This window comes from Acinetobacter sp. TUM15071, from assembly GCF_008980925.1.
Taxonomy (GTDB): domain Bacteria; phylum Pseudomonadota; class Gammaproteobacteria; order Pseudomonadales; family Moraxellaceae; genus Acinetobacter; species Acinetobacter dispersus.
This window is the reverse complement of sequence record NZ_BKGB01000011.1, coordinates 1-57,671: the sequence shown is the minus strand read 5'-3', so window position 1 is coordinate 57,671 and position 57,671 is coordinate 1. Positions and strand designations below refer to the sequence as shown.

Here is a 57,671-nt window from a genome sequence, read left to right as displayed (position 1 = left end):
GATATCTTCGATTTTTGCACACATTTCAGCACGCATATCTTGTGAAGAATCAACAGGAGGAACTGGGAAGTAACCGCCTTTAACACGTGGACGGTGACCAGAGTTACCCGCTTCGTAGTCTTTACCAGTTGACCATGCAGCTTCTTCAGCGATCAATGTATGACGCGCGCCAGACATGTCGATATCCCATTTTACTTCGTCAAAAACGAAGAATTCTGGTTCTGGACCAAAGAATGCAGTATCACCGATACCTGTAGATTTTAAATATTCTTCAGCACGACGAGCAATCGAACGAGGGTCACGCTCGTAACCTTGACCAGTAGATGGCTCAATTACGTCACAAGTCACAACAACTGTAGGCTCAGCAAAGAACGGGTCAAGAAAACCTGTTTCAGCATCCGGACGTAAGATCATGTCAGACGCTTCGATGCCTTTCCAACCAGCGATTGAAGAACCATCAAACATTTTACCGTCTTCAAATGAATCTTCATCAATCGTGTCAGCTGGGTAAGTTACGTGTTGCTCTTTACCCTTAGTATCAGTAAAGCGAAAATCGACCCATTTTGCGCCACTTTCTTTGATGAGTTGAAGGACCTTGTTCGCCATGCTCATTTGCTCCAATGAAATTTCTATGCACCTGTTAAGTGCGTGTTAGTTGTTGATATCTAATTAGCAATTATCATACCAACAATTTTAAAGCATACCTAAAACATTGAAATTCTTTGCAGAAAAAATGCTTTAAGCTCCATGTCCTATGTCTACTATAATGCTTATATCCAAAAATGCACCATATTCACACATTCCTATTTTGGGGTGTCCCTAAAAAAGACAAAATGAACCAAAATAGTGCAATACATATAACAAAGAACCAATGTAGTGCCAATTACGCTATTATTCTTAGCATAAATTGGCTTTTTATATCATTCTTTTCAAGATCATTCCAATCAATTCATTTAGACTTTAGATTCACTTTCTTGTTTTTTCACCAAGCCTTTCAATTACAAAAATTTATTCTCGATTAAGAGCGTATTTTAAACCAAGAATATCGAGCAGATTCCACCCCACGCCTTGTTTCAAAATTTTCCACATTAATGATCGGTTTTGATATGATGATTTCCCGCTATCGCTAGAATAATCCTTCTTCTATTAAAGATAGATGAAATCGTATAGCGTTCAGATCGGTTTATCGAACTCAATAGCACAATTAAGTGCATATTTTTCAAAAGGTTATAATCATGCTTCTAATGATTGACAATTATGACTCATTTACTTACAACATCGTTCAATACTTTGGCGAGTTGAATCAAGAAGTAAAAGTTGTTCGTAATGATCAAGTAACATTAGAGGATATTGAACGATGGCAGCCAAAATATCTGGTGATTGGCCCGGGTCCTTGCTCACCAAGTGAAGCAGGTATCTCTATTCCAGCCATCAATCACTTTGCTGGCAAAATTCCTTTGCTTGGCGTTTGCTTAGGTCACCAAGCGATTGGACAAGCCTTTGGTGGCAATATCATTCGCGCTAAAACAGTGATGCATGGCCGCCTATCCGATATGCACCATAGCGACAAAGGGATTTTTAGCAACTTGCCGTCGCCTTTTGCAGCTACACGTTACCATTCACTGGTGATTGAACAGGAAACTTTGCCTGAATGCTTAGAAGTTACCTGCTGGACCAATCAAACAGAGGGTACGATTGAAGAAATTATGGGTGTCAAACATAAAACACTTCCTGTGGAAGGTGTGCAATTCCACCCTGAGTCTATTTTGAGTGAACACGGCCATCAAATTTTCAAAAACTTCTTGGATATTTATGCTTAATCTCAAGATTTACCAATACTAAGCATCTAAACAGCCTATTTTTATAAGTAGGCTGTTTTTATTTTGAACATATAAAAACAATATACAACTCATACATACTGCACAAGTTTTCAGCATTAAAATTAATCTGAAAACTTACACTTAAAAACAAGTCATTCTTTTTCAATAATTAATCCACTTTTCACACGTTATAAAAAGTAAGTTCAATCCTCAATTTCTGTTTTGTCTGATTGCATTTTACTTTTTTAGATTAACTATAGTCATAGGAATGATTAAGTTTCAGGGCGGCTGGATGATAGAATCTAAGTCATTGTTTTTAGCATTCCCCCTGAATGATCTATCAGGATAACCTATTGTGAATACCTTGGTTTTATTGAATATTATTGTTTTCGTCCTGCTCATGGCAGGATTGTTTTTTAGCTACCGTAAAGATTGGAGTCTCTCCAAAAAAGTTCTGATCGGTATGATCGTAGGTATCTTTTTTGGTTTGGCCCTTAAAGCGATCTATGGTGACAACCCTGTTATTGAGCATTCAATTGCATGGATTAACCTTGTCGGTAATGGTTATGTACAACTATTACAAATGGTGATCATGCCTCTGATTTTTATTTCAATTTTAAGTGCAGTGGTGAAGTTACATCAAACCACTTCTCTTGGAAAAATCAGTGTACTCGTGATTGGTATCTTGTTAGTGACCACGGCTATTGCCGCACTTGTCGGTGCAGGCATCACCAATTTATTCGGCTTAACGGCTGAGGGACTGGTACAAGGCACCAAAGAAGCAGCGCGTCTAGCAACCATCCAAAGTCAATACATTGGGCAAGTAACAGATTTAGATGTTCCAAAGCTCTTACTTTCACTATTCCCTCAGAACCCATTTGCTGATTTAACCGGTGTTCGTCCAACAGCGATCATCAGTGTCGTGATTTTCTCTGCATTTTTAGGTGTGGCAGCACTTAAACTGATGGATAAAGACACTGTCAATGGAGAAAGAATTAGACACGGGATTGAAGCACTGCAAGCCTTGGTGATTAGTCTTGTCCGTTTAGTGATGCAATTTACGCCTTATGGTGTATTGGCATTGATGACCAAAATGGTGGCAACAGCAAATGTAGCCGACATCGTTAAATTAGGTGAGTTCCTTGTTGCATCTTATCTTGGGCTTGCAATCATGTTCCTCGTACATGCACTGATTTTGCTGTTTGTACGTGTCAATCCAATCGACTTTTTCAAGAAAGTTTTTCCTGTTTTAACTTTTGCATTTACCAGTCGTTCAAGTGCAGCCAGTATTCCACTCAATATCGAAGCACAAACCAAGCAATTGGGTGTACCTGAAGGGATTGCCAGTTTTTCGGCTTCATTTGGTGCAACCATTGGTCAAAATGGTTGTGCAGGTTTATACCCTGCGATGCTGGCAGTCATGGTTGCGCCAACGGTTGGTATCAACCCGCTTGATCCATTGTGGATTGCCCAATTGGTTGTGGTGGTGACCCTGAGTTCAATTGGTGTTGCAGGCGTTGGTGGCGGTGCAACCTTTGCTGCTTTAATCGTCCTCCCAGCCATGGGCTTACCGATTACTTTAGTTGCGCTATTGATTTCAATTGAGCCATTGATTGATATGGGACGTACTGCTTTAAACGTCAACGGTTCGATGACTGCAGGCACAGCGACCAGTCAATTACTCGGTGTTAGAAATCCTCAACCCGATAATGATGCTTAAAACACACTGAAAATAAAAAAGCCAACGCATGATCGTTGGCTTTTTTATAACTGAATAAATTACAACTTCAACTGTTGCACAAGCGAACCATCTTGCTTCGCAACTAAGGATTCACACAGTTGGATACGTTCCTTGGTTTGATTTAAACCACGCTCAACCCCAACCAGCTCTTTGGTTCTCGGTGCAAAGAAAGCATTCAATTGCGTCGCTTCTTGTTGTGTACAAGCTGCACCACTAAACAATGCGGGGAAACGTCCTGCAGAAGACTTACCTAAACGATCAAACACCGCATCGTGATTGGCCTTAAACCATGACCAAAGTCCGCCTTGTTCACCGCTATAACTATTGATTGAGTTAATCACGGTACGTACTTCACCGACTTTCACACGTGGGTCTAAAACTAACTGACGTGCCTGCTGGCGTGTTTCCACCTGATTGGCTGAACCTAAGGCAGTGAGAATCGCCAAACGTTGGGTCGGTTGCGTGATGTGTTGTAACTCCCCCACTAAACGATCAAAGGTAGGCTGCCCTTTTTCTTGCACTCGTACAGCTAAAATCGTTGGTAAAAGCTCGGGGGTTAATGTTGCAAAATTCAATTGCTTTTGAGCGAATAGAGCGTCGGATTGTTTTAACAATTGCTCACGCACTTCTGGCACCTGAATTTCCAATGCAAGAAATTGGGCTAACTCACTCCGCCACAAGCTATCCTCAGCAGACTCACCGGCTTTGCTCGCATAACCTAATTGATTCAATTTAGGTAGATACAAATTCGCGAGCACTTTTCTAAAATGCTCACGTTCTGCCTCAGTCTTCAACACATGGCGCTGGATTGTACTGAGCTGCTGAAACAGTGCGGTACTAATCTGTCGGCTATTCGAGTTCGCAAACTTCTTCGCCACATCCACCACCGCCAGCAGGTTAATATCACCATGGTTAAATGCCGCTGATACAGCATAGGCATAGGCCAATTGTTCAGTATTAGAGAGTTTTTCTGTAGCGGCAGTCAGACGAGCAAGTTCTGGTTCAGGCAAACTAAATTGGTAATAGCCTGCTGCATCTGCATTTGGAATATACCAACTGTTAATACGTGCACCTTTGAGTTCAATTTTGGCTTCCGCTTGATCAACCAGTTCACATTGGACTTTACTCGCTGCATTTGGAACTTCGTAACGTACGCATAGTGGTACTCCCCAAAGACTGTTGGCATCGCCTTTAGAACCAACGGGTAAATAGCGTGTTTGTTTCACATTCAAAAAGACTTTATTACCTTGTTGCTGTAACGAGGTGCTCAGCAAAGGTACGCCTGGTTGATCAATAAAACTTTTCACCGCTTTGCTAAAACGCTCAGCTTGACCAGACTGTTCTGCGAGGGAGCTGATTAGATCATTGGCTGTAGCACTGCCATATTGGTGCTTATTTATGTAATTACGCACCCCTTGCTTGAATTTTTCCTCACCTAAATAGCTTTCAAACATATTTAAAACAGCTGCGCCTTTTTGGTAGGTAATGCCATCAAAAGCGGTTTGAATATCCGCATTACTTAAAATTGGCTGACGAATACGGCGTACACTGACCAAGCTATCGCTTTTCATTGCACCTGCTGTATCGACGACGCGTTCTAAGTCAGCATTAAATTCAGGATGTAATTGTTGGGTAATTTTACTTTGCATCCACGTAGCAAAGGATTCATTCAACCATAGATCGTCCCACCACGGCATGGTCACCACATCCCCAAACCATTGATGCGCCAACTCGTGTGCATTGACATTAAATGAACTCTGTACAAATGACACTGGAGAGTCTTTATCCAGCAGCATCAAATAATCTCTGAATGTGATCAGTCCAGGATTCTCCATCGCACCCGCTGCAAAGTCAGGTGCAGCAAGCAAATCCAGCTTGTCGAATGGATATCCGAATGCAAAATAATCTTCTAATGTTTTTAAAATCGCAGGGGTTTCCGATAAAGCATGCTGCATTTTTTCAGCCTTACCATCGGGTGCAAGACCTCGTAATTTGATCGCCTGTTTACGCCACTCAGTCGCACCAATATCAGGACCTTGTTGTACTTGCCAAGGACCAACTGCCAGTGCCAATAGATAGGTTGGTAGCGGTTTGGTCGGTGCAAAGCTTAAAGTTTTCCACCCCGATTTTTCGGCCTGCTCAGAGACTTGATTGGTATTGGCAAAACCAGAATATTTGCTTGGTATGGTTAATCGAATATTAAAGGGGGTTTTAAAGCGCGGCTCATCAAATGATGGAAAAGATTGACGTGCGCTGATCGCCTCCATTTGGGTCATGACATAAGGTTTACCCTCAAACTCAATTTTATAAATACCATCCAGTTGCTGATCATAATCAGCATTGAAATCCAATACTAAGCGGTATTGCCCTGCTGGTAGTGTCTGGGCAAATTTAATCAGACTGACACCATCGACTTCCGAAGCTTGCTCATATTTGGCCGTGGTTTTCTGCCCAGTTGCGGATAGGATGTTGGCGTCTTTTACCGATAAAGATTTACCATGAATCCAAACATGATCGGTTGCTTGAGTCAGTTTTAAATGGATTGTGGTTTTACCCGTATAACTTTTTTGTGCAGGATCAATTTTAAAGTCTAAATCATAAGATTCAGGTATGGCCCATTCAGGTAATTTGCCGATTGGAATTTGTTCATTGCTATTTGATGCAAAAATCTGTATTGCAGATAATGAAAGTAATGTTGTAAGTAGCAATTGTTTTTTAAATGAAGGTTTGACCAACATAGGAGATCTGTCCTCTGTAGTTTTTAAAATAAAAAGACACAGCAAATGGTGTACCACTTCGCTGCATCCACACATCATTGTTAGAATTTATAATTAAACTCCAACCAACCCTGACGGCCGATTGGTGAATATGATCCTACTGGATAATATGGCCATCCGCCTGTGTCATCGTGTTTCACTTTGTCAAATAGGTTATTCACAATGATTGATGCAGAGGCCTTGGGTGAAATTTTATAAGTTCCACTCCAATTGACCAAATAAGTCGGGCTTAAGTAAGCCGTTTGATTACCGTTTGGAATCTTGCCATAGCGGTTAACCAATACGGTCGATGCCCAATCACCGAGACTCCAACTGAGACTGGTATTAAAGCGGTCTCGCCAATCTGGAATGGTTAAATCTTTTAAATAGTTATCTTTATCGCCATCTTTTGATTGTTGATATTCACGTTCAAGCACACGGCTATAATTCACAGTCCACAGGAAGTTACCTAAATTTTCTGTTTTCCAACGCCATTTGCTGGTGAAATCAATCCCGCGAGTATGATCTGAGGCAGCATTGATCGGTACAATATTGATATTGTTGATCACATTTGGATCAACCACTGCATTTGTAGGATTGCGCTCTACACGTGCCAACGCATCAACACATTGTGCCGAATTGATATCTTGTGCACCCAAACGGCAATCTGCTTCTAAGCGTAAAATCTTATCTTGACTTAAATTCGTCACCAAATTATCAATTTTGATATCCCAATAATCGACGGAGATATCAAACTTATTACTCGGAGACCACACAAACCCTGCACCATAAGATTTACCTTCTTCGGGTTTTAAATCTTTGTTGCCTGTTAATGTGTAGTTCGCGCCAGGCGAATAATCTTTAAAGCTACACTTATCTAATGCTTGTCCCGTTTGGCTACAACGTAAATAATCGGTGGTACTTGGGAAATACCCTCTTTGTTTATTCAAAAACAGATAGTTCATATCTGGTGCACGAAAACTGGTGGCGTAGTTGCCTCTCACCAATAAGGTTGGATGTGGTCTAAATTCTAAGCCTGAACCAAATGTGAATTTATCAATACTACTATCTGACAAAGCATAGCGGTCATAACGTCCAGATAAGGTTAAATTGAGTGGCTTGGCTAAAGGTAAGAATAATTCCGCACCCAACGCCTGACGGGTACGTGCCCCACCATATTCGCCACTGGAAGTTGCATTATAGAAATCACCATTTTCCACCGCCTTATCGGGTTTGATTTTAAAACCTTGGCGTCCAATTTCTGCCACAGCAGCAAGCTTGGCAGTTCCTGCAGGCAATTCAAACACATCACCATTTGCACTGAGCGTTAAACCTTGCGCCCATGACTTGTCATTTTCCTCAGTTGTGCCTGAAATGCTTCTAAACTCACTGGCAGTCAGTGGCCGACTGATACGATCTAAATGTGGGGAATAAATTGGAATACCATCTTGGTCTACACCCAGTTGTTGACCTAAGAAATATTCATCAACATTCGAACGAACCAGTCCCTGTTTACGTAATTGACTGGTATAAATCGAGCCATTATAGGCTGCTTCATAGCTCCAACTACTGTCCCCAATATCGCCACGGATACCAAAGTTCAAATTGGAGGAGAGTTCTTTCCATTTTTTATTGGCTTGCTCAACACCGCCAAGTTCTTCTGGTGCAAAACGTCGTGTCCAGATTTCATAATTTCCTGTGTCTTGATTGAGGAAATAACCACTACTCGCACCTAAAGAAGTCCATGTCGGGCCACGGGTATTATTTTCAATTTGATTGGCACCAATCAAAACATCTGCGAAGAGTTGGGTTTTCTCATTCAGCTCATAATCTAAACCGAGATAACCATTTTGGCTGCGATTCTTGGTTTGAACCGTCCAATAAGTCGGTCGAGCCAAACCACTGGCACAGTTATCTGCTCCCGCTTTTCCAATATTTGTTACTGAGCCTTTAAATAGATCATCAAATGCATTACAGCCATTAATTGAAAGATACTGGCCTGTCTTGGCATTTTTACGTCCAACGATCGTGTCTGGCTTTTCCCCTCGAAGCGTTCGGCTCGACATAAAATCTCGGTCAGCCGCCCAAATCGGTTCACGCCCACTCAGTTCAACACCATAAACCAGATTGAGCTTGTCCAATGTTTTACTGCCACTCAATTGTAGACGTAAATTTTCACCGCCCTCTTTGGTACCACCAGCCTTGATATTGAATTGTGTCCCATCGGTTTTCTTTTTCAGGATGATATTGACCACACCCGCAATCGCATCTGAACCATAGATCGCGGAAGCTCCACCGTTCAAGATTTCAATGCGGTCAATAATCGCAGTCGGAATATTGGCTAAATTGACAAAATTCACAGCGCCATCATAAGGTACAGGATAGTCAGCTACACGATGTCCATTAATTAAGGTTAGAGTATGGTTCGGCCCTAAACCACGCAAACTAATGGCATTAGCTGCGGGAGTAAAGGTATTGCCATAATCCGCACCTTGTACAAAACCTGTGTTTTGCGTCAAGTTATTCAAGGCATCAAAGGCATTACTAAAACCGTGTTTCTCGATATCGGCTGCGGTAATGACCGTTACACTGGTTGGACCATCTTTTTGTGCTTTTGAGATACGTGAACCTGTCACCGCAACATGCACCACTTTATCCGATGTTGTCTTTGTTTGTGGCTGTTCTACATTTGTCTCAGCATGGCTCTCTAATGGATGAAGACATGCAATAAAGACAAAAACAAAACAACCTTTGTTTTTAACAGCCCCAAGATATTTCAAGTAATTTAGATACATATTTATGAATGAGTAAAATGAAGACCGCCCTAATATATCCACTTTTATTTAGTTGATTTATACACATTTTTTATAGGGATATGCGTGAATAAGATATACCAAATGGTTGATTATTTATCATAAAAACTAAAATAACTCTCCCATAAAATAAAACCTTTTTCATTCAATCACTCCCAGTCACAAATTTACCAATGCGCCTAAACGGGTTAAATTTTAAAAACTCTCTAGCCACAACCCAAATCTTGAGTTATTTTCTGCTAACATAGCCCTTTAGCGGGTGGGACACACACCACATAAAGCTGAGCTATCCTTCATCATCAACCACTTTCATCCAAATTTTTTTAATCATTAAATGCTGTAACTCATGACTATGAATATCCAACAGGCACTCAATAATATTACCAAGAACATCCATCTGACCCAGCCACAAATGGAAGATGTCATGCGCAGCATCATGCAAGGTGAAGCCACTGATGCTCAAATCGGTGCGCTAATGATGGGCTTGCGCATGAAGGGTGAAAGTATTGATGAAATTACAGCTGCTGCACGTATCATGCGTGAATTCGCGATTAAAATTGATGTCAGTGATATTCCTCATCTGGTAGATATCGTGGGTACAGGTGGTGATGGTCAAAACTTATTTAATGTTTCAACCGCTTCAAGTTTTGTGATCGCTGCTGCGGGAGCAACCATTGCGAAACATGGTAACCGTGGTGTATCAAGCAAATCTGGTTCTTCTGACGTGCTTGAACAGATTGGCATTCAACTTGATTTAGACATGCAGCAAACTGAACGGTGTATCCGTGAAATGGGCGTTGGTTTCCTATTTGCTCCAAATCATCATAAAGCAATGAAATATGCGGTGGCTCCACGTCGTGAATTAGGCATCCGCAGTATTTTTAACTTACTTGGTCCACTCACCAACCCTGCTGGCGTAAATCGTTTTGTGATTGGCGTATTCTCAGATGAATTGTGTCGTCCCATTGCCGAAGTATTAAAACAGCTCGGTGCAATACATGTACTGGTTGTACATTCTAAAGATGGCCTAGATGAAATTAGCCTAGCTGCACCAACTGCTGTGGCTGAGCTTAAAGATGGCGAAGTTACAGAATGGACGTTGAACCCCGAAGACGTTGGTATCGCCTCTCAAACACTCACCGGTTTAGTCGTCAATAGTTCAGAAGAAAGCTTAAAGCTAATCAAAGATGCTTTGAGTCGTGACAAATCAGACATTGGCGAAAAAGCAGCAAATATGATTGCACTGAATGCAGGTGCAGGCATTTACGTCGCAGGCATTACCAAAACCTATAAACAAGCCGTTGAGCTGGCTCAAGATATTCTTTACGGCGGACAAGCCTTAGAAAAAATGAGTATCTTGGCTGAATTTACCAAGACATTGAAACAATATCAGGCAGACTAAGGACTTCTCATGATCGATATTCAAAATACCATTTTAGGTAAAATTGTTGACCGCAAACATGAGGAGCTTGCAGCACGCTTAAAACAACGTAGCTTGCATGATGTTGAGCAGTGGGCAAATGCAGCAACGCCTGTGCGTGGTTTTGCCAATGCTTTACAGCACAGACGTCCTGCTGTGATTGCTGAAATTAAAAAAGCATCACCGTCTAAAGGTGTGATCCGTGCAGACTTTAATCCTGCGGAAATTGCACAACAATATGAACAAGCGGGCGCTGCTTGCTTATCGGTATTGACTGATGTGGATTTCTTCCAAGGTGCAGACGAAAATATTGCGATTGCACGTCAGCATTGTGCCCTACCTGCTTTGCGTAAAGATTTCTTGATTGATCCTTATAATGTGGTGGAAGCACGTGCGCTACATGCCGATTGTATTTTATTGATCGTGGCATGTTTATCCGATCAACAACTGGAAGAAATGTCGAAAACGGCATTTGAACAACAGTTGGATGTTTTGGTTGAAGTACACGATGAATATGAATTGGAACGTGCGTTAAAACTTTCTGAACAATGCATTTTGGGTGTAAACAACCGTAATCTTAAAACCTTTGATGTGGATTTGAATACCTCATTGCGTTTAAAGAAATTATTGCCTGCTTCTCGTGTTTTAGTCACTGAAAGCGGTATCGCCACACCTACTGATGTAGAAATGATGCAAGCCAATGATATTCATACTTTCTTGGTCGGCGAAAGCTTTATGAAGCAACCTCGTCCTGATCAAGCATTTAATGCGTTGTTTGGACAGCCTGAGCAGGTTTGACTTTAAATAACATGAAAGCCCAATTCTTGATAATTGGGCTTTTTCTTTATAAGACATGTAAAGTTTAATAAGATTTTCAAATTAATTAGACGTTTCAAATTCAAAGCTCAGGAGTTCATTTGATTCATATCGGTAAGGACGATTTTTCATTTTCTATCCTCAATAGTTGTCATAAAGATTTGCTCAATCTTACCGTCAACATCAATGGCGTTTCATTTGGAACTCTAGACTCCCCTACATATATGCCTAGCTTCATTGGAGCGTTCAAATATCTACTAACGAGTCCTTCATATTTTAATAATAATCTAACAATCGAAAACTTTCTTGAAAACTTGTACCCCAATAATCAATTTATAAACTATTATCATTTAACACTAGAAGAGACATTTGATGATTTTACAAAACTTGCGGTAAGGAACAAGAAATCTATTTTTTTCATATTTCTTTTAAATACAAATCCTTTTTTCACTTATCAAAATCTGAAAGAAAATACTGTATATGCTGAATATGTAGCAATTACTTCTGTAGAATCTGCTTTACAAGAATTAATAAAATATATAGATTGTCTTCCATAAAAATGTTTCTTTTATTCATTAGATAAGACTTGATCAACCCCATTCATACTCTATAAATGCAATTCAGTTCAAATCAACACAGATTCGGACTATAATTTTACATCTCTCGTATCTTGCCTATTTTTCTAAACTTATGAGTAAACACGATTCATCGCTTTCTAAAGACCAGTTTAACTTACTGAAAGCCTTTAAAAAGCAAATCTCTAATCCGCAAGCGACTGCCATTGCAAAGCAAGCAGAGTCAAAAAAGACTCAAGCTGTTGCTGAAGAGTTGGAAGATACTGAGCTTTTTAAAAAAGCCCTGCTTGGGGTAAAACCAATCGACAATCAAAATATTGCCGATACTCGAGTTGCACGTAGCAAAAAAGTCGATGCCCAAACCTTGGCAAAACGTGCTGCAGCAGAAGGTGGTGCAGAGCAAGAGCTCACAGAAATTTCCGATACTCAAGCGATCTTAAACCCTGTTGCTAGCCAAGCTGCTTTAAGCTATCGCATTGCGACCTTACAGCACAAAGTATTTGAAGACTTAAAAGCCGGTAAAATTCGTTGGTTCGAGGCTGTGGATCTACATGGCTGTACAGTAGAACAAGCACGCGCTGCCGTTTTACAAGTGCTTCAAATGGCAAAAGATGAAAATCAAAATGTCGTTAAAATTGTGCATGGTAAAGGCCCAGAAGCGATTTTAAAAACCTATGTCAATGGTTGGCTCAGACAGCATCGTGATGTGCTTGCTTTCGTCAGCGCACCCGAAAATCAAGGTGGCACAGGAGCGGTTTTAGTCCTGCTCAAACGTGCCGAAAAGAACCCTAAGTACAAACAGTAATCGGCATTTTTATCAAAACTAAGATTTCCAATCGTTTTCTGGTACAATTGCCGTTTTTGTTCAACCCACCTAAGTGAACATTGTTATGTCTATGCAGCAATCGTACGCAAATATCTTAACTGCCGTTGGTGAAGACCTAAATCGCCCGGGCTTAAAAGATACGCCAATGCGTGCGGCTAAAGCTTTCTCTTTTTTAACTTCTGGCTATAGCAAAACGCTTGAAGAAGTTACAAATAGCGCGCTCTTCCCTTCCGATAACCATGAAATGGTATTGGTCAAAAATATTGAATTTTATTCACTTTGTGAACATCACCTACTGCCATTCTATGGTCGTGTGCACATTGCATATTTACCTGAAGGTCAAGTTTTAGGTTTATCAAAATTTGCGCGTATTACAGAAATGTTTGCACGTCGTCTACAAGTTCAAGAAAACTTGACGCAGCAAATTGCAGAAGCAGTTGCAGAAGTGACTCAAGCGCGTGGTGTTGCAGTTGTGATTGACTCTGCGCATATGTGTATGATGATGCGTGGTGTAGGTAAACAAGAGTCAACCACACGTACTGTTTCTTTTGTTGGTGATTTTAAAACCGACAAAGATGTACGTCGTGAGTTCTTAAGCGCTGTTCCTGAAAACTATTAAGCTGAGCAGCCTAAAATGTCATCAGTTCAGTTAGCAGGTTTCGGCGATTTAATCGCAAATGACGCAACTATTGATTATCCTCGTCCCGATCGTTTGGTTCGAGGTAATCCTGAACGTTTAACCTATAGTTTATATGAACATCCACATATGGACTGCGGCATTTGGCAATGTGAAGTCGGTGCTTGGAATATTCAATTTGCTGAAAACAAACAAGAGTTTTTTCAGGTCATTGAAGGTATTGTGCGTATCCACGACGCAAAAACCAATTCTTTTATTGAAGTAACTGCTGGAAATGCAGGGATTATTCCACCCGCATTTTTCGGTACATTTGAAGTCATTGAAGCAGTTAAAAAATACTATGTGATTGTTGAGGTTTGATCTGCCTAGCCCGCTCTGATCAAACTTTATAATATTTAACCGCTAAAAAAAGCGCACGTAGCCCACGCCAATTTTATTCCAGTCTTTATGATCCTGCTGTTCAAAATCCCAATTTAAACGTAAAGCATGATTTGTATTCAGACTATATTGAAGCTGTGTACCTACTCTTAAGTTCCATTGACTTAGATCTTGCCAATACGGTAATTCGATCTGTACCACGCTGTTGATATGATCAGACCATACGTTCATACAGCCTACAGTTGGCCCAGCTCCAACACGCCAACCATTATCTAAATTTTTGCCACCCTGAATATGGCTTTGTAGTTGGGCATAACACAAATGCCGACGATCATAATCTGCCACGCTATAACCAACTTGCATATTCAGATTCATCACGCCATGTTGTGCATCTTCACTAAACTGCCCCTTCTCAATCGCTTCTTGTTTCCATCCAAAATTAAAACCCCAAGTGATTGGCGCTTTAAATGGCTGAATTGGATTATAGGAATTCACTGATAATAGATCTAAATGTTCGAGCTTGAGCTTGTCCTCACGGTATTGCAAACTGCCATCTAAAAATAAGAGTTGCGTCCCTGTCCGATAGCCATCTTGTGGATCAATCAAATCGTGATAGGCCTGACGATGACCAATTTCGGCAAACGTCTGTCCTTGTACTTCACCCACATTTATCGACAAGTTACGGGCATGATGCCCTTCTACAGGCTGTTTTTTCGGGCGTATCGGTTCTTGACGTTGTTTATCAACCTCGATTTGACTACGCTGCGCAAGTAGTTGACGTAATTGAGGTTGGGCAAAATCTGCATCTACCTTATGGCTAATATATTGTAGATATAAATCGTCATAAGCCATTTCTAAAATCTTGGCCTGATCTTGTGGCTGATATGCTTTTAAAATGGGTTGAACCTGATCTGTCTCGGTAAAGGCAACCTGATGAGCAACTTTGGCTAAAGCTGTACCATGCTGCTTGGCTTGAGCAAGTAATTGGGTTTCCAAAGCTGGTCGATACACGACTTCTTTCACTAAGTCTTGTTGATCGACAGCCTTCAAGGTTTCAATTGGAATGGCAGCATAGTTAAACTGCTGTTTTAAATTTAAATTTGGACGTACTAAATCAATTAAACCGAGTAAACGGTAAGCACAGTTATCACTGATAAAATAATAAGGGAAACTCACATGCTGCATTTCCCAAATATGCTCAACCAGAAACCGAGTTTCCTCAGGGGTTAAATTCAGCTCATACTCCCACAGGTCACGGCTTTCAAAATCACCGTATTCTTTTACCTTGCGGTAATACGGCATTAGAGAATATTCACCAGGATACTGCCCTGTTAAGCCTTTCCATGCATAAGACCAGTTATCATCACCTTTCACTGTGGCAGCATAGTTCACCGCATAGGACACTAGATTGAGTTGCTTCTGATCTTTAGGATCTAAGCGTAGCAAGGTATGTCCAAACATCGAACTTGGATTACCCATAAAATCCGTTGCATAAATCAAAGTCGCTTTATACGGCTTGATTTGATTTATCCAGTCCTCAAATTCAACGCAATTTACCTTTGGTAGCTGTTGATCATTGATATTGAGCTGTTGCATCAACCAGCGGCTACGTGCGGGAAACTTACAACGGATGGATTGGTTATCTGGAGCTTCAACAAATAAGGCTTTAATGTCGGCTTGTAATTCATTATTTAAATTGGTTTTACCATCTTTCGCGTAAAAATAACCCGCATAGGTGACTTCGCTATTTTGTTCTTGGTCGGCATACATTAAGCGCTGCCAAGTGATGTGCTGATCTAATTGTTTTTGTTTGGCAATGTTCAAATAAGTTTGAAAATCGGATTCAACCATGGCATGGGCAAAGTGACACATCAAAGATGCAAGTACAAAAGTAGCTAATTTCATTCAATCGCAATTTTTAAGAATAATGATAGTCGGTATAAGAAAACCCTGTCGTCAAGACAGGGTTTTAACATGTAGCAAATTAAACGTATGCTTTAAGCACTGCGTCTTTTGCCATCACACTTTGTAAAGCGTCTAGCATTTGAAGCGAGTTTGCATTTTTACTTGAATAAATTTCAGCAAAGTTTGCTTTAGACACAGCAAAGAAACGTGCTTTGTCATTGGCTTTAATTTGCATTAATTCAGCGAGCACATTTAGGCTTTCACCTTGACCAACCGCCATATCGCGCGCTAAAGATTCTGCATTTTCATTGGTAAATGTAACAACCTGAGCTGTCACAGTTCCACCTTGACGGCATCCTAAAGTACCAAATGTAATACCTAATAATTGGTTGGTAAAAATACCATTGGTTGTCGCAGCAAGAATTTTAGGTGCAACACCTTTTTTACCTGCCCAAATTTGTGTACCAGCACCACAACCGACATCATTATCGGCCATTGCAACTGTTGAACCAGCGGCCAATAGAGCAGCTAATGCAATTTTTTTTAACATAGGAACGATCTCCAGTATCAATTATTTTTCAGTATTTGTTATCACTATTGTGTTGTGTAATTTTTCCTACACAAAAGTTAAAATAGCGAGCTTAGCGCACTTTAGCAAATAAATTTTGAAATATATCTGAAATATTCATAACAAAAAGAAATCAGATAGCGTCTGTTAAACGATCTTAGTGGTCTAATTTAACCGCCAAGCGCCATTTTTATCTCGTGTTCCCAATATTTTTAATACCAACACTAAGCTCAGCAATAATAATAAATACCATGAACCTAATTTACCCCACCCCACCATATGCCAAGCATCGACTTGGCTTGGGTACAACCAAATTTTATAGAAGGTACTGATGTTCTCTGCAACCCAGATCAAGAAAGCAAGCAACAATAAAATTGGTAGCATCGGTACTTTAAAACGATGCTGCTGCAACTGAAAATAAAGCCGAGTTTTCCAAAAAATTACGATGCTCCAAATAAATAGTGCAACACGAATATCAGGAATAAAAAACTTGGTCATAAAGTTGAGATAAGACAACACTGCCAAACACAACATATTGCCAAAGTTCGGCAGATGCTCGAATGAAACATTATAGAGCCGCAAAGATCGAGCAAAAAAACTTCCCACTGCTGAATACATAAACCCGGCAAACAGTGGCACAGTAAGTAACTTCAATACCGCTGGTTGTGGGTACTGCCATGAGGCAATCGCTGGGTGGGTCAAAAATATTTCCATTCCCATCGCCATGATATGGAATAAAGCAATGACTTTTGCTTCTGCCCATGACTCAAGCTTTAAATAGATCAGACAGACTTGAATGATCAAGGCGTAAAACAACAAATAGTCGTAACGAAAGAAGCCCCAATATTCATGGCTTCCCATCGGTGCGGTGACTGCAAATGCAATCAAAAGCAACAATCCAAATAAGGCAGCCGAAGCTGCCTTAAAGATAAAGTTGAGCGGTAATACAATCAACTGCACAAAACTGATCCTAGCGTGTTTATCTTGAAATGCTTAAAAATATCAACCTAAATATTTAGCACTGTATTCATGAACAGTATCTACAAAAATCTTAGGCTGTGCTGGATCGACCCATTGGGTAATACCATGACCTAAGTTTGCGATATACCCTGTTTTTTCACCATTGGCATAAGCATCATCAATCATTGCTTTCACTGATTTTTCAATTGAAGCGGCTGAACCATAAAGCACAGCTGGATCTAAATTACCTTGTAATGCAGCTCGTCCTGCAACCACATCACGTGCAGTATAAAGCGGTGTGGTCCAATCTAGACCAAACGCATCAGCCCCTGTGGTGAGCATGGTTTCCAACCACTGACCGCCACCTTTGGTGAACACAATAATCGGAATACGTTGACCATCTTTTTCACGCTGAAGACCTGCAATAATTTTGGTCATGTAGTTCAATGAAAATTCAACATATTCTCTATGTGCTAATGCGCCACCCCAACTATCAAAAATCTGGATCGCTTGCGCACCTGCATCAATTTGCGCATTCAGATAATCAATCACTGAATCAGCCAAATGATCTAACAAAGCATGTAACACTTCTGGCTGTGCATACATCATATTTTTAATGAAGCGAAACTCTTTACTTGATCCGCCTTCAACCATATAAGTTGCTAAAGTCCACGGACTGCCAGAGAAACCAATCAAAGGAACTTGGCCATTTAAAGCAGAACGAATGGTCGACACTGCATTCATGACATAAGCCAGATCAGATTTGGCATTGAATTTTGGCAAGTTCGCTACATCTTGTTCAGTACGAACTGTTTTATGAAACTTTGGCCCTTCACCTGTTTCAAAATACAGGCCTAAACCCAAAGCATCAGGAACCGTTAAAATATCTGAAAATAAAATCGCGGCATCAAGCTCATAACGGCGTAATGGCTGTAAAGTCACTTCACAAGCAAAGTCAGTATTTTTACATAGAGACAAGAAATCCCCTGCCTGCGCACGAGTTTCACGATATTCTGGTAAATAACGCCCTGCTTGACGCATCATCCATACAGGCGTGGTGTCTACAGGCTCACGTAATAAAGCTCGTAAAAAACGATCATTTTTCAACGTTGTCATGACCAATCTCTAAATTTTCTCGTGTAGGGCGCATAATAGCAAAGTTGACTCAGAATTTATAATTGCAATTGCACACAGTAAGCCAGTCTTCAAAATAAATTTGCGCTTTGACACAAAACTGCTACTGCAAGCTGCGTTATTTTCTGTAATACTTGCAACATGTTAGGGGCTGTTGACATTTCAGCCATGCATTGCGTTATGGCTAAAACAACTCAAACAAGGCATGAAACGCCAACAGCCCCTCTATCCCAATATGAATAATTCTTAAGGTTGAATTACATGTTTGTTCGCTCATTACTCGCTATGAGTTTAAGTTGTATTCTTGCTAATGTTGCTTATGCTGCTCCGACAACTGAGCAACCATTAAACCCAAAAAAAATATCTGCGGCAGTACAAGATCCAATTGATCCTTTAGCTGTTGACCGTGCTACCTCAAACGTTGCTGCACAGCCCGCTTCGAGTGTTGCTGCAACAGCAGCATCTGAACCACAAGTCAATACGGGTGCTGCATCTGTTGTATCGCAACAATTAGAAAACACACCTGATGCAAAAACGACAACGACTGCTCCAGCTGTTCCTGCTTCTTGGACAATGGATGCAATCAACGCTGCTGAATGGCCAGAAGGCTTGCCAAAAGGACAAAACCCTGCATACGCGCGTGCGCATGTGATGTTAAACAACTCACATGCATCTCCTGGTGCGATTGATGGTTCAAATGGTAAAAATACACTAAAAGCGATTGCATCATTCCAGCAAATGAATGGTTTAACCCCTACAGGTCAGTTAACAAAAGAAACATGGGATGCATTAGTTGCAAAGCAAACTAAGCCAGCCTATGTTGAATATACAATTACCGATGCTGACCTAAAAGGTCCATATGCTGATGCAATTCCTTCAGACTATGCGCTACAAGCAAAAATGAAAGGTTTGTACTACACTCGCGTAACAGAAATGTTGGGTGAGAAATTCCATATGGATGAGCGCTTCCTTAAGCAACTCAATCCAAATGCAAATTTCAAAAAAGCGGGCGAAAAAATCATTGTGGCCAATGTTCGCAATGACTTACCAGAAGATATTCATTTAATTGTTGCACACAAAGGTGCAAGACAGCTTTATTTGTTTAATAGTCGTAACCAAATGATTGCATCATTTCCTGCAACAATTGGTAGTACTGACACACCTTCTCCGACGGGTACATATAAAGTAGTTGGCGTAGCTAAAAACCCATACTATAGCTACTCACCGTCGAACTTTGTCCAAGGTAAAAACCTCAAACCACTTACATTACCACCTGGTCCAAATGCGCCAGTGGGTAACATTTGGATTGGTTTAAGCAAAAAGTCTTTCGGTATCCACGGTACGCCAAACCCATCTTTAATTTCTAAAACTGCATCACACGGTTGTATCCGTTTGACCAACTGGGATGCAAATGACCTAGGTGCGAAAGTACGTTCAGGTGTAACCGTAAAATTCCTTGAATAATCTAGATTATTCAAGCCAGAAAAAACCGAATATCTGAGAAGACATTCGGTTTTTTCATTCTAGATATTTTCTTCTATATTCGGTAAAGGCTGATAGTAAATCTGATTGCGTCCGAGCTGCTTTGCCCGATACAAAGCCTTATCTGCAGTATGAATTAAAAGATCTTGGCTAATTTTCGGATTACCATTAAAAACGGTAATTCCCAAGCTAATAGTCACATGATTAGACACCAATGATTTATCGTGTGGAATCATTAAACGCTCAATTGCTCGGTAAATATTGGTTGCAACTGCATATGCCCCTTGAGCTGAAGTTTCTGGTAATAGCACCACAAACTCCTCTCCACCATAACGTGCAATAAAATCCATATGTCGAATCGAACTTTTGATGGTTTTCGCAATGGCTGTGATCACTTGATCACCCATTTGATGTCCATAAAAATCATTATAGTTTTTAAAATAATCAATATCGATAAACAGGACCGAGAGCGATTTTCGTTCTTTACAAGCAACCTCATAATAATAGGTGCACATCTCTTCAAAGGTACGTCGATTCGACACATTGGTCAGTTCATCATGCTGGCTTAAATGCAGTAACTCTGAAGCTTGAATACGTAAAATTTGTTCATCAATTTCGGAAATTTTAGACTTTATAAAGATTTTTCGTTCTTTCGAGGTCAACATGACACTGATCGAAAAACCAAGCAATAAACTCCCGATTAAAGTACGCCCAATCATCAAAAAGTCACTGGGGTTATTGCTTACATATAACAGTAAAAGAATCGCGATGGCAGCCAAAGAACCGATCCACAGCATATGCAATGGACGAATTCCACTGAGGATAAAACCAAGCATATAAAGGAAAGCAATTAAGACCATTGCCTGATTCTGCAGAACCAGATTGGAAACACTCATCATCAAAGTAGAGGTTAAAACAATGGTAAAAAAAACAATGATGCAGGCAGCAGGATAAAATAAAGAATTGAGTTTTTTAAAGCGTGAAAAAGCCCAAAATAAGAACAATGCAATTCCCACAACAATTAAGCTGAGAATACTGTAAATAAAATCGGGGACAAAATGTTCAGTTGCATGAATCACAACAAAATTTGAAGGCAAAATCAGCAGAACAAAAATGGTATAAGTAATTACCCCTTGACCAAAGAACTGAATCGCATTGAGACGTGTTCGGTCAACATTAAACTTCCAAAATTCATTTTCTAATTTTTGAGGTAAAGTTTGATGTGCACTTTTAGATTTAGAATGTTGGGCAACAAGCTGCTCTAGGTCTTCTTTCGACCTTCGCAATTGATCAAGATCATAGCCGTTGTCCATCCCATTTACTCTTTTTATACTGCACTATTTTTGTGCCGCATAAAAAATAACATAATTTCTCATTTTGTCATGTGCTTTGCTTAACCACTTATCCGTAATTGTAGTTACCATTTTCACACTTTATGCATTATTATTTGTATTATTTTTAAGTTTGAAGTAGACCTTGAATACTCTTACACTTTTACAACCCGATGATTGGCACGCACACCTGCGTGACGGTTTAGCTTTAAAACGTACTGTCCCTGATTTAGCCAAACAATTTGCCCGCGCAATTTGTATGCCCAATCTTGTTCCACCCGTCAAAACTGTAGAAGAAGCTTTAGCCTATCGCGAGCGTATTCTTGCTCATGTTCCTGAAGGGGTGAATTTTGACCCACGCATGGTGCTGTATTTTACTGACCATACTTCTCCAGATGAAGTTCGTAAAATTAAAGCATCTGAGTTCGTCAATGCAATCAAACTTTATCCAGCTGGTGCAACCACCAACTCCGATAATGGTGTGAGCGATATTCGTAAGGTATACGCAGTTATCGAGCAACTTGAAGAACATCAAGTGCCACTTTTACTGCATGGGGAAGTCACCCACAATCACGTGGATATTTTTGACCGTGAAAAACGCTTCTTGGATGAAGTACTTTCGCCATTACTCAAACAGTTCCCACAGTTAAAAGTCGTGTTAGAACACATTACAACAAGTGATGCCGCAAATTTTGTACTCGAACAAGATCGTAATGTCGCTGCAACCATCACCCCGCAACATTTATTATTTAACCGTAACGACATGTTGGTTGGTGGCGTAAAACCACATTTCTACTGCTTACCAATTTTAAAGCGTCAAACGCATCAAACAACATTGTTGGAAGTTGCAACCAGTGGTAATCCGAAATTTTTCTTAGGTACTGACAGTGCACCTCACTCAAAAGATGCCAAAGAAAATGCTTGTGGATGTGCGGGTTGTTATAGCGCACCAAATGCTATTGAGCTATATGCACAGGCCTTTGATCAAGTTGGAAAGCTAGAACGCTTAGAAGGCTTTGCAAGCGTATTCGGTGCTGATTTCTATGGTTTGCCGCGCAATACCTCAACCATTACCTTGGTCAAAGAAGATATCACTATCGCAGAATCTTTAGACTATCTTGATGGCCAAAAAATTATTCCACTTCATGCAGGTAAAACCTTGCATTGGAGAAAAGTGTGACCCAAGAAGAAAACAAAGCCCCTGTAATCGGACAGCGTTTTCGTGGATTCTTACCTGTTGTTGTCGATGTAGAAACAGCTGGTTTTAATTCGCAAACCGATGCCCTACTCGAAATTGCGTGTATTCCGATCATCTATGATGAACATGGGCAATTTATACCTGGCCCTTCATTCCAAGCACATATCAACCCTTTTGAAGGCGCGAATCTTGACCGCCGTTCATTAGATTTTATTGGTATTGATCCTTTCAATCCAATGCGTGTTGCGATGGCTGAAGATGAGCGCACTGCCTTGCGTCGTATTTTCAAATCATTGACTGAAGTTCGTAAAGCTCAGCATTGTACTCATGCTGTATTGGTTGGTCACAATGCACACTTTGATTTAGGTTTCTTACAAGCAGCAATTGCACGTACCGGAACAAAAAATCAAAATCCATTTCACAGTTTTTCGGTATTTGATACCGTGACGCTGAGCGCAGTCATGTTTGGCCAAACCGTGTTGGCACGTGCTTGTATTCAGGCGGGAATCGAGTTTGATGGTAAAGAAGCACACTCTGCTTTATACGATACTCAGAAGACTGCTGAACTGTTTTGCTATATTTTGAACAAACTGTCTCCTCACCTTCTTGACAGTTTGGTGACAGAACCCTAATATACACCCACCTCAAGAAGTCCCTATCGTCTAGAGGCCTAGGACATCGCCCTTTCACGGCGGTAACCGGGGTTCGAATCCCCGTAGGGACGCCATATTTGAAAAAGCCACTGCATCTTAAGACAGTGGCTTTTTTTATTTGCTTAGAATAATAAAAAGGACTCCGAAGAGCCCTAAAATCTATTATGCAGACTTACGTGAATTGACCCGACCTTTTACAACCGCTTTGATATTCCCTTTCGCATAATTTAAGAATACCAACAGTGGTGATAATTTTGGATTCGGCTTTTTACCTTGTCCAATGGCCTTAAACTGCGCTGCATACCAAATGATTTCCATAATTGCCATTTTATCGACAAATGGAATTCCTGTTTTGATTTGATTCACTGCATAACGGACATCATGCCCTGCAATTAAACGATCTGTTAAATCAACTTCAACCGCCAATGGACGTGCAATTCCAATAAAATCACATGCACCACTTTGCAATGCAGCATTCATTCCTTCTACAGTACGGAAACCACCTGTTACCATCAACTTACAGGCAACATGTTGGCGAATTTTTTCTGCGAATTCCAAGAAATAAGCTTCACGTGCAATGGTACTGGCTTTACGTTTTTCTGCCTTCGCACCTGCCATTGCAGGAGCTTCATAGGTTCCCCCAGAAATTTCGATAATATCGATTCCCGCAGCATCAATCGCTTTGAAAACGGTAATGACATCTTCTTCTGTGATCCCACCACGTTGGAAATCTGCTGAGTTCAGTTTCACCGAAATGATAAAGTTTTCAGAAGTTGCATCGCGTACCGCCTGATAAGCATCGATCAAGAAACGCATACGATTCTCAATCGAACCACCCCATTGATCCGTACGCTTATTGGTCAAAGGTGATAGAAACTGGCTAATCAGATAACCGTGTGCACCATGCAGCTGTACACCTTCAAAACCCGCCTTTTCACATACTGCCGCAGCTGTCGCAAAACGCTGGATAATATCTAAAATTTCTTCATGTTTAAGCTCACGTGGCGTACCAAACATTGCTGCAAGCATTGGGCTAAAAGGTACGGCTGAAGGTGCAACCGTTTCCTTATTTAGACCTTTTGGACATTGGCGACCAGGATGTGACAACTGAATCAATTGCACCATGCCATGTTTCTTGCCGACAGCAGCCCATTGCTTTAATTTTTCCAGATCACGCTCGGTTTCAATTGCAACCACACCCGGTTCATTTTTAGCGCCTACATTCACCATTACGTTTCCAGTAATGGCACAACCCAAACCACCTTTTGCCCACGCTTCGTATAGACCAATCAAGAGATCATTGGGTTGTCCTGCATCATTCGCGAGCGCTTCGCTCATTGCCCCTTTGATAATACGGTTTTTAAATGTGGTGTTGCGAATCTGGATACTGTCTGCAATCTGACTCATGGTCATCCTCTGCTACAATTAGAGTATTTACTCTAATTTAATCTGATTATTGTTACTGTCAAGCATTCTTCCGATGAACTGACAATAGCATATGTCAATTTAATTACAATGCTAATATTCGCTAGCAGAAATAAGCTGACGGGTATATTCAGTCTGAGGCTGGCTAAATAAAAGTGCTGTAGGTTGATATTCCAAGGCTTTGCCTTGATGCATCACTAAGACTTTTTGGCACAGTGCTTTAATGACTTGTAAGTCATGACTGATAAAGATATAGCTGATGTGTTCTTGCTGCTGCAAACGACGTAACAATTGAATGATAGCCAACTGCGTAGTCCGATCCAAGGCGGAGGTCGGTTCATCCAGAATCAGTAACTTTGGTTTGAGCACCAATGCTCTTGCAAGTGCCACACGTTGCCGTTGCCCGCCAGAAAGCTGATGCGGATACTTATCTTTGTCCATTAAAGATAATTCGACTTTTGCCAAAACAGCGTCAACTTCAGCTTGGCACTGTTGCGTTGAAATGGGTTGAAGATGGAGCCCTTCTGTAATGATCTGTTCAACTGACATACGAGGATTCAGGCTACCAAGAGGATCCTGAAACACAATCTGAAAATCACGTCGAAGTGGTCGAAGCTGTTTTTGAGTCAACAGGTTTAAATCTTGTGCCTGAAAATGAATTTGACCTTCACTGCTAATCAGTCTAGCGATCGCTAAGGCCAACGATGATTTACCTGAACCACTTTCTCCAACGATGCCTAAAGCCTCTCCCTGAGACAGGCTAAACTGGATGAATTCTGCTGCAATCTTATAGCTTTTAACTTGATTGAATAAACCATGCTTAAGCGGATATTTTACCCTAACATCATTTAGCTTAAGTAAGGTCTGTGAAGGCTGTAGCAGCAAAGCTTGTCCAAAATCATGATGAAGCAGATTTTGTGTATATGAGGTTTGGGGATGAGTAAATATTTTTGCAGTAGTCCCCTGTTCTTCAACACGTCCTTGGTTAAGTACCACGACATGATCTGCATAATGCTTGACTAAGTTCAGGTCATGGCTAATCAAAATAATCGCCATCTTTCGCTGCCGCTGCAAGCCTTTTAACAGCGTTAAAATTTGCGCTTGTAACACTACATCTAAAGCCGTGGTTGGTTCATCAGCAATCAGAATTTCTGGTTCTAAAGCTAAAGCCATTGCCAACATGACTCGTTGCCTCTGCCCGCCAGACAACTCATGTGGATAGCATTGCAGAATACGTGTTGGATCATCTATGTGAACATCCTGCAATAGCTCCACACACCGTTTTCGAATCTCGGTCTTGGCAATACCAAGTCGCATTAGACTCTCGCCCAGCATCTGTTCTACTTTGTGCAAAGGATTTAAAGCGGTCATCGGCTCTTGAAAAATCATGCCAATACGTTTACCGCGTATCTGCTGTAACTGACTCTGGCTCAAAGCCAGCAAGTTTTCTCCATCGAGTTCCACTTTGCCTTGTACTGTAAAATGTTCAGGCAACACATCTAGTACAGCCAACGCACTAATGGTTTTACCTGAACCACTCTCTCCAACCAGTGCAATCGTCTGCTCTGGATATAAATCAAAGCTCAAATTTTCAAGCAAGCTTTGTCCTGTTTCACTGCGAATACTGAGTTGTTGAACCGTTAATAACGGTGATTGATCAAGCGGTTTATCGTCTTGGGTCAAATGCATCACGTGCAGCCTCCCCTATATAAATCAATAACGAAAGCACAATTGCCAAAGTGAAAAAGCCAGACAGCACCAACCACGGTGCATCTAGATTATTCTTGCCTTGTAATAATAATTCACCCAATGATGCAGCATCAGGCGGTAAGCCATAACCTAAAAAATCCAGTGCAGTTAAGGCAATAATATTGGCGGTCAGCATAAACGGAATCTGCGACAGACTTGAACTCATTGCATTCGGTAAAATGTGCTTAAAGATAATTTTATGATCCGTTACGCCCAACGCCTGCGCTGCACGGACATAATCAAAATTGCGCGCACGCAAGAACTCTGCACGTACGAGCCCAACCAACTCAGTCCAACCAAAAAGCAACATGATCAAAAATAGCCAATAAATACTGGGGCTAAACATACTCACCAAGATCATGACAATGAACAACATCGGCAAGCCGCCCCAGACCTCCAAAATCCGCTGCCCGATTAAATCAACCCAGCCCCCATAGTAGCCCTGTATTGCGCCAACCATGATGCCTATCACCGCAGAACACAGCGTTAAAGCAAACCCAAATAAAAGAGAAACACGCAGACCATACAAAATTCGGGCAAATACATCACGACCTTGGTCATCAGTTCCAAGCCAATTTTGTGAACTCGGCGCTGAAGGTACGGGTACTGCCAATGATAAATTTGGTGTTTGATAAGAAAAAGTGACGGGAGGTGAGATCATCCATCCTTGTCTTTGAATCAGTTGTTTTACCGCAGGATCTTGATAATCTGTCGCTGTTTCAAAACTACCACCAAAGGTGGTTTCTGGATAATCGTTCAAGATCGGGAAATAAAAAGACTGCTGATAACGAACCAACAACGGTTTGTCATTGGCAATCAATTCAGCAAATAAGGACAATACAAAGATCATTAAAAATAAAATCAGACAGCGAAAGCCCAATTTATTTTGTCTAAATCGATCAAAACGCGCACGCATCAAAGGGGACATTATTTTCCACCTCTTGATTCAAAATCAATGCGTGGGTCAATCACTTGATAGAGTACATCACCGATTAAACGCAATATCATTCCGAATAAGGTAAATAAAAATAAAGTCCCAAAAATGACAGGATAATCACGCTGAGTGATCGCTTCAAAACCTAATAGACCAATTCCATCTAAATTAAAAATAATTTCGATAAATAAATTACCGACGAAGAAAATGCCGACCAAGGCTTCGGGTAAAGCGGCCACAACCACTAAAATTGCATTGCGAAAGGCATGTCCATAAAGAATCTGATTGTCATTCAGTCCTTTTGATCTTGCAGTCAGTACATAAGGCTTTTGCAGCTCTTCAACAAATGAATACTTCGTTAAATAAGTCAGCGCGGCAAAACTGCCCAATACCATACTCAAGATGGGTAAACTCATATGCCATAAATAATCTTGTACTTTTGCCCAAAGGCTCAATTGGGCAAAGTTCTCAGAAACTAAACCTTGCAAGGGAAACCACTGCAAATAACTGCCCCCAGCAAAAAAAACAATCAAAACAATAGCAAATACAAAAGATGGAATGGCATAAGTCACGGCTAATAATAAGGAAGTAGATTGATCAAACAGCAAGCCATTATTTTTGGCCTTTTTAATGCCGAGCGGGATTGCGATCAGATAGATCAGGAAGGTGCTCCACAAGCCCAAAGACAGCGTAACAGGCAGCTTTTCGTATAACAGTTGGGTCACAGGTTTATCTTTAAAAAAACTGCTACCAAAATCCAGATGCATATAACCTTTAAGCATGAGCCAGAAACGTTCTGCTGCTGGACGATCAAAACCATACTGGGCTTTGATTTTTTCAATCATTTCTGGACTTAAGCCACGCGCACCTTCATATTGCGCCAAGGTAGTCAAACCTGAGGGCGCACTGTTGCCTACCCCTAAGCCTTGCGCATTTTGGATTTGCTGAATCGCTTGTTCGACTGGTCCGCCTGGGGCAATTTGCACAATACAAAAATTAATCAATAAAATGAAAAATAATGTCGGGATGATCAATAACATTCTTTTTAGAATATAGTGAACCATTGAAATCGAACCCTTATTAATTTATTTACTAAGTTTTTATGAAATCTAACATGAGATAAAATACGCGGAAACGTCATCCACAACCTGCATGTTTTAAACAAGATAATGTTTTTGCGAAATAATAAAAGAGGTCCAATAAGTAAACAGGTTTTGTGGATGACAATGCCTTTGGTTACTTTGGGCGAAACCAAAGTAACTCCAGCTGAAAGCTTATCCTGAAATAAAGATGAGAACTCGGTAAGACTCCGTTATATTAATCTAACGACTTCATCAAACGCTAGTCAAAACCATTCAAATTAATGCTTTTGTATAGACTGCTCCTGTTTCTTAACCTTATCTGTATCCACCCACCAATACTCCCATCCTACAGAAAGTTTCGGCTTAACCGAAGGCTGCTGATAGATATCCCAGTAGGCAAACCAACGTTCAGGTTTTCCATAAGTCAAAATTTGGTAATATCCTGCACGTAATAAACGATCGAGCACTCGCGTGTACAACACCACTTCTTCGCGTGTTTTTGCCGCTACAATTTTCGCGATCATCTGATCAATCACAGGATTCTTGATCCCTGAATAATTATAATTGCCTGCCTCATCTGCAGCAGCACTTCCCCAGAATTGAGCTTGTTCTTTTCCTGGGGTTAAAGTCTGGGGCAATTTCAACACCATCATATCAAAATCTTGATGACGAATCCGTTCCATATATTGTGGTACATCCACCTGCCGTAGTTGAACCTGAATACCCAAACGCTTCAAATTCCGCACAAAGGGCATTAATTCACGCTGTGGGTTTTCCTGTTGCATCAACAATTCAATTCGAATGGCTTTACCCGTTCGATCATATAACTGTCCATTGCGAATTAGATAACCAGCATCTTTTAAAATGTGTTGTGCGGTCAATAAATTCTGCCGATTGAAACCGCTGCCATCGGAAACAGGATAGCGCCAATCAGCCAAAATACCTTGTCGCATCACTGGATTGAATTGGCCCAAATATGGCTTTAATACATTTAATTCAGCAGCACTCGGGCGACCAGTTGCAGCTAAATCAGTATTATCAAAGTAACTTTGTAACCGTCTATTTTGATTAAAGAACAGTGCCTTATTTTGCCACTCAAAATCATAAGCGTAGGTTAATGCCTGACGCAGATAAATATCATTGAGTGGCGCACGGCGGATATTAAACACCAAGCTTTGGATATCTAGAGGAGTACCTAACTGTGCTTTATACTTTTTGACTAAACCTGATTTCGCTGCTGGAAAGTTATAGGCTGTGACCCAATTACGGATATTTTTTTCTTCGTACAAATTGAATTGTCGAGATTTAAACCCTTCAAAACTCACATCTAAATTTCGATAATACACATATTTCAGTCGATCAAAATTATAGCGGCCTTTGTTTACTAGCAAATCTTTGCCCCAATAATTTGGACTGCGCTTATAGCTAATACTACGCCCTGCATCTATACGATCCACCACATAAGGACCTGAACCGACAATCGGTTGAAGGGTGACACGACCAAAATCCTTATTTTTCCAATCCAATTTTGAGTAGATCGGCAGGCTCGCTACAATCAGTGGCATTTCCACATTGTTCTTAGACTTAAAAATAAATTTGATTTGATGTTTAGCTAACACTTCAGTTTTAGCCAAATCTGACAAATACATTTGAAAACCTAGATTGGCTTTGGTCTGATAAGTATCGAAGGTAAATTTCACATCTTCAGCAGTTACAGGCTGACCATTATTGAATCGTGCTTGTGGATTCAAGTGAAAAGTTACTGATTGCAGCTGATCAGGATCATAACTGACCTTTTCTGCAAGCAGCGGATACATCACACGCGGCTCGTCCAGCGAACGATCCATCAAACTATCAAATAAATAATTGACGCCTTCGGTTGAACTGCCCTTGCCATTCATGCTGTTTAAATTATCAAATGTCCCTAAACTCGATTGGCTCAGTGTACCACCCTTCGGTGCATTCGCATTGGCATAAGGCATCACCTTCAACTGTGCATATTTAGGCTGTACATGCATCGCCAAATACGGCGTGGTTTGCATCACTGCAAATGAAGACTGAGCAAAAAGGCTTAGTCCAGCGTATAGACTAAGCCTTTTGATTAAGCGTAAATGAATCATTTACAATTACAGGTTAGGCACTTTAATCACGTCACCAATACGTAACTGGGTACTTGGCGTTAAATCATTCATTTCTGCCAGCGCACCAGTATCTAAACCATAGCGGCTTGCCAAACCAATCAGCGTATCACCACGTTTTACTTTGTATTCACTCACTGTTTTAGGCACTGAAATACTTTGACCACGTTGCAGGCTTGCATTGGCTTTCAGATCATTTAGCTCAGCCAGTTCACGACCAGACATCCCAAAACGATTAGCAATACTGTTCAAAGACTCACCTGCTTTAACACTATATCTTTCAGTATTACGGCTTGGTGCTGATGCTTTTGGTGTTGTTTTGCTGTTGTCTACTTTTGCGGTTTCAGCTTTCGGCAAATCACCTGTCAATTTGAGCTTTTGCCCAATACGAACATTACTGCCGCGCGTTAAACCATTTAAACCAGCAACATAATCAAGCTGTAAATTATGACGACTCGCGATATTGCCTAAAGTATCACCAGATTTAACCGTATAAACATCAGGTGTAGCTTCTTCTCTCGATTTGCTCGTATTGCTTACAGTGGTTTTTGTAGGCACATCACCCGTCAATTTCAGACGTTGACCAACACGTACACCCGACGTTCTTTCCAAGCCATTTAGATCAGCAACATAGCTCAGTTGCAGATTGTACTTGGCTGCAATCGCATTCAAACTATCACCCGACTGCACCACATACTGATCAGGTACAGTTGAACCCGCAGGAATCTTGATGTTTTGACCCAAACGCACGCCGCTATTTGACTTTAAATTATTTAGCTCAGCCAACTCGCTCAAGCTAATTTTCGACTTGGTTGCAATACTTGATAAGGTGTCGCCACGCTGTACGGTATAACTTTCAGTTTTATAGTTAGTCGATGCACTTACATTTTCGTATTTTACGTTCGTCTTCGTTGGCTCAGATGTTTCCTGAGTCTGAGAAACTTCGTGTAACGGCACATTGATTTTTTGTCCAACGAACAAGCTACTGCTCGCAGTTAAACCAGAGGTCAAATCAGCTAATTCCTGATTCGACAATGCATAACGATCCGCAATCAGCTTTAAATATTCGCCACGCTTCACCGTATACGATTTGGTTGCAACTTTTTGAGTCGTTGTTGCCTTACTGTCAGTCGCACGCGCTGCCTGTTGCGTTGTACGGGTATTATTCTTTGGCTCAATCAATGTTAATTTTTGCCCAACGAACAAGCCATCAGTCACAGACAAATTATTATAATCCGCCAACTGTTTCAGAGTTAAATCAAAGCGTGAAGCCAAGTTGGTTAAACTATCACCCGACTGTACCACATAGCTCTCTGGCTTTTCAGCAGCTTTAGGTGCTTCTGGTTTGGCATCATATAAATATAAGCTTGCACCAACGAATAATGTACCGTTTGGATCAATCTGGTTCCACTTAGCAACATCACGCCAGTTCACGCCATTTTTTTGCGCAATCACCGCTAAGGTATCGCCCGGCTGTACCACATAGGTGCTGCGCTTGCCTTTCGGTGCAACAACGACAACATCTGTATCGGTTTTAATATATGGCTTGCCTTGGTTGCGTTTGGCGTCTTCACTGTTTGCAGTCGCAGTATCTTCAACCAAGTTTTTTGGATAAGAGAAGCCTCGACTCACCTCTTGACCTTTTTCATCAGCAACCGATTGACTGGTTTGAATCGCTGTCAATTTAATTTTGCCGTCGAATGGATCAACAATTTCTGTGCCTTTTGGTGCGATCGCCTTAATTTCTGCGACAACCTGATCTTTCTCAGCTTGAGTCGCTTGTGGCTCTAACACTTGTGCAACCGTTTCCTTTTTACCTTCTTCTTTAATTGCAGCTGTAATTTGCTCACGCTCTTTAGTAGAAATCGGCGGCTCAATTTTTACTGGTTTAACATTCGCAGCAGGTGTAATGGCAACAGGGATACGTGGTGCACTTGGTACGTCAGCTCCTGCGGCGAATGAAGCCAATGCATCCGAACCTCTAGGCGTATTGACTTTACGGGTACTGGTTGAAGAAGTTGTTGGACGTGTAGTATTACTTGCCGTTAAATTGGGTGGCGTTGCGGTGGATGTCGTAATACTTTGTCCACTATTGGTCGTTGTGCGAATCGTCGTTGAGCTATTCAACGGACTATTATTCATCGCAGGTGGGGTTTTATTGCTTGCCCAGAATCCGCCAGAGCTGGCCTTACCAGAACGTAATTTCGCATCAATCGAGGGACTTAAATCTGCTGGAATTAAAATCCGCATTGGGCTCATTGGGTCAACCATTTCGCCACGATACGCTGGATTCAGTGCATAGAGTTCAGCTCGGCTTAAGCCCGTAATCGATGCAATTTGATTGAGTTCCATTGGACCAGCCAGACTCACTTCACGGAAGTGAGGACGGTTTGCAATTGGCGGTAAACTCACACCATATGCACTTGGGTTTTTAATAATTTGAGCAACAGCCAAGAACCGTGGAACATAGTTCATGGTTTCTTGTGGAAGTTTCAATGACCAATAATCTGTTGGCAAACCTGCTGCACGGTTACGATTAATTGCCTGCTGAATACGACCTGGTCCCGCATTATATGCAGCTAATGCAAGTTCCCACGAACCAAACTGATTATATAAGCTACCAAAGAATTCATATGCTGCACGTGTCGATTCAACCACATCACGACGACCATCATACAGGCTGGTCTGTTGCAAACCATAAATACGCCCTGTACTTGGAATGAACTGCCATAAACCTGCTGCTGCTGCACTACTGGTTGCTGCAGGGTCATAAGAGCTTTCGATAATCGGTAGTAATGCCAATTCTGTCGGCATACCACGACGTTCAGCTTCTTTTACTGTGTGATATAAATAGCGGCTGGCACGCGCGCTTAAACGATCTAAATAAGGTTGACGCGAAATAAACCAGCTACGTTGTGCTTCAATTCGTGAATCCCAATGGTTCAAGTCCATCTTGAATCCAACCGTCATTCGCTTCCACACATCACCATGTTTCAGAACCAATAAACGGTCACCCTCTACAGCACGCATGTCCGTAGCAGAAAGTAAGTCTTCAAGTGAATCTAAACTGCTTGCATCTAAATAACCTGAACCAACTTGCTTTGAAGATGAAGTTTTACTTGATTGAGGTGTTGAAGAACAACCTGTGGTGATTCCCAACGCAACGAGAGCAGAAGTGAGTACAGTAATTTTGAATAATGATGTTGCAGATGTTTGCGACACCAATGTGCTCGATTTATACATAAAAACTTCCAGTCAACTCACGCTAGTTTATTTCTTAATTAGGGTCTATTGATGTTTCAACCATGCATTACGTTATAGGCTAAACCATTCAAATAAGGCATAGGACAAAGACAATCGCTACCCTTTGTCAAGTTTCACAACGCAGTTTGGAGAAGTTCTAGCCATGATCTGAACAAGCGCAAAGCACTGCTTTGATCACAGCACAAGGCACAACTCTTCTGTCATCTGTGAAACGTCAACAGACCTAGCCATTGTAGTAAAGCATGTCACTTAGACAAGGCAATAATTTAACGTGATTTGCATGGAAATGTTACAAGAAATTAAAAAAGATGAGTTTTGTAACGTTCAGACGCCAAATTTAGCTTTACAATAGCTGTTATTGTTATGGGGATGCTAAAATTCCCTGCTTATTTTAGTTCAAGTAAAAGTCCTATTCTTTTGTTATATGCTTAAGTAACACTTGGATATTGACCAGCCTTTTGTGCAATTAAAATATTCAACTTCTTATTCTGCTTATTGTTCAGGTTCAAATATGTCACAAACAATCACACTTTACGTTGATGGCGCATGCAAGGGTAACCCAGGTCTTGGGGGTTGGGGCGCGTATGTCATTACCGAACAAGGTGAACACAAGCTGTTTGGTGGCGAACCTGAAACAACCAATAACCGTATGGAGCTTCAAGCTGCGATCGAAGGCGTTTCTTTTTGCCCGACCGATGCCCGTTTAATTATTTGGACAGACTCCAATTACGTAAAACAAGGTATTACTGAATGGATTCATGGTTGGAAAAAGAAAAATTGGAAAGATGTTAAAAATCCTGATTTATGGCAGACACTAGATGCGGTCTGTGCTAACCGAGAGATCGAATGGAACTGGATTAAAGGCCATGCAGGACATGCGGGTAATGAAATGGCAGACCAATTGGCAAATTTAGGTGCAGAACAAATCGCTCAACAACTTAAATCACCAACACAGGCTAACGCTGATACAAAAAAGCCTGAATCCGATTGGCTCTTAAATGACCCTTTCGGATTAGATATTGATATGGATAGCGATGAAATGATCGAAGAATCAGAACTTGAAGAAGTCTTGGATAATATGGAAGATAACGCAGTATCAGATGAAGTGGCCGTCGAAGCAGCTCCATTAAATCAGCATCCAAATATTGTCATTACAGAAGCCAAAGTACATCTACAAGGCCCTCGCCAGCTCATCCTTGATACGGAAACCACAGGTTTTTATTATCAAGATGGCGACCGTATTATTGAAGTCGGTGCAATTGAAATGATCAACCGTAAACTCACGGGTAGTTCAATTCATATCTATATCAATCCAGAAAAACCTGTCGGTGACTCTGAAAATGTGCATGGTATCAGCGATGACTTCTTAAAAGACAAACCCAAATATGCTGAAATTTCAGATACGCTTTTTGCCTTCTTAAAAGGCGCTGAAATTATCGCGCATAACGCGACCTTCGATATGAACTTCTTAGATATGGAGTTCAAACGTGCTGGCTTACCGTTATTGTCTGAGGTTTGTGAGGTTACCGATACCTTGGCACTGGCCAAGAATAAGCACCCTGGTCAAAAGAACTCATTGGATGCTTTGGTACGCCGTTATGAAATTCCAGCGCGAGATCGTACTTTCCACGGTGCCTTACTCGATGCTGAAATCTTAGCCGATGTTTACCTTGCCATGACGGGTGGGCAAGTCTCATTTGATATGGATGCCCTTTCTCAAACAGAACAAAATCAAAATAAATCCACCCGCCTACGTGTCCAAGTTGACTTACCTGTGATTCAACCGTCTGAACATGAATTAAATGAACATGAGACCTGGGTCAAACAATTTGAGCAAAAACATGGAGAGCCTTGCCTTTTCGCAAAATAAATTTTCCAGTCAATGTAATTTTTTGTATTTCAAGGCTCTAAAGTTAAGTTATATTAACCTTTAAAGATTTAGGCCTCCTAAAAAAGGAGGTCCATGGATATAACAACTTAGGAAAGGTGTAGGTCATATGTCTTACCAAACCTCGATTCATTTCGACCCAACGGCATTATTAATAATAAAAAATGAAATCGACAACTCGATTAAATTGGTAGAAACAGCAGTCAATACCCTTGCCGAAGAACAAGCATTACCTTTCGGGATTGATGATGCGCTGAACCAATTTGAACAATGTACGCAAGTTCTCGCGTTAATTGATATGCCGCATTTATCACAAATTACTCAATACTCTGCCGAGCTGATGCGCAAAATTATGGCGCAACCACAGCAAATCCAAACCAATGATGTTATTGCGCTCAGTGAAGGCACTACGATGCTGAAGCGTTATATCGAATTCATTTGTTTACGTGAAGTAAAAGTTCCTCAATTCCTACTCGATACACTGAACCGTTTAGAAAAAGCCTTAGGTAAGCCACTGACCAAAGAAGGTCAAACGGTACAACCATTGCTTGAGTTCATTACCCCGAGTTTTAATTTGCCTCAAGCACCAAGCTTGGAACAATCACAATATATTCATCAACTTTATAAATTGTGTTTAAACAAGCTCATTAAGCAATCTGAAACCCCGCTTGATCTACAAGGGATCAAATTGGTCGGTGTTTATCTTGCAGGTTTAGCGACAGGTCAACCAAGTCAACAATACTGGCAGTTGGTCAATGTAGGCTTAAGCCATATTGATGAGCTTTCAATTACCGAAGCACGCTTACGCACGTTGATTCAAATTGAAACCAATATCGGTAAATTCCTCGCTCAATCAACTAGCTTTAAAAACAGCATTGCTGATCTTGCAGACATTCTATGTATTTGTATTAGCCAAGAAGATGATGTGTCACAGCATATTCGTGATCAACTCAATATTGGTGATGAGTTACTCAGCGATACACAGCTACAGGTATTAAGCCGCCATTTATATGGCCCTGACTACGAAACTGTGCACACGATTAGCCAGTTAATGACAGATGAGATGGCTCAAATCCGTAATGAGATTGAGTATAATCATCAAAATATGTCAGCTGAAAAAACCCAAGAACTGCAACAAAAGCTACACCAGCTTTCAAATGTTTTCAAAGTACTGAATCTCAATGAAGCAGCGCGAGAGTTAACTCAGCAAGCAGAAAAATTAAGCCAACCAAATACATTAACTGATGCGACTTCGGTACAACAGTTAATGAACAGTATTTTAGCTTCAATGAATTCGATTGGAATTTTGGAACGCAATTACACGTCTAGTCGTTTACAGTTACGTGTCAATAATATGCAGATCTCGCTTGATCGTTTAGATGAAGCACATAAAGCGTTACTGACTGAAACCAAAACACTGATTGATACTTTAACGCAAACCTTAAGTCTCTATGTGCAAGATCCTACAGCCCATAGCTTAGAAGCATTGCCAGTGTATCTAAAAGAGCTTTCTGGTGCTGCCCTGTTCTTGGGTAGTTCTGCGCAACAAACCGCTTTATTAGGTGCAGCGCACTTTGCTGAATCTCGCTTGGCACAAAATCAGCCTCTCGATGCAGAACAAATTAATTGCATCTTAAACGTTGTTGCAGGTTTGGATTTACTGGTTGAGAACTTAAAGAACAAGCAACCTGTATTGCAATCTATGTTTGATGTGGCATTATCAAACAGTCAGCAATTACAAACCATAGCCGCATAATGACTCAACTATCACTTGCTTATATTTTTCAACACCAAAAACTGTTAGTCGACCAAAACCTTCAACTTCCTCAAGTTGAGAAATTAGCAAGTGACCTCCCCATCCATCATAATGATCACGTCATTGCACGTGATCTACTTGAGCATGAATCTATTCCTGAAGGCTATCAATTAGTCCCAATTCGGGAATTGATTCAATCATGGTCAAGCAGCGATTTTTTACAAGCCAGCCGTGCAGTGCAGTTGCTTGAATGGCGACGTAACCACAAATTCTGTAGCCACTGTGGTCATGCCACGGAAATCCATCCTAAAGAATATGCCATGGTTTGCCCGAGTTGTGCTTACCATCAATACCCACGTGTGCAGCCTTGCATCATTACCATTATCACCAAAGGTAGTGATGAGATTTTGCTTGCCAAATCAGCGCATAACAAAAGTAATATGCATGGCTTGATTGCTGGTTTTGTCGAGGTGGGTGAAACATTGGAAGAGGCCGTGCAACGCGAGGCATTTGAAGAAGTTGGACTCAAACTTAAAAATATTCGTTATATGTCGAGTCAGCCTTGGCCGTTTCCAAGTAATTTAATGATTGCCTTTCATGCTGAATATGATTCAGGTGATATCCAATTACAGCTCGAGGAAATCAGTGAAGCGGCATTTTTTAAATTTGATCAACTTCCAGAAATTCCATTTAAAGGCAGTATTGCCCATAGCATGATTATGCAAATTATTGACAATGCATAAGTTGGTTAAACTCAAAGCATTTTAATAGTTCAAACTATTTGACGTCTAAAATGCTTTTCATCCGTCTATGCTTGTATATCATCAATAATTGCTTTCATTTGCTGTGAATCAATTAACAACGCTTCTGATAAATATTTTAAGGTATGTCTGACTTTCTCATCAGACCATTGTCGGTAGAACATAATCCTTAATGCTTGCTGGATGATCCAATCACGTGCTTGCATATCTAAAAGATCTGAAATATTCAATAATTGTGAGGAAATTGACTCTATTCCCCGACCAGAAACCATCTTCAGAATATTTTCAGCTAACTTTTGTTGTGCCAGCGGATAGCCACTAAACAATTGTTGAACGGCAGGATAAAGTATTTCCTCACATCGTCCGCTTTCATTGCGAGCTAAAAAATGAAATAGATTTGCCAATGTTGCAGGAACGACCTCCAGAGGAAACACCTCTGAATCAAGTGGTTGTGGTCGTAATAAAAAGCGAGCACTCACCTCCTCCTTAATCAAATCTTCTGCCCAATTTTTTACATCTTGATTGTGACTCATCTCTCCCACCATGCCTTCTCAATCTCTATTTGGAAGATACAAACGTTTCAGATCACAATTTCTCATGTCTATTTCTTGATTTTGGAACACGTTTAAATCATTTATTTTTTTCTTGACCTTCAACTCAGAGCTAGCAAGGTTCATATATTACTCCACATATTTTGTACCTATTTTGGGTAATTGGGTCAATTTACCATAAATAGGTACAATGACAAGTAGCATTCATACCAAAGAAATGAACATTTTGTGCCATTGGCTTAAAAGTCAGCGCAAAGTACAGAAATTAACTATGCGTGAATTAGCAATACGCATGGAAAAACCACATTCGTATGTACAAAAGGTAGAACAAGGTGAACGACGATTAGATGTGGTTGAATATATCTGGTATTGCAATGCGCTAAGAGTCGATCCACAAACTGGAATCCATCTGATTCTTGAAAATATACAATTTAGCGTTAAAAAAGAATCTTAGGAAAAAACCGCTATAGAATTTTAGTTATGCATCACTAAAACAAAAACCCGACTGCTAAAAATAGAAGTCGGGTTTTATTCACTCTCAATAACTTATCTTCTAAGGGTCTAATGCTTCATCGAGGAAATGCAAGATGGTCCGTTTAGTTTTGAAATAATGGCTCATCAAACTCGCTAACGTTGCGACAATGGTAATATGTCCCGTCTTTGGAATTACGGCAATATGACTATGATTGCCTTTTTCTCTGAGTGCTTTATCTAGATCAAAACTATTTTCTTTGCCAACCAACTGATCTTGTTCAGCCATCAGCAAATAATGTTTAATTTGATTCGGCTCGATAAAATAATACGGCATGACTTGCTGATACGATACTTTCTGATCAAAAGCATGTTCAGCTAAAGGATCACCCTTGTAGTCAAAGTGATAAGGTCCAGCCATCCCCACAATTGCTCGAATCTTATCTTTGTATTTAAAGTTTTGTGAATAAGCAGAATAGACCACAGACATCACATTAAAAGCACCCGCAGAATGCCCCATCAGAATGATATTATCGGTAGAAATATTCAGTTTATCTTGATTTTGACTTAAATAATGAATGGCTTGAGCAATATCATCAATAAAAGTCGGGAAGATATGTTCTGGTGCAAGATGATAGTTAATTACTGCAACATCATAACCTTCACGCGCAAACGTTTCCCCAATAAACAGATATTCGCGCTTGTTACCATGCTGCCAAGAGCCACCATGTACAAAGACGATAAGCGGTCTTTGCTTTTTAGGATTTTTAGTTCGATAGAGATCCAAACGCTGTCTTGCTTTCAATCCATAGGCAAGATGCTCTTCTTTTTCAAAGGTATCTTTTGGTGTAAGGTAATTGATCGAATAACTGGCAAAATCATAAAGGCGAAACTCCTGATAGAGGTTTTTCGCCTTTATTACATTTTCTTGTACTTGTTGAATAAGTTGCTTCATAAATTAAGGATTAGTTGGAGTAATGGCCGCAGGTTCCGCCTGATCAGGATCAATTGCAACAGGTGTCTCAACTAAAGGCTGTGTAGTTGCAGTGCCCACCATTGGTGTTGCTGCTGTTGAACTAGCGACAGTGCCTGAAGGTTGATCCGTATTGTCAATCAGTGTCACAATTTTAGTCACATTTCCAACTTTTTGTAAGACGTCATCTAAATCTCTTGATTCAGCTGTATTTAAACGTCCCATCACATACAACACACCATTTTCAGTATGCACAAGAACTTTGCTATCCGAAACAACAGGTGCTTTCATGAGCAAACCACGAGTATTTGCGGTCACCGTTGCATCTTGCATAATGGTGTTATAACCAACTTTATCGCCCACCGTAATATAGTTATGTACGGCTTTCACATCAGACATCGAACGTAAATTATCTTCAGCCAATTGTTTTAAATAAGGATCAGGTACTTGCCCTGTCAATAAAATATTGCTGTGGAAGCTTTCAATGTTAATGCGTGACTGTTTAAAACGGTGGTCTAATTTATACAAATTGATATTTGCAGTACGCTTGATTGAAGAGTCAATAAAAATCTGCCCTAGACTACGCTCACCACTATTCGTACCAACAGGTGAACTTCCTGTGCCGCCAGAAATAAAACTTGCACACCCTGATAAACTTGCAGCGCAAAGCAACGTAATCGATAACCGTTTTAACACTTGGCAAGACTCCCTATCCACAAACAAATTTGTTCAATTTTCAATATTTAGCTTTCCCCTAGATTCATCAATCAATCTAAAGTAAATGCATGCTTAATCCATTGCTGATCATACTGCAATTTTGAAAAATCTGGTTGTACTGTTTTTGCAATTTTCTGTGGAAAATCAAAACAAATCACATCAAAACGACAATCAAAGTCATAATAATGTGGATATTTTTGTAAAAACAATTGAGCTGTCTTAATTATTTTACTTTGCTGAGACTGAGAAATCACTTCACAAGCCTCGGCATAACTCCCCGCTGATCTGGCTTTGACTTCTACAAAGACCAGTTCATTGTCTCTTTTAACAATTAAGTCAATTTCACCATAACGCGAATGATAGTTTCGATCTACACATAAATAGTGCTGAGACTGCAAAAGAGCAAGCGCTGTTTGTTCAGCCCATTGCCCTAAGTCATGCTTTTGCTGTGACATATTTGCGCTATCTTACTTTAAGGCCTGAATTCCCTTTTTTTGTTGTTGGTAACAATAAGGCTGTCTGTATACCTTACCGTCCTTCACATCTATCGTCCCAGTTCGACCTTCAAAAGAAAAGTGTCGATCCGAACTATTCAAAAATTGCTGGCTAATACTCCACGAATCACCACCAAAGGCTAATAAACGTTGGAATGCCATATTCTCTGGTTGTTCTTTATACGCACTAATCACATCAGTCCACTGCCCATTATATAAAGCAGGCGTGTCACAAAAACTCAATCCCATTGGAATCGGCTTGTCCTGCTCAATACTCAGCGCCGTGGCATAAATATTTTTTTCAGGCAATGGCCCTAGTTGTTCTAACCACTGCTGATTGCCCAGTAATAATAATCCTTCTTTACGAGCAAGTTTCTTCGGTAGCTCATTCACAACATGAACATTGGAACCATACTCAGACATAAGTGCCATCATAAACAATTCTGTAGCAGACTCTGTTCCCGCTTGGCGCAACACCAATAAGTTTTTAATTTTGTCTTTCTTGAGTAATTGATTGAGTGCAATGGCATCGTGTTGCTTGGCTAAACTAAATTGCCACACATTGGTGGTTTGGGTATTTACATCATTGAGTGCCAACACGGGAATCGCTGGCTTGAGTTGCATCACTGTTTCAATTTCAGGGCGTGCCAGTGGCCCAACAATCAGTCGAGTCTTATTATTGACCCTTTTCTTAAAAATCGTATCGATGTTGTTTTTCGCAGAATCTACAAAAATGATTTTTTCTTTGCTGCCAGATGCTGTATAAGCGCTCAAGAAACCACGTTTGATGCTCTGACCAGCTCGCGCCATCGTACCAGATTCAGGTAGAATCACCAGTACGTCCGCATAAACTGGACTCACACATGCCGCCAAACATAGTAGCAGCCAATATTTTTTGTAATACATTAGGGAGTTACCTTTTATGAGTGCTCAATTATTTGTTGTAGCAACCCCGATTGGGCACTTAGATGACATGACCTTTCGTGCAATTGATATTTTAAAATCTGTATCGGTAGTTGCCGCAGAAGACACTCGTCAATCTGCTCAATTATTCAAACATTATAATATCTCAACTCCACTCACAGCGTGTCATGATCACAACGAAAGTAACAAAATTGATCAACTTCTCCAAAGAATGTTAAAAGGAGAAAATGTTGCATTAATCAGTGATGCTGGTACTCCCCTGATTAGCGACCCTGGTTTCAAGTTGGTTCGTGCAGCGCAAGAACATGGCATTCGTGTGATTCCAGTACCAGGTGCTTGTGCAGCAATTGCGGCATTAAGTGCAGTGGGCTTACCGAGTGACCGCTTTAGTTTTGAGGGTTTTTTACCATCGAAAGCATCGCAACGAATCAGCCAGCTTGAAAAGCTCAAGGATGAAACCCAGACCTTGATTTTCTACGAAGCACCTCATCGTATTTTGGACAGCATCAAAAATATGGTGCAAGTCTTTGGTGAAGACCGACCTGTAGGTTTTGCCCGTGAAATTACCAAAACTTTTGAAACCATCAAAAAAATGACTTTAAAAGAATTGGTTAGTTTTATCGAAAATGATCACAACCAAGAAAAGGGTGAAATTGTGGTTGTGGTCGGTGGAGCATCTGCGGAAAAAGATATGGAGCAGGATAAACTGGATGAGTTGTTAAAACGCTTATTACAGGATTTATCGGTAAAAGCGGCATCACAATTAGCTGCTGATTTGACGGGTATAAAAAAGAAAGTTGCGTACCAACGTGCTTTGGAACTCACCCAACAAGATGAATAAAACCTAAGGGGAGATTAAAAAATCTCCCCGTATCATCTCAATATGAAATAACAACAATGTGTTTTAAGCCTTAGTCATGATATTCGCTTGATCTCGTTTTCTTTCCATTCTCGCCTGCTTAATCACAGCCAAACCAGAAGAAACACCTAAATACGCAATAACAAAAGCAACGAATAAATCAGGGAACATAGTCCCAGTTCCAAATACACCAACAGCTGCGACGATAATCGCAATATTGGCAATCGCATCATTACGGCTACATAACCATACCGAGCGCATATTGGCATCGCCATCACGGAATGCATAGAGCATCAATGCACAGATAACATTGACAGCCAATGCCAGTACACCAATCGCCCCCATGAGCATTGGTTCAGGTGTTACACCTAGCCACCATGACCAGAATACTTTAACAATCACAAAAATACCAAATGCGGCCATGGTAATCCCTTTCAGTAAAGCTGCGGTTGCTCGCCAATACAGGGTCATGGATAGCACTGCCAATGAGATGGCATAGTTAGCGGCATCACCTGCAAAATCTAGCGCATCTGCCCACAATGACACAGATCGTGCTTGTGATCCTCCAATAATCTCTACGAAGAACATCAATGCATTTAGAACGAGCGCAATCCACAAAGCCTTTCTAAACTTTGGACTAATTTTTTGTGTTGGTGAACATGTTGTATTGCAACCACACCCTGCCATGACTTTTCTCACATAATCTTTTATAGTGATTTAAAACCCTAGAGTAACTACAGAGTCAAGCATGATCAGTTTTAGCATTGGACAATTGGCAAAAAAGTCAGGTGTATCTGTAGATACAATTCGCTATTACGAAAAAATTGGGTTGCTGGAAAAAGCCCAACGAACGGCGGGAAATTACCGTCATTATTCGGAACAAATGCTTTCAGAATTGTTATTTTTAAAACACTGCCGAGAACTGGGCATCACCATACAAGATATTCAAAAGCTTAAGGGTCTAGCCGAAGATCCGAATCAAACCTGCATGGAGGTAGATCATCTGATTGATCAATATCTTGCCGAGGTTTCACAGAAGATTAAAAATCTGGAACATCTCAAACAAGATCTAAGCCATTTAAAACAACAATGTTCACAACATCGTACCATTGAACAATGTGGTATTTTAAAAGAGTTACACCAACCACTTGAGTGCGAACATGAGTCACACCAACATAAAAAAGCACCACAACCGTGATGCTTTTTTATGTCAATTCAGACTTAATCTTGATGCTCACCTGGCGGAACTTCAGTAATGCGCCCACCACGTGCAAGAAACGCAGCCACTTCATCTTCTAAAGCTTGGCGCTGTTTCTGCTTCGCAGTCACGGTTAAAGTTTCCGCTTCAGCAAGATCAGCGTCATTGGCGCTCGATTCTTCACTATCTGCACCACTTTCCGCCGCTTTCGCCTCTTCGTCGTCTACAGCAGAATTTTCTGTGTTTTCGTCGTAATCATTCATTTCCGTCATCTTCATCTCCCCACAATGACTCAACTCTCATCATCGCTATTTGGCCATCAGAACTAGGTGGAATTTAGCAAGCTCTTCAGATTTAGCAAAGCACAATATTTGTTAAAACGTACTTTTTATGACCAAATTCACTCTGATTTATAAATGATTGTTTAAAAAATATCTACTATTTTTTAACATGCATATTGTGTGTCTTTCAAGGTTCCTAATCCATTGGCTTGTTGCATAAAACGATCCTTAAACCAATCGAACTGTTCAACCTGTTTCAGACCAAAATTTCTTGCCCAAACAAAAGGAAATAATTCTGAACTTTCAATCCATCCAATCGCAGACATGCTATGCATCATGGCATCATTTTGCCCCTTACGTTGGTGTTCATAACGCAATAAAGTTTGTTCGTTGGCCCACACACCACGTTTTAAATCGTGTAGTAATACATCACACAATACAGCAGCATCTAAACAGCCAATATTCACCCCCTGTCCAGCCAAAGGATGAATCACGTGTGCGGCATCACCAATCAATGCCAGACCCGATTTAATATAACGCTGAGCGGCACGTGCTTTTAATGGGAATTGTGCTCTAGAACGCACCTCAACCACTTCACCCAACATATGTAGGCTTTCTTGCGTCAATAGTTGCATAAATGCTTGATCGCTGAGTGCTGAATACTCATCAGCATAATCATCTGGTAAAGTCCAAACAATTGATTGCCAATAACCGTTTTCTTGAGGATCAAGACTTGCCATCGGTAAATAAGCCAATGGTCCTGTCGGTAGGAAAATCTGTCGAGCCACATATTGATTCGGGCGCGTGGTTTTAATCGCACAGCTGATCGCGGCCTGCTTATAATCCAGTACATCTAAATCGATATAAGCCTGCTCACGTACAAAAGAATTCGCACCATCTGCACCAATCAGCAACTTGGTTTTTAATGTTGTGCCATCTGCCAATTGAATTGACCAGCCTTGTGGAATCTGTTCGATCCGAATGACTTTGACTTGAGTTCGATAGTCTTTGAGTTGTTGCAGCATTTTTTGTTGAATCGCAACATTCAAAACACTTGGCTCGACCATTGAACCTAATGCCTGATCTGATTGAGGTTGCTGTTCAGAGGTATGGCCAAAATTAATTTCACCATAGCCATTTTTATTCCAGACCTGCATGCCTGAATATGGCATTTGACGTGCTAAATCATCCCAAACATCGACTGTTTTAAGCAAATGAATCGTCGCCTGACTCAATGCCAATACACGAGGATTCATCACAGCCAAAGTTTTGTCCCGATCAAGTACAGGTGCAGCATCTAGCACCGTCGCCTGTACCCCACCTTGCGCGAGTAATAAAGCTGTTAAACCGCCAACTAAACCACCACCGACAATGACGACATCTAAGATTTCACTCATGCTTTTAGCCCCATTGCATAGTTAGCAACCAAAGGCTTAACACCTGGAATCACATCAAAAGCAATCAATCCTGTATTGCGTAATAATTTGAGGATTGGATTCTGATTACTAAAACCACGCACCACCGAATCACAGAACTTAATCACACGTTGCTGATCCTTTAAACGGGATTGCTCATAGGCCAGTAAATTTTCAGGCGCACCAATATCATCTGACTTCGCCAATTGCTCCATCAGGAAACGAACCAGTACATCCGCATCACGCAAGCACAGGTTAAAACCTTGTCCTGCAACAGGATGAATCGTATGTGCCGCATTACCCATGAGCACCACACGCCCAACCGCCTGCTTATGCGCTAATACTTGCGCCAATGGATAACTAAAACGCTTACCCGTTTTTTCAAATTTCCCAGCACGATCACCATAAGTTTCCTGTAAGGCATTGAGGAAATGTTGATCATTTTCTTCACCTAACCATTCTGCTTCAGTGCCTTTCTTCACAGGCCAAACTACTGAACGGCGGTATTCGCCTGGTAAAGGTAGAAGTGCCAATGGTCCCAACGCACTAAAACGTTCAAAGCCAACCTGCTGGTGCGACTTAGAAGTCTGTACAGTGGTCACAATCGCGACTTGGTCATAATCATGCTCATCGACACCCACGCCAATCGCTTGGCGGCAGAATGAATCACGACCATCAGCCGCAATCACCAACTTGGACTTTAATGAATGGATATATTCGCCATTACGCATGGCTTCGATTTGTACCTGATCTGCATCTTGCGTCAGTGAAGTTACTTGCACACCATCAATCAGTTCAATCAGAGGCTGCTGACGAACTTGGGTGAGCAATACTCGACCTAACCAAGCATTTTCAATCACTTGCCCAAAGCTTTCTACCTTTTCTTGTTCAGCAACGAGACGAGCCTTACCAAAGCTGCCCTGCTCAGTAATATGCACTTGCAGAATTGGGGTAGCATGTTGTTGTAAGGCTTCCCACAAACCTAACTTTTGGTAAATCTGTACGCTGCGGCGTGATAATGCGGTATTACGCGCATCAAAACTGGAATGATAAGGCGCAACATTTTCATCATCGAAATTTGGATATTTCACAGCTTCTAATAGCTTTACTGCGATATTAGATTTTGCCAACATTAAAGCAAGGCTGAGTCCAACCATACCTCCACCGACAATGATGACTTGTTGCTGCATAATATTATTCCTTATCAGTTTTTCATGACTTGATGTTAAGGGTCTATTGATAGTTCATCTATGCGTTGCGTTATAGGCTAAAACAACTTAAACGAGGCATGAAACGTAGGCAATGGCCACCCCCTTGTCAAGTTTCATAACAAAGTTTAAGGAAGTTTTTGCCATAACCCTACGGGACAGGGACATTTTTTGTCGCTACGGCGTTATGGCTTATTTATTTAGAATGACTAAATTGCATAAGCCATGCCTTGTATCACCTAAAAAATGTCCACTGTCGCAAGCATTTGTGAACTATCAATAGACCCTAGCCTATCTTACTCTAACTTAAATCAGGAAGGGAATTTGTACTTTGTTTGGTCTATGTTTTTAAAATATATTCAAAAGTTGTTTTGAATATCAAACTAAATAAAAAAGGCCTATCAATCGATAAGCCCTTTTATTCAAAATCAATTTAACGACTTGCCATCAAGCTTTCAATCTCGTCAACAGTTTTCACCACATTCTTAGTCAAAACCAATGGACCATTTTCAGTTACCACAATATCATCTTCGATACGAATACCTATGCCACGCCATTTTTCATCGACGGTTTCGTCATCAGGTGCAACATATAAGCCAGGTTCAACAGTGACCACCATGCCTACTTCATAAGCACGCCAGTCATCGCCAGTCTTGTACGCACCAACATCATGTACATCCATACCGAGCCAATGGCCTGTACCATGCATAAAGAATTGACGGAATGCTTCGCTTTCAATCAATTCATCAACATCGCCACTCATCAAACCAAGATCAATCAAACCTTGAGTTAAGATTTTCACTGCAACTTGATGTGGGTATTTATAGTGATTGCCAATACGTGTCGCATCAATTGCAGCAAGCTGCGCTTCTAACACAATATTATATAAAGCCTTTTGTTCAGGGCTAAACTTACCATTGACAGGGAATGTACGCGTAATATCTGACGCATAGAACTCATATTCACATGCTGCATCAATGAGTACTAAATCACCATCTTTTAGTGGCTTATTGTTTTCAACATAATGCAAAATACAGGCATTTTCACCACCACCGACAATACTGTTATACGACGGTACGCAGCCGTTTTTCCCAAAGATATAATTGAGTTCTGCTTCAAGTGCATACTCCATCATATTCGGTTTAACGGTTTGCATGGCACGAGTATGCGCTTCGGCACTAATATTCGATGCAATCTGCATCAACTCAATTTCTTGTGCTGATTTTTTCAAACGCATTTCATCAACAATACGATCAAGCTGAATCAACTCAGCAGGCGCAGCACTACCACGACGCTGTTCTGCATCCGCTTTTTGAATCCACTCACTAACGCGAGCATCAAACTCTGCTTGTTGACCGATACGATAATAAAGACGTTGTTTATTTAATAATTTTTCGATGATTTCTTCATCTAATAAGTCAATCGCATAAGCTTCATCTGCATCATAGATTTCAATCGCACCATCAACACCTGCACGATAGCCATGCCAGATTTCCATTTCACGATCACGTTCACGGCAGAACAAACTGTAGCTATACTCCTCACCTTCTGCAAAGGTTTCAATAACAGCAACAGCTTCTGGCTCGGCAAATCCAGTGAGATAATAAAAACTACTGTCTGCACGATATTTATAATCAGCATCGCGATTACGATACATTTCTGCGCGTGTCGCAATAATTGCAATACTATTGCAACCTATTTTTTCAGCAAGAAGATCACGGCGGTGTTTAAAATCGGCTTGACTTAATTTCATATAGTCCTTCTGATGAAGATGAATGATTGTAAGTATCGTTATTTATAAGGTATTAAGGCACCGCCCGAGTTAACTCGGACGATGTGGGGTAAACATTTCGACAACAGTTTGTGGATCAGTTGCCCCTTCTTGATTTCTGCTTTTGGCATGAAAGTTTTGTAATAATGAACTTTCGGCTACAGGAATCTTGGTGCGACCAATCGACAAGCTGACAGGAATCAAGCGTACAAACTCATACAGTTCCTGATAGCTTTCTTCGCCCTCTTCATCATTATCCGAATCTTCAAACTCAACAGCTGCAACATCTTGTAAATGTTCAATCAACTCTTGCTCTTCTGCACGAATATGACCAGAAGCTAATCCAAAACCAAGCACTACGCCTGCACACCAATCTGCCAAAGCTTGAACACGATCAGCTAGCAAGTGATTGTCATCTGGGAGCATCGGTAAATAATCTAATTCATCATCAGATAAAGCATGTGCCACATCTTCTGCTTCATCTGTCAAACTTTCTAGTGCTTCTGGTTGTAAAGCAGGCACATTAAGGGTGTTTAAAATTTGTGACCATTCATCGGTGGTTGGCGCTTGTGTCACACAAACTATACCTGTGAGCAAACCATGTAACTCACTTGGACTTGAAATTTCTTCAATTCCCTCAAAATGGGCATTCCATTCCGTCCAACCTGAAATATCGTCTTGCATTCGTTTATCCAATCTCTATACTGCTGTATATATTACCTTTGATTGCAACTCTGTGCGACCTTCGTTATGTTAGAACAATTACAGCGTCTACAAGCGCATATTGGTGTTTTAAAAACACGCTTACATCATTTAGAGCGAGAAAACGCGTCGCTCGCTGAAGCTAAACAATTAGCTGAAACTGATCATCATGCACAAGTTGTGCAGAAAAATAGCATCATCGCGCAAAAGCAGGAAGAAGTTGATAACTTAACTGAACAACTGACTCAGTTACAAGATCAATTTAAACAACTGAATCAAGATGCAACAACTTTAGCCGAGCGTTATAGCCGTTTAGAGAAAAGCACCACTGATTTGAAAAATCGCTTCCAAGAAATCTTGGCAGAGCGTAATGATTTGCGTGTGAATAAAGAAAAGTTACAAGCACAACAGCGTCATAGCCAGCAAGAGATTCAAGATTTACAACAAGATCGTGATCGCTTGTTGCAAAAAAATGAACTTGCGAAATCTAAAGTTGAAGCAATTATTCAACGTCTTGCGATTTTAGGTACAGCTCAGGATCAACACGCACAAGAAATTCAACAGCTTGCACATCCAAATGCTGAAACTCAAGAGGAGACCTGATCATGAGTGAACCAATTGTTGTCGAGCTTCGCTTAATCGAACAGACTTTCCGCCTCAACACAACTGAGGATAAGCGTGAAGAGTTAGAGCGTGCCGCTGAGTTATTAAATCAAAAGTTTCACGATATGCGCCGCAATGCACCACGAGTAGAACATAACAAACTCGTGATTATGGTTGCACTGCAAATGGCTCAGGAAGTATTCAGCTTGAATAAGTCGTTGCAAGAATATGCACACTGCGAACATCTACTCCAAACTATTTTGGAAGATGTCGAACAAACTGTTGAGTAAAATTGCACAAAGCCCCATCAATTAGTAAGTATCTTTACAGATATGTGGTTCGCAAGGATTGTCATCGTGTAAAGATCAGTTATACTAAAGCTATCTCTAGGGTGTTCGCCAGTACGTCTATTCCCCTGCCGATACTTAAATTTATGGATGTGTTCTGTGTATTTTGAGTGTATGCCTGCCTCGAGTAGGAAACCCATTAAGTATGCGTCACCTCCACCTTGAACTCATCGGGTTCAGGGTAACGACCATGCAGCGGCACCTCTGGAGTATCTCTTAAGTATTCAATTGCTTAATGTATATAAAAACGATAATTTGGATCAAAATTTAAGTCATTCTTAGCTTTTATACTCTTATAAATTAAATCATCTTCGACAATTTGATAAACCCCTACTCCTTTCTCAATTGCCAAATAGGCAGCATGCGCAGCAGCATCTACATGCACTTTGCAAACCTTAGCTGCTAGAGATCCTGTCGCATTTCCATACAGTTTGGCATATCTTAAAATAACATGATCCAATCCGCTTGTTTGCACCAGCTGTTCTAATGCATGGATACCTTCTGCATTCAGTTTCAATACAGGATTGACTGAGTTCAAGTCCAACTCTGATTGTTCATCATAACAAGATTGATTAGGTATATAAGCAAAAGCGATGCTTTGGATAATAAGCTTACAGGATTTTGATTTTAAAGCCTGAATAAGATTATATGTCCCTTCTTTACGGATACGCGCTGTATTGATTCGCGCTTGCTCCATGCCTGCTGGACTTAAACCGTACGGTAAGTCGGTCAGTTGGTGTATGACGACATCTGGATCAATTTCATTCATCAATACTTTAATTTGCTCAGCTTCAAAAATATTAGCGATTAGGGGTATCACATTAATGGCTTCTAAAAACTTAGCTTTCTCAATAGAACGTGTCATACCGTAAACAGTATATCCATTTTGCTTGAGAATCAGACAAAGCTTATAGCCGATAGCACCTGTTGCTCCAGCAACCAAAATGACAGGTTTTTCAGTTGTATTGTTTTTCATTTTCTTAACTGGCAATCAGAATAAAAGCTATAAAATAATGGCTGTATGCACAGTAATATAATATAGCTTTATTTCTTTTAATTTAGCTCATTTACTCATCTTTCAAAGCACATTCATAATTGCTTGGATCTTGTGAACAACGGACCTGTTTCAACAACTTCATCATATCTTTGTCGTAGAAACCTTCTTGGGTCATTTGAACCCGTGCTTCACGCATCAATCGAACATAGCCTGGTTTATCACTTTCATTTAATTTTAACCAAAATTTATCAGGAATTTTCGCTTCAATTTTATCGACAAATTCAAAGGCAGGACTTAACTGTTTAGAAATAACTTCACGTGCAATCGAGCCCATGCCTGCTGGAAATTTATTGCGTTGCATGATCAAAGTTCCTGTCACTTGAATCACTGGAAATTTAATAATCCCACCGACGGCCTTGCCTGATTTATCCGTCATGCCTTTTTGCAATTCAAGTGGCTCAAATAAAATGGCTGGACCTGCCATGATATCGACTTCTTTATTATTAAATTTCCCGCCCACAGTTACCAAATCAACAGAAACAGGTTGAGCACCAACGTTCTGTACCAATTTCTTTTGAGTCTCATCGAATTGGAACACGGCAACTTTCTTACCTGCGGCTTTTGCCAAGGTATTAATATTACGATCTGTGACCATGATATAAGCGGCACCAAGCGGTACAACACCAACTACTTCATAATCTTTATTTATCATCTTTTCATCAAATTTTGGATTAGCCAAAACCTGAATCACAGAACTCAGTTGCTTATAAGTCTGCAACGCACCAATCGCATCAATACTTCCTACAAACTTATTGAACTGCTTTGCACGTAAATTACTGATCCCTGCCCCATCACAGCGTTTACTGCGGAAATCTTCAGTCAATACAGCTTCATTGGTATAAACCTTGAGATTAACCAAGGTTGATGCCTGCTTTTTCAACTTTGGATAATCAAAATCTAATTTGAATTGTAAATGTGAAGGACGTGTCACATTCATGTTCACGCCAAATTGTTTTGCAACACGGACGATACTTGGAATTTCTGTGATGTAACTGGTCGCTTGCTCAAACGCTTCACTATGCTCACCATTCGGAGAAAACACGCATAGAGTGACTTGTTTAGGAATCTGTTGCCAAGTTTTGGGATCGTTTAATAATTGCTTAACTTTGTTTTGTGAATGCGGAGAAAGCGTTAAGTCCAGTTTCCCTTCGGGTGCAGCATAACTTGGACTCATCACCCCAAATGATGATGCCAAGATACATGACACAGCGAAAGGTTTCAAAAATCTCTTGAATTTATTATTTTGCATCGCCTGTTCCATCCTTAGCTATTTCCCAATAGTTTTTATTCAAATTAAGGATAAAGCATAGAAATAGAATTGACTGCTTTTCTTTGGATGGTGTCAATTGAGTCAAAATACAAAAAAATATTCACTATATGAGAATAAACATCCAAATCATAGAATTACACTAAAAAAATAAGCCATTGAATAATAAAATGTTATGACCAATTTTTTTCGACTCAGATGCTATTCTTTCCCGCTTAAATAAATGACCAAACGACATTTTCATCTTGTCGCTTTAATAGAAAATTGGTCTGATGATCATCTTCGACCACAATATGTTGATTCGAGATCATCTTTACTTTTAATAATGTGTCATTTTCATAAACTAAATCATTTTTGCCTTCTTTGGTGAGGACAAGTATCTGATCAAGTACAATAAGTTCTTTAGAATCCAGCATTGTTTTTCCCTCTATAAAATTGCTTTGCAAATTTTGAATATTTTTATCAAGCCAAGAAGTGAGACCCTCTCGTTACCCCCCCAAATATTCAATTTAATTATTCAAATACATGAAACTGACATCTGAAAATGCTATTTCATGCGGCGCATATTAGATCACTTTTTAAACAGAGTTAAAATAAATTGTCAGACAGTTCACAAAAATTATTTTTTATGCAAAATAAAATTAGAAAAATTAAAAGCCACATAAAATCAATCAATTGAAAACAATCAATCAGATTAAAAAATAGACAGATATTAATACGATTTACAACAAGGTACCGAACATCACTTAAATTAAGGAACAATTTTTACCATCAGGTATTAATTGAGCAAAAAAATGGCCGCCCTTAAGCAGCCATATTTCTTATTAAATAAATTTACCAGCTTACATTTACGCGTCGATTTGGAGCCAAACAACCAACTAACTGTGCATTTGCTTTATTACCTGCACATTGCTGATATAAATCAGTTTGGCTGTTAGCTTGAATCTGAATGCGATTTGCATCAATCCCTTCATTCACCAATAGTTTCGCCACAGTATTGGCACGCTGTGAAGATAACTGTTGGTTATAAGCAAACTTGCCTAATGTGTCTGTAAAGCCTGAAACTACAATTGGGCCTGTTGAATTTGTTTGCTTAATACGTTGCGCAATCGAAGTCACTGAACTTGAACCCTGTTCAATTGCACCCGCATTGAAACGATCGAAGGCAAAAAATACGCTGCCTGAACGATCACCATTAATATTGGCATCATTTGGAACTTGGTTATTTGCACCCCAAGTCATTAAGCCTTCACATGCCTCACCTTTCCATGACAATCTTTCTGACAAATATTTTTTGTCAAAATCGACGCGGAGTTGGCAACGTAGATAGTCTTGACTATTCGGCTGACGAATGTCTAAAACATAGTTCCAAGTCTTTACAAAGAATACGCCTTCGCTAAATTGAGGATTGCCCAAAATATAGCGAATTTGGTCTTTAGTTAGACCAGTATCCAAACGTGCCACATTATTATATTCATAACGTTGCACTTGTTTTAGATAACTCTTGTCAACAGCAGGAAATTTGATTTCTTCTTGTTGAGCTGGAGTTGTATCTTCATTTGCATAAGTCGCTACTGAGAAACCAGCAAGAGCTGCTACTGCTAAGCATTGAATCGTTTTTTTCATTTCATAACTCTCTTTATATTTTGAGTAAGGAGAGCACTCGCTCTCCCCGCCAGTTTCTTAGTTGATGACACCACTGATACCAATACGCACACTTGGATCACCTTGCGATGCAGCAGCTACACCACCAGTGATTGACCAACGACCGTTATCAGAAGTTTTACGTAAAGTTACGCCAACTGCATTTTCGCCACCATGGTAAGCAGCACCCGCTGCATAGGTATATTTACCTGCAACAAATGGAGCGGCTTCTAATGCCATTGCAGCTGCGATACCAGCATTAGCTTTCTTCTCAACGTTATCAATACGCTGGTTAGTATCGTAGAATGCTTGTTGCAATTGATCACCCAAGTTCGTAATACGGTTACCTAATTCCTGATTTGACTGGTTCAAGGTACCAATCGCATCATGGATATTATCTTTACCTGTACCACCAATATTGTTGGTTTTAATCGTACCGTCTGGGTTAACCGTAGTGTTACCACCAATGCTGTTCTTGATGCTGTCAGAGATATTATGGATTTGACCACCATTTACCGCTTGGTTAGAACCCGCTTTAATCTCTCCATCCTTAACACCTTGCACAACACGATCGCCCTCTTTACCAGCCATGTTGATACTTGTACCGCCTGTGTCTTTACCGACAGTGATTTCACCGTTTGGTTTCTGCTGCTGAACTAATCCAGTCTTACCATCATTGATGTTTTGGATGTTGTTCTGAATGTTCTGGATATCATTGGTGTTCTTGTCAACGTTTTGCTTAACATCCCACAATTGACCGCCATTCACAGCATCTTTAGAACCCTGCTCAACCTTACCATCAGCAACATTCTTTATATTAGTGCCCTTATCGCCACCACCTAAAGTCACTGAATTCTTATCAACATTGCCATCTTTGTCCTTGTCATATTGAACCGCGTTATCTGAAAGGTTACCGATGTCTTTACCGATCTGGTCTTTCAATTTATTTAACTGGTCAACATTGACTGCATCTTTACCATTTACACCATCAGCAACATTGCGGATGTTTTTGCCGCCAGCATCAATACCATTCATTGTGATGCTTGGACCATTTTTAATGACCAAGCCGTTGTTGTTCAATACAGTATCGCCAGTAGTAATGCTGTCGAACTTCGCATCTTTCAACAATTCAATCTTGATGCCATCTTCTGTGGTACGTGTAATTACGTTCTCACCGCTGGTCTTCTCTTCTGCAGTTTCTGCATCAGCTCCACCGACGATATTTAACTTATCACCCAACTTACGATGTACATCTTTACCGGCATTACCTGCAAAGTTCAGACCTTTATTGGTCAGATCATTCACACCCGTAGTGACTTTGTCATCGACTGACTTGATCGCATCATTGATGTTGTCTTTACCAGTGCCACCAATGTTATTGGTCGTAATGCTACCGTCTGGATTAACAGTCGTGTTGCCACCAATGCTGTTTTTGATGCTCTCAGAGATATTCTGAATCTGACCACCATTCACTGCATCTTTAGAACCATTCGCAATTGAACCATCTGCAACATTGGTAATGACCTTGTTACCTGCATTGATGCCATCTTTAGTGATGCTTGGACCATCTTTAATGGTTAAACCATTGTTGTTTAATACAGTATCACCTGTGGTTACGCTGTCTAAAGTAAGATCTTTTTTAGTCGAAACTTCGTAGTTGGTACTACCATCTTTGTTGGTCGTTTCTTTAACTACAATGTTATCGCCTTCAGTAACTGTGGTCTTCGCTTTAGTTGCAGCGTCTTTCACATTGCTGATTGCATCATTGATGTTGTTCTTACCTGTACCACCAATGTTATTGGTCGTAATGCTGCCGTCAGGATTAACAGTCGTGTTACCGCCGATGCTGTTTTTGATGCTTTCAGAGATATTCTGAATCTGACCACCATTCACTGCATCTTTTGAGTCTTTCACAATTGAACCATCAGCAACATTAGTAATAACCTTGTTACCTGCATTGATACCATCTTTAGTGATGCTTGGACCATCTTTGATGGTTAAACCATTGTTGTTTAATACACTATCGCCAGTGGTAATGCTGTCAAACTTCGCATCTTTCAACAATTCGATCTTGATACCATCTTCTGTGGTACGTGTAATCACGTTTTCACCACTGGTCTTGTCTTCCGCTGTTGCAGCATCCGCTCCACCGATGATATTTAACTTATCACCCAACTTACGATGTACATCTTTACCTGCATTACCCGCAAAGTTCAGACCTTTATTGGTCAGGTCATTCACACCATTAGTCACTTTGTCATCGACTGACTTGATTGCATCATTGATGTTGTCTTTACCAGTTCCACCAATGTTAGTGGTCGTAATAGTACCGTCTTTATGAACAGTCGTATTACCACCGATGCTGTTCTTGATGCTTTCAGAGATATTCTGAATCTGACCACCATTCACTGCATCTTTTGAGTCTTTCACAATTGAACCATCTGCAACGTTAGTAATAACCTTGTTACCTGCATTGATGCCATCTTTAGTGATGCTTGGACCATCTTTAATGGTTAAGCCATTGTTGTTCACTACAGTGTCACCAGTGGTAATGCTGTCGAACTTCGCATCTTTCAACAATTCAATCTTGATACCATCTTCTGTGGTACGTGTAATAACGTTTTCACCGCTGGTCTTGTCTTCTGCTGTTGCAGCATCAGCTCCACCGATGATATTTAACTTATCACCCAACTTACGATGTACATCTTTACCTGCATTACCTGCAAAGTTCAGACCTTTGTTTTCCAACTCAGTCTTGGTGTTATCAATCTTGGTATTTAGTTCGGTTTTGGTGTTATTGATCGTGTTGTTTAACTCAGTTTTGGTATCTGTGATCTGAGTCGTTAACTGATCTTTGGTATCCGTGATCTTGCCATCTAAACCATCTTTAACGTTGGTTAACTGGTCAACATTGACTGCATCTTTGCCATCTTTACCATCTGCAACATTGCTGATGACTTTATTACCTGCATTGATGCCATCTTTAGTGATGCTTGGACCATCTTTAATGGTTAAGCCATTGTTGTTTACTACAGTGTCGCCAGTGGTAATGCTGTCAAACTTCGCATCTTTCAACAATTCAATCTTGATGCCATCTTCTGTGGTACGTGTAATCACGTTCTCACCGCTGGTTTTGTCTTCTGCTGTTGCAGCATCAGCTCCACCGACGATATTTAACT

The 57,671-nt window shown here is 40.5% G+C and carries 48 protein-coding genes, 1 tRNA gene, 1 other RNA gene and 1 pseudogene (1 of these 51 running past the window's edge); 21 read left to right on the top strand and 30 right to left on the bottom strand.

The window, feature by feature from the left end:
• Positions 1 to 612, bottom strand: partial view of a type I glutamate--ammonia ligase gene (gene glnA / locus GBI66_RS11820; protein ID WP_171067166.1) — the 5' end (the start) only. 804 nt of this gene lie to the left of the window's left edge; the window shows 612 of its 1,416 coding nt (coding positions 1-612); its start codon is at positions 610 to 612; its stop codon lies beyond the left edge, outside the window.
• Positions 613 to 1,235: 623 nt separating this feature from the next.
• Here glnA and GBI66_RS11815 point away from each other — a divergent pair.
• Positions 1,236 to 1,820 (top strand): aminodeoxychorismate/anthranilate synthase component II, encoded by a 585-nt coding sequence (locus GBI66_RS11815; RefSeq protein WP_151716237.1) that lies wholly within the window; start codon positions 1,236 to 1,238, stop codon positions 1,818 to 1,820.
• Between the two features lie 355 nt (positions 1,821 to 2,175).
• Positions 2,176 to 3,540: an L-cystine transporter gene (locus GBI66_RS11810; protein WP_151716236.1), complete on the top strand. Its 1,365-nt coding sequence runs from the start codon at positions 2,176 to 2,178 to the stop codon at positions 3,538 to 3,540.
• A gap of 59 nt (positions 3,541 to 3,599) precedes the next feature.
• Here the strand turns inward: GBI66_RS11810 and GBI66_RS11805 are convergent.
• Positions 3,600 to 6,372 (bottom strand): annotated as a pseudogene (locus tag GBI66_RS11805) (M1 family metallopeptidase).
• Positions 6,373 to 6,379: 7 nt separating this feature from the next.
• Positions 6,380 to 9,112 (bottom strand): TonB-dependent siderophore receptor, encoded by a 2,733-nt coding sequence (locus tag GBI66_RS11800; RefSeq protein ID WP_005183842.1) that lies wholly within the window; start codon positions 9,110 to 9,112, stop codon positions 6,380 to 6,382.
• A 370-nt stretch (positions 9,113 to 9,482) separates the two neighbouring features.
• Here GBI66_RS11800 and trpD point away from each other — a divergent pair, with 370 nt between their 5' ends.
• The 6 genes from trpD (at position 9,483) to GBI66_RS11770 (ending at position 13,764) form a co-directional block, all read left to right on the top strand.
• Complete coding sequence (gene trpD, locus GBI66_RS11795) at positions 9,483 to 10,532, top strand: anthranilate phosphoribosyltransferase (RefSeq protein ID WP_081401481.1); 1,050 nt, start codon at positions 9,483 to 9,485, stop codon at positions 10,530 to 10,532.
• Between the two features lie 9 nt (positions 10,533 to 10,541).
• Complete coding sequence (trpC, locus tag GBI66_RS11790; protein ID WP_151716234.1) at positions 10,542 to 11,348, top strand: indole-3-glycerol phosphate synthase TrpC; 807 nt, start codon at positions 10,542 to 10,544, stop codon at positions 11,346 to 11,348.
• A gap of 119 nt (positions 11,349 to 11,467) precedes the next feature.
• On the top strand, positions 11,468 to 11,923 hold the full coding sequence (locus tag GBI66_RS11785) for a hypothetical protein (RefSeq protein ID WP_151716233.1): 456 nt from the start codon (positions 11,468 to 11,470) through the stop codon (positions 11,921 to 11,923).
• A 133-nt stretch (positions 11,924 to 12,056) separates the two neighbouring features.
• Entirely contained in the window at positions 12,057 to 12,746 is a 690-nt protein-coding gene (locus GBI66_RS11780) for a Smr/MutS family protein (RefSeq protein ID WP_004808548.1), read from the top strand.
• 91 nt (positions 12,747 to 12,837) lie between these two features.
• Positions 12,838 to 13,386, top strand: a complete 549-nt coding sequence (gene folE, locus GBI66_RS11775) for a GTP cyclohydrolase I FolE (protein WP_005202404.1) — start codon at positions 12,838 to 12,840, stop codon at positions 13,384 to 13,386.
• Between the two features lie 15 nt (positions 13,387 to 13,401).
• Positions 13,402 to 13,764 (top strand): cupin domain-containing protein, encoded by a 363-nt coding sequence (locus tag GBI66_RS11770; RefSeq protein WP_005183865.1) that lies wholly within the window; start codon positions 13,402 to 13,404, stop codon positions 13,762 to 13,764.
• 42 nt (positions 13,765 to 13,806) lie between these two features.
• Here the strand turns inward: GBI66_RS11770 and GBI66_RS11765 are convergent, their stop codons facing one another.
• The 4 genes from GBI66_RS11765 to hemE form a co-directional block, all read right to left on the bottom strand.
• Positions 13,807 to 15,687 carry a DUF4105 domain-containing protein gene (locus GBI66_RS11765; RefSeq protein WP_151716232.1) on the bottom strand — a complete coding sequence of 627 codons (1,881 nt, stop codon included), beginning with the start codon at positions 15,685 to 15,687 and terminating at the stop codon, positions 13,807 to 13,809.
• Positions 15,688 to 15,766: 79 nt separating this feature from the next.
• Positions 15,767 to 16,237 (bottom strand): DUF3015 family protein, encoded by a 471-nt coding sequence (locus GBI66_RS11760; protein ID WP_005183870.1) that lies wholly within the window; start codon positions 16,235 to 16,237, stop codon positions 15,767 to 15,769.
• Between the two features lie 183 nt (positions 16,238 to 16,420).
• The gene (locus GBI66_RS11755; RefSeq protein WP_005183872.1) at positions 16,421 to 17,215 is read right to left on the bottom strand and encodes a DUF817 family protein; all 795 of its coding nucleotides are present in this window, start codon (positions 17,213 to 17,215) and stop codon (positions 16,421 to 16,423) included.
• 42 nt (positions 17,216 to 17,257) lie between these two features.
• Positions 17,258 to 18,331 carry a uroporphyrinogen decarboxylase gene (gene hemE, locus GBI66_RS11750; protein WP_151716231.1) on the bottom strand — a complete coding sequence of 358 codons (1,074 nt, stop codon included), beginning with the start codon at positions 18,329 to 18,331 and terminating at the stop codon, positions 17,258 to 17,260.
• 279 nt (positions 18,332 to 18,610) lie between these two features.
• Between hemE and GBI66_RS11745 the strand changes: the two genes are divergently transcribed.
• Positions 18,611 to 19,813 (top strand): L,D-transpeptidase family protein, encoded by a 1,203-nt coding sequence (locus tag GBI66_RS11745; RefSeq protein ID WP_005183877.1) that lies wholly within the window; start codon positions 18,611 to 18,613, stop codon positions 19,811 to 19,813.
• Positions 19,814 to 19,872: 59 nt separating this feature from the next.
• Here the strand turns inward: GBI66_RS11745 and GBI66_RS11740 are convergent, their stop codons facing one another.
• Complete coding sequence (locus GBI66_RS11740; protein ID WP_151716230.1) at positions 19,873 to 21,144, bottom strand: GGDEF domain-containing protein; 1,272 nt, start codon at positions 21,142 to 21,144, stop codon at positions 19,873 to 19,875.
• A gap of 163 nt (positions 21,145 to 21,307) precedes the next feature.
• Here GBI66_RS11740 and pyrC point away from each other — a divergent pair, with 163 nt between their 5' ends.
• The 3 genes from pyrC to GBI66_RS11725 all read left to right on the top strand — a co-directional run bounded on the left by pyrC (position 21,308) and on the right by GBI66_RS11725 (position 23,087).
• Entirely contained in the window at positions 21,308 to 22,342 is a 1,035-nt protein-coding gene (gene pyrC / locus GBI66_RS11735) for a dihydroorotase (protein WP_151716229.1), read from the top strand.
• The gene (gene rnt, locus GBI66_RS11730) at positions 22,327 to 22,992 is read left to right on the top strand and encodes a ribonuclease T (RefSeq protein WP_026057574.1); all 666 of its coding nucleotides are present in this window, start codon (positions 22,327 to 22,329) and stop codon (positions 22,990 to 22,992) included. Before pyrC ends, rnt begins: the two co-directional genes overlap by 16 nt.
• A 19-nt stretch (positions 22,993 to 23,011) precedes the next feature.
• Positions 23,012 to 23,087: transfer RNA gene (locus GBI66_RS11725), tRNA-Glu, on the top strand.
• Positions 23,088 to 23,175: 88 nt separating this feature from the next.
• On the opposite strand, the gene GBI66_RS11720 is transcribed toward GBI66_RS11725, so the two are convergent.
• The 6 genes from GBI66_RS11720 to GBI66_RS11695 all read right to left on the bottom strand — a co-directional run bounded on the left by GBI66_RS11720 (position 23,176) and on the right by GBI66_RS11695 (position 33,584).
• On the bottom strand, positions 23,176 to 24,420 hold the full coding sequence (locus GBI66_RS11720; RefSeq protein ID WP_004808562.1) for an NADH:flavin oxidoreductase/NADH oxidase family protein: 1,245 nt from the start codon (positions 24,418 to 24,420) through the stop codon (positions 23,176 to 23,178).
• Between the two features lie 111 nt (positions 24,421 to 24,531).
• Positions 24,532 to 26,127: an ABC transporter ATP-binding protein gene (locus GBI66_RS11715; protein ID WP_151716283.1), complete on the bottom strand. Its 1,596-nt coding sequence runs from the start codon at positions 26,125 to 26,127 to the stop codon at positions 24,532 to 24,534.
• Positions 26,105 to 27,115 carry an ABC transporter permease gene (locus GBI66_RS11710; protein ID WP_151716228.1) on the bottom strand — a complete coding sequence of 337 codons (1,011 nt, stop codon included), beginning with the start codon at positions 27,113 to 27,115 and terminating at the stop codon, positions 26,105 to 26,107. Before GBI66_RS11710 ends, GBI66_RS11715 begins: the two co-directional genes overlap by 23 nt.
• On the bottom strand, positions 27,115 to 28,185 hold the full coding sequence (yejB, locus tag GBI66_RS11705; RefSeq protein ID WP_151716227.1) for a microcin C ABC transporter permease YejB: 1,071 nt from the start codon (positions 28,183 to 28,185) through the stop codon (positions 27,115 to 27,117). Before yejB ends, GBI66_RS11710 begins: the two co-directional genes overlap by 1 nt.
• A gap of 296 nt (positions 28,186 to 28,481) precedes the next feature.
• Positions 28,482 to 30,323, bottom strand: a complete 1,842-nt coding sequence (locus GBI66_RS11700) for an extracellular solute-binding protein (protein WP_151716226.1) — start codon at positions 30,321 to 30,323, stop codon at positions 28,482 to 28,484.
• A gap of 6 nt (positions 30,324 to 30,329) precedes the next feature.
• Positions 30,330 to 33,584, bottom strand: a complete 3,255-nt coding sequence (locus tag GBI66_RS11695; protein ID WP_151716225.1) for a LysM peptidoglycan-binding domain-containing protein — start codon at positions 33,582 to 33,584, stop codon at positions 30,330 to 30,332.
• 532 nt (positions 33,585 to 34,116) lie between these two features.
• On the opposite strand from GBI66_RS11695, the gene dnaQ reads away from it, so the two are divergent.
• From dnaQ to nudC, 3 genes are all read left to right on the top strand, one after another.
• Positions 34,117 to 35,475 (top strand): DNA polymerase III subunit epsilon, encoded by a 1,359-nt coding sequence (gene dnaQ / locus GBI66_RS11690; RefSeq protein WP_151716224.1) that lies wholly within the window; start codon positions 34,117 to 34,119, stop codon positions 35,473 to 35,475.
• 127 nt (positions 35,476 to 35,602) lie between these two features.
• A complete protein-coding gene (locus GBI66_RS11685; protein WP_151716223.1) occupies positions 35,603 to 37,249 on the top strand; it encodes a chemotaxis protein in 1,647 nt (548 codons plus the stop codon).
• Entirely contained in the window at positions 37,249 to 37,992 is a 744-nt protein-coding gene (gene nudC, locus GBI66_RS11680; RefSeq protein ID WP_005183912.1) for an NAD(+) diphosphatase, read from the top strand. Before GBI66_RS11685 ends, nudC begins: the two co-directional genes overlap by 1 nt.
• Before the next feature lie 65 nt (positions 37,993 to 38,057).
• Here nudC and GBI66_RS11675 read toward each other — a convergent pair whose 3' ends face one another.
• Entirely contained in the window at positions 38,058 to 38,543 is a 486-nt protein-coding gene (locus GBI66_RS11675) for a hypothetical protein (RefSeq protein ID WP_228267295.1), read from the bottom strand.
• Between the two features lie 208 nt (positions 38,544 to 38,751).
• Between GBI66_RS11675 and GBI66_RS11670 the strand changes: the two genes are divergently transcribed.
• The gene (locus GBI66_RS11670; RefSeq protein ID WP_151716221.1) at positions 38,752 to 39,015 is read left to right on the top strand and encodes a helix-turn-helix domain-containing protein; all 264 of its coding nucleotides are present in this window, start codon (positions 38,752 to 38,754) and stop codon (positions 39,013 to 39,015) included.
• A 99-nt stretch (positions 39,016 to 39,114) separates the two neighbouring features.
• Here the strand turns inward: GBI66_RS11670 and GBI66_RS11665 are convergent, their stop codons facing one another.
• The 4 genes from GBI66_RS11665 to GBI66_RS11650 form a co-directional block, all read right to left on the bottom strand.
• Positions 39,115 to 39,987 (bottom strand): alpha/beta hydrolase, encoded by an 873-nt coding sequence (locus GBI66_RS11665; protein WP_151716220.1) that lies wholly within the window; start codon positions 39,985 to 39,987, stop codon positions 39,115 to 39,117.
• Positions 39,988 to 39,990: 3 nt separating this feature from the next.
• On the bottom strand, positions 39,991 to 40,701 hold the full coding sequence (locus GBI66_RS11660; protein WP_151716219.1) for a BON domain-containing protein: 711 nt from the start codon (positions 40,699 to 40,701) through the stop codon (positions 39,991 to 39,993).
• A 71-nt stretch (positions 40,702 to 40,772) separates the two neighbouring features.
• A complete protein-coding gene (locus GBI66_RS11655; RefSeq protein WP_005183923.1) occupies positions 40,773 to 41,177 on the bottom strand; it encodes a YraN family protein in 405 nt (134 codons plus the stop codon).
• A 12-nt stretch (positions 41,178 to 41,189) separates the two neighbouring features.
• Positions 41,190 to 42,122: a penicillin-binding protein activator gene (locus GBI66_RS11650; protein WP_151716218.1), complete on the bottom strand. Its 933-nt coding sequence runs from the start codon at positions 42,120 to 42,122 to the stop codon at positions 41,190 to 41,192.
• Between the two features lie 16 nt (positions 42,123 to 42,138).
• On the opposite strand from GBI66_RS11650, the gene rsmI reads away from it, so the two are divergent.
• Positions 42,139 to 42,981 (top strand): 16S rRNA (cytidine(1402)-2'-O)-methyltransferase, encoded by an 843-nt coding sequence (rsmI, locus tag GBI66_RS11645; RefSeq protein WP_005183927.1) that lies wholly within the window; start codon positions 42,139 to 42,141, stop codon positions 42,979 to 42,981.
• Between the two features lie 63 nt (positions 42,982 to 43,044).
• On the opposite strand, the gene GBI66_RS11640 is transcribed toward rsmI, so the two are convergent.
• Complete coding sequence (locus GBI66_RS11640; protein WP_005183928.1) at positions 43,045 to 43,686, bottom strand: cation transporter; 642 nt, start codon at positions 43,684 to 43,686, stop codon at positions 43,045 to 43,047.
• A gap of 61 nt (positions 43,687 to 43,747) precedes the next feature.
• Between GBI66_RS11640 and GBI66_RS11635 the strand changes: the two genes are divergently transcribed.
• Positions 43,748 to 44,197: a MerR family transcriptional regulator gene (locus tag GBI66_RS11635; RefSeq protein ID WP_151716217.1), complete on the top strand. Its 450-nt coding sequence runs from the start codon at positions 43,748 to 43,750 to the stop codon at positions 44,195 to 44,197.
• Between the two features lie 23 nt (positions 44,198 to 44,220).
• Here the strand turns inward: GBI66_RS11635 and GBI66_RS11630 are convergent, their stop codons facing one another.
• The 5 genes from GBI66_RS11630 to GBI66_RS11610 form a co-directional block, all read right to left on the bottom strand.
• Positions 44,221 to 44,469, bottom strand: coding sequence for a hypothetical protein (locus GBI66_RS11630; protein ID WP_151716216.1), 249 nt, complete (start codon positions 44,467 to 44,469; stop codon positions 44,221 to 44,223).
• Between the two features lie 173 nt (positions 44,470 to 44,642).
• Entirely contained in the window at positions 44,643 to 45,875 is a 1,233-nt protein-coding gene (locus GBI66_RS11625; RefSeq protein WP_151716215.1) for an FAD-dependent monooxygenase, read from the bottom strand.
• Complete coding sequence (gene ubiH, locus GBI66_RS11620) at positions 45,872 to 47,083, bottom strand: 2-octaprenyl-6-methoxyphenyl hydroxylase (protein ID WP_151716214.1); 1,212 nt, start codon at positions 47,081 to 47,083, stop codon at positions 45,872 to 45,874. Before ubiH ends, GBI66_RS11625 begins: the two co-directional genes overlap by 4 nt.
• A gap of 451 nt (positions 47,084 to 47,534) precedes the next feature.
• On the bottom strand, positions 47,535 to 48,854 hold the full coding sequence (gene pepP / locus GBI66_RS11615; RefSeq protein WP_151716213.1) for a Xaa-Pro aminopeptidase: 1,320 nt from the start codon (positions 48,852 to 48,854) through the stop codon (positions 47,535 to 47,537).
• Between the two features lie 69 nt (positions 48,855 to 48,923).
• The gene (locus GBI66_RS11610; RefSeq protein WP_151716212.1) at positions 48,924 to 49,556 is read right to left on the bottom strand and encodes a UPF0149 family protein; all 633 of its coding nucleotides are present in this window, start codon (positions 49,554 to 49,556) and stop codon (positions 48,924 to 48,926) included.
• A 66-nt stretch (positions 49,557 to 49,622) separates the two neighbouring features.
• Here GBI66_RS11610 and GBI66_RS11605 point away from each other — a divergent pair, with 66 nt between their 5' ends.
• The 3 genes from GBI66_RS11605 to ssrS all read left to right on the top strand — a co-directional run bounded on the left by GBI66_RS11605 (position 49,623) and on the right by ssrS (position 50,738).
• Positions 49,623 to 50,177, top strand: coding sequence for a hypothetical protein (locus GBI66_RS11605; RefSeq protein WP_151716211.1), 555 nt, complete (start codon positions 49,623 to 49,625; stop codon positions 50,175 to 50,177).
• A 2-nt stretch (positions 50,178 to 50,179) separates the two neighbouring features.
• Entirely contained in the window at positions 50,180 to 50,467 is a 288-nt protein-coding gene (locus GBI66_RS11600; protein ID WP_005145221.1) for a cell division protein ZapA, read from the top strand.
• Between the two features lie 90 nt (positions 50,468 to 50,557).
• Positions 50,558 to 50,738, top strand: a non-coding RNA gene (gene ssrS / locus GBI66_RS11595) — 6S RNA.
• An 18-nt stretch (positions 50,739 to 50,756) separates the two neighbouring features.
• On the opposite strand, the gene GBI66_RS11590 is transcribed toward ssrS, so the two are convergent.
• The 5 genes from GBI66_RS11590 to GBI66_RS11570 form a co-directional block, all read right to left on the bottom strand.
• Positions 50,757 to 51,500 (bottom strand): NAD(P)-dependent oxidoreductase, encoded by a 744-nt coding sequence (locus GBI66_RS11590; RefSeq protein ID WP_151716210.1) that lies wholly within the window; start codon positions 51,498 to 51,500, stop codon positions 50,757 to 50,759.
• Positions 51,501 to 51,591: 91 nt separating this feature from the next.
• Positions 51,592 to 52,830, bottom strand: a complete 1,239-nt coding sequence (locus GBI66_RS11585; protein WP_151716209.1) for a putative solute-binding protein — start codon at positions 52,828 to 52,830, stop codon at positions 51,592 to 51,594.
• 233 nt (positions 52,831 to 53,063) lie between these two features.
• A complete protein-coding gene (locus tag GBI66_RS11580) occupies positions 53,064 to 53,264 on the bottom strand; it encodes a hypothetical protein (protein WP_005183946.1) in 201 nt (66 codons plus the stop codon).
• A 418-nt stretch (positions 53,265 to 53,682) separates the two neighbouring features.
• Entirely contained in the window at positions 53,683 to 54,474 is a 792-nt protein-coding gene (locus GBI66_RS11575; protein ID WP_151716208.1) for an OmpA family protein, read from the bottom strand.
• A gap of 57 nt (positions 54,475 to 54,531) precedes the next feature.
• The coding region (locus GBI66_RS11570) for a YadA-like family protein (protein WP_151716207.1) at positions 54,532 to 57,671 on the bottom strand (3,140 nt) is incomplete at its 5' end.

Excerpts from the sequence above, each read along its gene's own strand:
- GBI66_RS11815 (WP_151716237.1), top strand. The coding sequence starts at position 1,236 with ATGCTTCTAATGATTGACAATTATGACTCATTTACTTACAACATCGTT.
- GBI66_RS11800 (WP_005183842.1), bottom strand. The coding sequence starts at position 9,112 with ATGTATCTAAATTACTTGAAATATCTTGGGGCTGTTAAAAACAAAGGT.
- trpD (WP_081401481.1), top strand. The coding sequence starts at position 9,483 with ATGAATATCCAACAGGCACTCAATAATATTACCAAGAACATCCATCTG.
- trpC (WP_151716234.1), top strand. The coding sequence starts at position 10,542 with ATGATCGATATTCAAAATACCATTTTAGGTAAAATTGTTGACCGCAAA.
- GBI66_RS11780 (WP_004808548.1), top strand. The coding sequence starts at position 12,057 with ATGAGTAAACACGATTCATCGCTTTCTAAAGACCAGTTTAACTTACTG.
- folE (WP_005202404.1), top strand. The coding sequence starts at position 12,838 with ATGCAGCAATCGTACGCAAATATCTTAACTGCCGTTGGTGAAGACCTA.
- GBI66_RS11770 (WP_005183865.1), top strand. The coding sequence starts at position 13,402 with ATGTCATCAGTTCAGTTAGCAGGTTTCGGCGATTTAATCGCAAATGAC.
- GBI66_RS11765 (WP_151716232.1), bottom strand. The coding sequence starts at position 15,687 with ATGAAATTAGCTACTTTTGTACTTGCATCTTTGATGTGTCACTTTGCC.
- GBI66_RS11760 (WP_005183870.1), bottom strand. The coding sequence starts at position 16,237 with ATGTTAAAAAAAATTGCATTAGCTGCTCTATTGGCCGCTGGTTCAACA.
- hemE (WP_151716231.1), bottom strand. The coding sequence starts at position 18,331 with ATGACAACGTTGAAAAATGATCGTTTTTTACGAGCTTTATTACGTGAG.
- GBI66_RS11745 (WP_005183877.1), top strand. The coding sequence starts at position 18,611 with ATGTTTGTTCGCTCATTACTCGCTATGAGTTTAAGTTGTATTCTTGCT.
- GBI66_RS11740 (WP_151716230.1), bottom strand. The coding sequence starts at position 21,144 with ATGGACAACGGCTATGATCTTGATCAATTGCGAAGGTCGAAAGAAGAC.
- GBI66_RS11720 (WP_004808562.1), bottom strand. The coding sequence starts at position 24,420 with ATGAGTCAGATTGCAGACAGTATCCAGATTCGCAACACCACATTTAAA.
- GBI66_RS11715 (WP_151716283.1), bottom strand. The coding sequence starts at position 26,127 with ATGCATTTGACCCAAGACGATAAACCGCTTGATCAATCACCGTTATTA.
- GBI66_RS11710 (WP_151716228.1), bottom strand. The coding sequence starts at position 27,115 with ATGTCCCCTTTGATGCGTGCGCGTTTTGATCGATTTAGACAAAATAAA.
- yejB (WP_151716227.1), bottom strand. The coding sequence starts at position 28,185 with ATGGTTCACTATATTCTAAAAAGAATGTTATTGATCATCCCGACATTA.
- GBI66_RS11700 (WP_151716226.1), bottom strand. The coding sequence starts at position 30,323 with ATGATTCATTTACGCTTAATCAAAAGGCTTAGTCTATACGCTGGACTA.
- GBI66_RS11695 (WP_151716225.1), bottom strand. The coding sequence starts at position 33,584 with ATGTATAAATCGAGCACATTGGTGTCGCAAACATCTGCAACATCATTA.
- dnaQ (WP_151716224.1), top strand. The coding sequence starts at position 34,117 with ATGTCACAAACAATCACACTTTACGTTGATGGCGCATGCAAGGGTAAC.
- GBI66_RS11685 (WP_151716223.1), top strand. The coding sequence starts at position 35,603 with ATGTCTTACCAAACCTCGATTCATTTCGACCCAACGGCATTATTAATA.
- nudC (WP_005183912.1), top strand. The coding sequence starts at position 37,249 with ATGACTCAACTATCACTTGCTTATATTTTTCAACACCAAAAACTGTTA.
- GBI66_RS11675 (WP_228267295.1), bottom strand. The coding sequence starts at position 38,543 with ATGAGTCACAATCAAGATGTAAAAAATTGGGCAGAAGATTTGATTAAG.
- GBI66_RS11670 (WP_151716221.1), top strand. The coding sequence starts at position 38,752 with ATGACAAGTAGCATTCATACCAAAGAAATGAACATTTTGTGCCATTGG.
- GBI66_RS11665 (WP_151716220.1), bottom strand. The coding sequence starts at position 39,987 with ATGAAGCAACTTATTCAACAAGTACAAGAAAATGTAATAAAGGCGAAA.
- GBI66_RS11655 (WP_005183923.1), bottom strand. The coding sequence starts at position 41,177 with ATGTCACAGCAAAAGCATGACTTAGGGCAATGGGCTGAACAAACAGCG.
- GBI66_RS11650 (WP_151716218.1), bottom strand. The coding sequence starts at position 42,122 with ATGTATTACAAAAAATATTGGCTGCTACTATGTTTGGCGGCATGTGTG.
- rsmI (WP_005183927.1), top strand. The coding sequence starts at position 42,139 with ATGAGTGCTCAATTATTTGTTGTAGCAACCCCGATTGGGCACTTAGAT.
- GBI66_RS11640 (WP_005183928.1), bottom strand. The coding sequence starts at position 43,686 with ATGGCAGGGTGTGGTTGCAATACAACATGTTCACCAACACAAAAAATT.
- GBI66_RS11635 (WP_151716217.1), top strand. The coding sequence starts at position 43,748 with ATGATCAGTTTTAGCATTGGACAATTGGCAAAAAAGTCAGGTGTATCT.
- GBI66_RS11630 (WP_151716216.1), bottom strand. The coding sequence starts at position 44,469 with ATGACGGAAATGAATGATTACGACGAAAACACAGAAAATTCTGCTGTA.
- GBI66_RS11625 (WP_151716215.1), bottom strand. The coding sequence starts at position 45,875 with ATGAGTGAAATCTTAGATGTCGTCATTGTCGGTGGTGGTTTAGTTGGC.
- ubiH (WP_151716214.1), bottom strand. The coding sequence starts at position 47,083 with ATGCAGCAACAAGTCATCATTGTCGGTGGAGGTATGGTTGGACTCAGC.
- pepP (WP_151716213.1), bottom strand. The coding sequence starts at position 48,854 with ATGAAATTAAGTCAAGCCGATTTTAAACACCGCCGTGATCTTCTTGCT.
- GBI66_RS11610 (WP_151716212.1), bottom strand. The coding sequence starts at position 49,556 with ATGCAAGACGATATTTCAGGTTGGACGGAATGGAATGCCCATTTTGAG.
- GBI66_RS11605 (WP_151716211.1), top strand. The coding sequence starts at position 49,623 with ATGTTAGAACAATTACAGCGTCTACAAGCGCATATTGGTGTTTTAAAA.
- GBI66_RS11600 (WP_005145221.1), top strand. The coding sequence starts at position 50,180 with ATGAGTGAACCAATTGTTGTCGAGCTTCGCTTAATCGAACAGACTTTC.
- GBI66_RS11590 (WP_151716210.1), bottom strand. The coding sequence starts at position 51,500 with ATGAAAAACAATACAACTGAAAAACCTGTCATTTTGGTTGCTGGAGCA.
- GBI66_RS11585 (WP_151716209.1), bottom strand. The coding sequence starts at position 52,830 with ATGCAAAATAATAAATTCAAGAGATTTTTGAAACCTTTCGCTGTGTCA.
- GBI66_RS11580 (WP_005183946.1), bottom strand. The coding sequence starts at position 53,264 with ATGCTGGATTCTAAAGAACTTATTGTACTTGATCAGATACTTGTCCTC.
- GBI66_RS11575 (WP_151716208.1), bottom strand. The coding sequence starts at position 54,474 with ATGAAAAAAACGATTCAATGCTTAGCAGTAGCAGCTCTTGCTGGTTTC.